Consider the following 55,616-nt stretch of genomic DNA (forward strand, 5'->3'; position numbering starts at 1 on the left):
TGCCACGCCCAGGACGCTGAGGTAGAAGGGTGCCATGATCAGGAGTTGAACCAGAAGGACTGGAGCAACGTGCTGCGCCGTGCCCACTGCATACAACGAGACAGGAATGCCAATGTTGTTCGCGTTGGCATAACTGCTTGCCATGGCACCTACTGCCGTTTCCGCGACTGGCCGCCGGAAGAACACGAAGCTCAGCAAACAATAGAGAAGGCCTATAACGGCTGCTGACAGGAGCGCAAGAGGGGCGTCGACCCCGAGCGCGGCACGGATATCGCTTTTCCCTACCACGGTGAACAGCAGCGCAGGATTGGTGATGTAGAAGGCCGTTCGAGTCAGTGCACTTTGGACATCAGGGGCCAGCACTTTGTAGCGGGCGGCGAAATATCCCACCGCAATGACCGAAGCGACGATGAGGATCCCCGAGACAACGCCGCCCACCGCGCTCCTAAAAATTGTTGAGAAACCGCTTTCTCAGCGTAAGGGACGCCTGCGTGGGTGTCCACTTCAGCGCTACCGTTCCACAACACGCGTTCCACAGCACTTGGCGAGTCAGCGGTGCGCACCCGCTAGATCCGGGGCCGCGAGGCCCACCTTTGGGCCTTCAATGCAGCGTGCAACTCGAGCCGGATCCCACCGCTCAACGGATCAGCTCCGATGAGTTGGCGGATCCGGCCGAGGCGGTTGTAGATGCTGCTCCTGTGGAGGTGGAGTTTCGCTGCGACGTCCTGCACCGAGCTGTCGTTGTCGTAGAGCAGTTCCAGCACGGGCAGGAGTTCGCCGTTCTTGTCCGCGTCTTCCAAGGTGCGGAAATGAACGGAGCCCGTGTCATCCCAGCCGCCCGGCGCTTGAAGACGATCGAAGAGTTGATACACGCCAACCGCCCGGCTCTCCACCAGCTCCCCAAGGGGCGGATCCACGGCCGCGGCCTGTGCTGCTACTTTCGATTGCCTGTAGGCGCCTGCCAACTGCCGAATGACTTGGAACGGCTCGCTAATGCCCAAGATCACACGGTCCACCGCGCGGCCCGCCCGCTTAGCGAGCTCCAATTGATAGTGCACCAGGACCTGGGCGTGGTCCGCCCGGCCTCCGGATTCCCGGAACAGAACGACCGAATGCGTCTCCGTCCCAGCGCTGAATAGCGCGGCATTCACACCAATAGTAGACTGCAACGCTGCTGTCCGGTGGGTTAGCGTTGCGGCAATGGGGTCGACGTCGGTTCCCCCACCATCCGCATCCAGGATAGTCACCAGTTGCCACGGACCGCGGCCCTGGATCTCTTTCCAACCGGCCACCGCTGCCACTGCGTTCGACTCCCCGGCGCAGGCAGCCAGGAACTCCTGCTCCCGCCTCCTTCGGAACTCTGATTCGGCCGTGTTGGAATCGAGCAGCAAACCAGCCAACAAGTCCAGTTCGTCACGCACGCCGGGCAATTCGGCGAGTATCGCCGTCGCGGTTTGCTCCTCAAGGTCCTGCTGCACCCACAAGTAGCCCACCCGAAAACCGCGCACGAGCAGCGGGACGCAGACCCGGCCGAGCATGCCCAGCTCGTCGTTCGCCGGAACAACAACGGGGCGCACCGCCGTCGAGATGCCGTGCGAGAGCTGCCAAGCGCTGACATCGCTCGGAACGCGCTTGCTCAGGAGGAAGTTCACCCGGACGCGGTCGGCGTGGGATTGGTTGGAACTGTAGGCGAGGAGGACGCCGTCGAGGTCCTCCAGGGACAGCCCCCTGCCCAGCTTGAGCGCCACGCGTTCAACGATCTCCTCGACGTCCTGCTGCATCCAGAAAGCGTACCAACATCAGGCGACACCTGACGCTCTAGCACTCGACAAATGTCGAGCTCAATGGAAGAAGATCCTTGAATTTACGGGGTTTTCGCTTCAGCTGGGCTGGAGGATCATGTCGCCTGCCTCACAGCCGGATTTATTCTGGAATCACAGCCCGCAGCAAATATCCGGCCGAAAATGCCGCTAACGATGGAGCCAGCAAATGATCATCGGCGTCCCTAAAGAAATCAAGAACAACGAGTTCCGCGTAGCCATCACGGCCGCCGGTGTCCACGAGTTCCGCACTCACGGACACACCGTTCTGGTTGAGCGGGGCGCGGGCTTGGGCTCTGGCATCACGGACGAGGAGTACTCGATCGCCGGCGCCGAAATCGTTGCCGACGCGGACGACGTCTGGGGCCGGGCCGACATGGTTATGAAGGTCAAGGAACCCATCAAGGCCGAGTACCACCGCTTCCGCAAGGGCCTGATCCTCTTCACGTACCTGCACCTGGCCGCCGAGCCCGAGCTCACCGCCGAGCTCATCAACTCCGGTGTCACGGCCATCGCCTACGAAACGGTCCAGGAAGGACGCACCCTTCCGCTGCTCGCCCCGATGTCAGAGGTTGCAGGGCGCCTGTCCGTGGTTGTCGGCGCTTCCTCGCTGATGGCACCGGCCGGCGGCAAGGGCATCCTCCTTGGCGGCGTACCGGGTGTCCGTCCGGCCAAAGTTGTTGTCCTCGGCGCAGGTGTTGCGGGAACCAACGCCGCCGCCATGGCACTGGGCCTCGGTGCTGATGTCACCATCATGGACATCAACATCAACCGGCTGCGGGAACTCGACGCTCTCTACCAGGGCCGCTTGAAGACCGTGGCATCCAACGCCTACGAGATCGAGAAGTCAGTTGTCGACGCAGATCTCGTGATCGGTTCCGTCCTGATCCCCGGCGCCAAGGCGCCCAAGCTCGTCACCAACGAACTTGTTTCCCGTATGAAGCCGGGCTCTGTCCTGGTGGACATCGCCGTGGACCAGGGCGGTTGCTTCGAGGACACACACCCCACCACCCACCAGGAACCGACGTACAAGGTCCACAACTCGATCTTCTACTGCGTTGCCAACATGCCAGGCGCTGTTCCCAACACCTCCACGTACGCACTGACCAACGTCACCCTGCGCTACGCCGTGGCACTGGCCAACCTGGGCGTCAAGGCCGCATTCGACCGCGACCCCGCCCTGGCCGCAGGCCTCAACATCGCTGCAGGCCACGTGGCACACCACTCGGTTTCGGAGGCGCACAACCTGCCCCTCGTGGCCGACTGGCACAGCGTGGTTACCGCCTAGGCTTTGCCCTGGCGTTGACAAGTCGCTGACCCGCTGTTACGTCGCTGCCCCCCCTGTGCGTCAGGGCCAGCGACGAAACAGCGGGTTTTCCACGTTCTGGGGATTGGTGAGCGTCAACGGGCTCTCTAGCCGTTGCCGGGAGTGACTGGTTCCTCAGGGACAACGTGAGTGGGAACCGGCACGGGGACATCCGACTGCCGCAGGGTTGGCGGGGTTACATTGGGCGCCTCGATGCCGGGAGGCGTGATGGGTGCCGCGGGGGTTGGAATACTGATGTTGCCGGGCTGACCATTTCCGGGGATCTTCGGTGTTTCGGGCATTCCCCCGTTGGGAGCCTTGGGCGAGTTGGGATGTCCTGACGCGCCATTTGTGCCGCCTTGAGGCTCCTGACTCGGGTTCGTAGTTTTCCCAGTGGTGGTGTTGCCCGCAGGGTTGTGACCGGATGGGTAAGGGTACGCCGGAGTGACATCGCGACCACGCTGCTCTTCCGAGGGGGAACCAGGATTCTGCCTTGATCCATTGCCTGATCCGGGCGTCAGCTGCGAAACTACTGTGCCGATTGTGGAGCCCAGGTGTTGGAAAGCTCCCGGGATGCCGCCCTCGGAAGCGGCTGCAGCCGTAGCACCGCCTGCCAATGACACTGCCACAGCGAACCCGGCGATCGCAGCACGGCGCTTACGACGACGGCGGGCCGCGAGTTCGTCAGTAGTCGTTGAGTCTGCAAGGGTTGAGTCAGTGGGCGTTGGGTCAGTGGGCCCTTGGACTGACGTAAGTATCGCCGTCGGTGCACCTGCCACCGCGGAGGTGACGTCCGCCGTCGTGCTTCTGCTGCTGGCAGCCGGGTCACTGATCATCAACGCACGGACGGCCGCGGAGGGCGTCGGAGGGGTGCTGGCGAGGGAGCGCAGTTCAAGAAGTTCGGCACGGATGTCGAGGGCGTCGTCGAGTCCGGAATCGGCCAACAGGCGGTCAACAGCCTGCTCGCCTGTATTACCGTCGGTGCGACCGGTCCGCCGTCCGGCCGGGGTGATGTGTTCACTCATGGTGTGCCATTCCTTCGTAGTGCACTTTTCCTCAGTGCACTCAATGCCCTGCGCTGCAGTTGTTTTATTGCACCTTGGGATTTGCCCATGATGGCCGCCGTTTCTTCCACGGAGAGGTCAGCCACCACCCTCAATGCCAGGACCTCGCGATAATCCGCAGCGAGGTCCTCCAGAAGTTCCGTGACACCCAGGCTGCCGCGGCCAAATGCCTGGTCTTCTGCCGAGGGCGCCCGCCGCGCGTCCAGCTCTGCCTCGTATGGAGCTGAATCCGGGGTCCGTTCACGCTTGCGATAATGGTCCACCATGCGCGCGTGGGCGATCGAGAACAGCAGGGTCCTGGCCCCTTGGAGGCCACCCTGCAGGTCCGGCAGCTTCGGATACAGGGCAAGGAAGACATCCTGCGTGACGGCTTCGGGATCGTCCACACCACGGGCGCGGAGGTAACCGAAAACCGGCCCTGAGAACTGGTTGTAGGCATCGGTGAAGAGCAGAGCGGGATCGTCGTCGTCCGTCTGCACATATTCATCAGCTAGTGGGTTTAGCACCCGTGGATGCCTCCATCCCGCGCAGCGCAGCGGCCTCTTTGGAGCACCGTCCCCGGTTGTTTTCCGGGCTCAGGACATCCATTGCCACTGCGGTCTGTTACGTACTCCGCCGTCCGTAAAGTGGTGGGGCTCCTCGGTCCAAGCCAAGGAGCCCCACCCTTAAACCGTAACCGCTGGGTCTTTAGCGGACCGAATCGAGGCCTGCACCGGGAGCGGCAGGAACATCGGTGGGCACCTGCGTCGGCAGCGCGGGGGCGGCCGGTGCTGCAGGGACGGCCGGTGTTGCGGGGACAGCCGGGGCACCGTCCGTTCCCGGAACGGCCGGGACAGCCGGAACGGCAGGCACCTTGGATGCAACCGAAGCGTCAGCGTTCGCGTTTGCGTTTGCGGAGCCGTCAGCCTTCAGACCGGCAGCCTTGCCGGCGTCGACTACGGCCTGGCAGTGCGATTCAACGTTGGCTTCGCCGCCTGCGGCCACCACGATGGACTGGAAACCCGGCACCTTGGTGTCAGTCTTGAGTCCACCATGGATGAAGGCGGTGCAGAGACCGAATGCTTCAGGGGTTGTAGCGAGGGTGTCTTCAGCCTTGGACTTCGCAGCGTCAACAGCGTCGGTTGCCTTGTCTTCGCCAGCCTTGGCAGCGTCGGTTGCCTTCGCCTGGACGGTCTTGACGGCGTCAGTCGCCTTGGCCTGGCCAGCTTCGGCTGCGTCAGCTGCCTTCGTGGCGAGGGGAGCGGGTGCGCCGACGAGGTCGTGGGCGCTCTGCTGGATTTCGGTGGGAAGCGCGCCATTGAAGGCAGCGACACCGGTTCCGCCGGCAGCTACAGCTCCGGCAGCCAGGACGCCCGCGGCGACTTTGCTGGTGGCAAGGACAGTGAACAAGGACATAAAAGCCTCCGACAAACGATGTGGGGATTGCCCCGGCAGCGTTTGGGTCGCTGCCGGATGATCAGCGTGCGGACGTGGCCCGCACTCCCTCTACATCGTTCCGGGCACGGTTGAGGTTACGCCTTCCCCAAAATATTTTTCCTGGCCGCGGCACGTGCCTGTTCGATCAGCTTCAGCACTTCCACTGAGTCAGCCGGATCCACAGGTGCGGAACGCGCGGAGGCCGCACCGCCGTCGTTGATCTTTTCGGCCAAGAGGCGATAGAACTCAGGATATGCGCCGCGCTCGGTGGTGATGGTTCGGCGCTGGCCAGCCGACTCAAGGGTCCCGTAATTTTCGGTAGGTTCGACGCCGTACTCAGCATCCGTCGGCAGTCCACCGCCCAGAACAAAGGGCTCCTGTGGATCGGTGCCGAACTTTACAAATCCACCGTTGGTGCCCAGCACGCGAAAACGCGGTCCGTGAAGGTGGCTGTTGAGGTTCATGGTCACGTGGCTGACGACGCCGGATTCGTGCTGAAGCGCGATGAAGACGTCGTCGTCGGCCTTCTCCTGCGGACGTCGTGCCATGATCTCGGCATAGGTGACGTGCGCCGGTCCGAAGAACTGGACGGCCAGGTCCAGCACGTGTGCACCGAGGTCGAACAGGACCCCACCGCCGACCTCGGCAGTAGCGCTAGCCTTCCACGCTTTGGCGATCTCGGGTGCCCAGCGCTCCATCCCCGCTTCAAACCTGGTCACGGTGCCCAGCGTCCCGGCGTCGAGCAGTTTCTTCAGGGTGAGCGCGTCTCCGTCCCAGCGGCGGTTTTGGTAGACAGTGAGAACGCGGCCCGCTTCTGCGGCGAGTTGGATCAGCTCCTCACCTTGCTCGCTGTGGACAACAAACGGCTTATCGACGACGACGTCGAGCCTGGCTTCCAGCGCGGCTCTCGCCAGCGGATAGTGAGTCGCAGGCGGTGTGCCAAGAACGACGAGATCCAGTTCGTCGGCTAGTGCCAGGATGTCCTGCGGCGTGTTGACTATCTTTGCCTGCGGGTACCGTTCAGCCGCCTTTGCCTGCCTTTGGGCGTCTGATGTGGCAATGACGGCAAGGTCATACGAAGTGTTGCTTGCAATGAAGGGCGCATGGAACACGCTGCCCGATAACCCAAAACCTGCGATGGCGGTGCGGATCGGCCTGGAAGTCATGCCCCAAGGCTAATTCAGTAAACCTCCCTCCGGCGCGCGCTGCGGAAGATCAGGACGACGAGTTCGTCTTCGTGAATCTCGTAGAGCACCCGGTAGTCGCCTATTCGAATCCGCCAAGCATTTGATGTGCCATTGAGTTTCTTCACCCCGTCGGGTCGAGGGTTGCTTTCCAGATCGGCGATCGCCAGGAGCAATCTTCGCCGAATTGGAAGGTCGAGCTTCCGTAGCTGTTTTGCCGCGCCGCTGCTTAACTCCACACGATACGAACTCAACGATTGATGCCGTTCTCCTTCAGGAGTTCGTCAAGACCTACGCGGGTACCGTCGTCTTCTGCTTTAGCTTCCTTGAGGGCTCTAACGTCCGCTTCGTCTTCGAGACGCTCGAAACGTTCAAGGTCCTCGGCGCTTATCAACACCGCCGCAACCTTGCCCCGACGCGTGATGTTGATCCTCTCGTGCCCGTATGCGGCGCGATTGATCGTATCTGAGAGATGGACTCTCAGGTCAGCAACACTTACGAAGTAGTCGGCAGCACCCATGCGCCTATCCTAGCGCCAGTTGTACCTAATGTACATAAGGGACGAAATGTACAGGCCATGTGGGAGAGGGATCGGGACAAGACCGCAGGACGTGAGAGAACGATCGGGGAAAGGCAGTTGGACGTGAGAGAGGGATGGCAATGGGAAGGCCGGGAGCCCTCCCGAACCGATGAACAGTTCAGGGAAGCTCCCGGCCTTCTTGTGTCTAAGCCCTCCGGTGTTCTTAGGCCTAGAGCCGGGCTTTACTTCTTGGCGCCTTTTTCCCATCCGAGAGTGGTCCAGTCCGGAACGTTGGACAGGCTCTTGAAGAGGGACGGGCCATAGTTGGCCAGGCCCGTGCGAACGAACTGGATCTCCGGGCCGTTGAGGACGGTGCCCATGGAGAAGTACTTCTCCATGTGCTTCTTCTCAACGTTCATGGCAGCCTTGTTGCGCTCAGCGTCATCAGCAATGGTCGCAAGACGCTTGATTTCAGCGTCGAGCTCAGCATCGCCCAGACCGTTTTCGTTGGTCGACGAATCGTAGAACTGCTTCACGGCGTCGGTGGCATCCGCGCCCACGGTGTAACCGGAGATGGTCACGTCGAACTCGCGGCCACCGATGACCTTCCCGAAGTCGGCGTCACCGCGTTGGTCGATGGTGACATCCATGCCGGCAGCCTTGAGTTGATTCTGCAGGGTCTGCGAGGTTGCGGCCGTGGTGGGGTCGTCGCCGAAGTTGGTGATCTTGAAGGCCACGGGGACGCCATCCTTCGCCATGATGCCCTTGTCATTCGGGGCATAGCCAGCATCCGTGAGGACCTTCTTGGCCTGCTCAGCTCCGGTGTCCTTCACGGGGTAGTTGTCCTGGTAGTACTCCGAGAACGGCATGAGCATCATGGAGCCCGAGCTTTCCTCGGACCAGTTCAGGCCGTTGAAGCGGACATCGCGGATGGCCTTGCGGTCCACTGCGGTGAAGATCGCCTTGCGCACGGCAACGTCAGTAAGGGCCGGGCGCTTGGCGTTCAGGTTAAGGCCACCTGCGAACAGGCGCTGGCCACGACGAACGTCAGCGTCTTTGGTACCTTCGAGCTGCTTGTAGCGGCCGAGCGTACGGCCATTGGCGGCGTCGATTTCACCGTTCTTGAAGGCGGCAATCGTAGCGCTGGGTTCCATTTGGCGCCAGACGACCTTGTCGAGGACGGGCTTCTGTCCCCACCACTTGTCATTGGGAACCATGGTGACCGTTTTTGCTGTGGTGTCGTAGTTTTCAACCTTGAACGGGCCGGCCATCCACTCGGGGTGCATGTTGCCGGCGAAGCCCGTGTTGAAGATTTCCGCTGTGTTGATCGCGGGGTGGATCAGTCCGAAGAAGAGACCCTCCAGCGGGAAGACCGGCTGGGTGGTGGTAACAATGACTTCTTTGTCGTTGGCGCCGGCCTTGACCGAGTCAACGAACGCGTAGGCGCCGGCGGAAACGATGTCGATTGACTTGTCTTCGCCCTTCAGCATCTTCCACGTGTTCTCGAAGGTCTTGACGTCAATCGGCGTTCCATCGTTCCAGGTCGCCTTGTCGTTGACCTTGATGGTGATGGTCTGCTTGCCGTCCTTGACTTCGCTCTTGACGTCTTCGCAGAAGTCCTTGTTGGGCTCTGCTTTGCCGTCGAAGTCCAACTTCCAGCAGCCGCCAATGCCGCCGCTGTTGATGGAAGCCGTATTTACCGGGGTCATCAGCGCCGAGTTGTCTGCGCTGTTGCCCACATTGGAGAAGCCGTTAAAGTCCGGGCCAATGCTGCCTACAGCAAGGGTGACAGTGCCGCCCTGCTGGAGGTCTTTGGCTTCCTTGGCGTTAACGCTAATGAGCTTGCTGATGTCGCCGCCAGCTTCTTCGGCCTTCTGGGAGGCCGGACCCGACGGCGTTCCCCCGCCGCAAGCGGTCAGCAATAGTGCTGCTGCAACTGCTACGCCGCCGATCGTCGTGTACTTCTTCATGGTTTGCCCTTCATGTTTACGACTGGAAATCTTTACGAATTGAATACAGGGTTCAATCAATGAGTCATTTGTCGTCAGGCATGCACCACCAGCATGTCGGCATCTATTTCCCCGTCCGGGAAGAAGCATGCAAACTCCTGTTGACCTTCTGAAGCAAGTGGCGGCTCCAGAGTAAGGCACTTCTCCTGCTTGGCGGCAGGTAGTGCGGCGAATACGGGGCAACGCGTTGCGAAATTGCAACCCTTTGGCGCATCAAGCGGGCTGGGCAGATCGCCCTGCAGGATGATGCGTTCACGTGTGCGTTCCAGATTGGGATCCGGTACTGGGATGGCAGAGAGCAGGGCCCTGGTGTAGGGGTGCCGCGGATTGTCGAAAACTTCATCCACATCGCCGGTTTCCACGATCTTGCCCAGGTACATCACGGCCACGCGATCCGAGATGTGGCGGACCACGGAGAGATCGTGGGCAACCATCAGGTAGCTCAGGCCCAGTTCGGCGCGAAGCTGGTCCAGCAGGTTGATAACGCCGGCTTGGACGGAGACGTCCAATGCGGAAACGGGTTCATCCAGCACCACGAGTTTTGGATTCACCGCGAGCGCCCGGGCGATGCCGATGCGCTGGCGCTGGCCTCCTGAGAATTGGTTGGGGAAGCGGTTGACGTGGTCCGCCTGCAGGCCCACGAGCCGCATGAGTTCCATGATCCGCTTCCGTACGGCGGCCTTGGGCATGCCCAGGTTTTCCAGCGGTTCGGCCAGGACTTCGTACACCGTGAAGCGCGGATCCAGTGCACCCGTGGGGTCCTGGAACACCATCTGCATTTCCTTGCGCATGGCCATCTTGGTCTTGGAGTCGGTGGCTACCTTGTTGCTCACGCCGCCGATGACCACTTCACCCACTTGGTCCGGGTGGAACTCCATGATCTCCAGCAACGTGGTGGTCTTGCCGCAACCGGACTCGCCGACGATTGAGAGGCACTCGCCTTCCCGGATGTCGAAACTCAGGCCATCAACGGCCTTGACCGTGCCAATCCGGCGCTTGATCAACGCGCCCTTGAGCAGAGGGAAGTGCTTCTTCACGTCCTTGAGCTCAAGGACCTTGTCGCGATCAAGGCGGGCGACGCCGTCGAACTTTGACACGGGCTTGGGCGGCGCCTGGAAAATCTGGTGCGCGTCCGCGTCGCCGGACAGCTCGTCAGTTTTGATACAGGCGGCCCGGTGGCCTAGGGAACCCGGCACCGAAAAGAGCTCGGGCTCACCGTGCAGGCAGGCATCGCTGGCGAGCGGGCAGCGCGGCGCGAACGAGCAGCCGGTTACGGGCAGGGCCAGGTTGGGCGGCGTGCCTTCGATCGGAACCAGCGACTGCTTGTTGGCAGTGTCAACGCGCGGAACGGCGCCTAGGAGACCCATAGTGTAGGGCATGCGCGGGTTGTAATAGATGTCCTCCACAGTCCCGGTTTCCACCGGCTTGCCCGCGTACATGACCATGATGTCGTCGGCCATTCCCGCTACGACGCCGAGGTCGTGGGTGATCATGACCACCGCGGCGCCGGTCTCCTCTTGTGCTGTGTGCAGGACTTCCAGCACCTGCGCCTGGATGGTGACGTCCAACGCCGTCGTGGGTTCATCCGCGATGAGTACCCGCGGATCGTTGGCGATCGCAATGGCGATCATCACGCGCTGCCGCATGCCGCCGGAGAACTCGTGCGGGAATGCCTTCAGCCGGTCCTTGGGGCTCGGGATGCCCACCATCCGCAAAAGCTCGACGGCGCGGGCTTCTTTAGCCTGCTTGCTCATGGTGGGATTGTGGACGGTCAAGGCCTCGATGATCTGGTTCCCCACGGTGTAAACGGGGGTCAGCGACGAGAGCGGGTCCTGGAACACCATGGCGATATCGCTGCCACGGTGCTTGCACATCGCTTTGTCGCTCAGGCCGAGGAGTTCCTTGCCCTTGTAGCGCACCGAACCGGAGATGTCAGCGGTCTCGGGGAGGAGTCCCATGATGGCCATGGACGTGACGGACTTTCCTGAGCCCGATTCACCCACTATGCCCAGGGTTTTGCCCGGCATAAGGTCGAAATCGACGCCGCGCACGGCGTGGACAACGCCGTTCTCGGAATTGAAGCGGACGTTGAGGTCGCGGACGCTAAGGACGGCGTCGCCGGGTGCGTAGAGCCCGGCGTCGCGAAGTCGCTCTGCAGGCGTGTGGGAGATGTTGGTGCTCATTTGGCAGCCTTTGCGGTCTTGGTCTTGGCCCGACCGATGGAACTGGAGCTGGGGTCGAAGGCGTCTCGGAGGCCGTCGTTCATCATGGCCAGCGAACCGGTTAGGAGGAACATGACGGTCAGCGGTACCCAGAACATCCACGGGAACGAGGACACTTGTCCGGTGGCCTGGCCGATGAGGACTCCCAGGCTGACATCGGGGAGTTTGATGCCGATGCCGATGAAGGAGAACGCCACTTCGGCCAGGACGGCCCCGGTAATACCGCGGGTGAAATCGAGGACCAACAGTGAGCCGATGTTGGGGACGAGGTGACGCCACACGATCTTGCGGGAGGGAACACCCATATACTTGGCGGCTTTGACGTAGTCCCGCTGCATGAGGGACATCGACAAGGAGCGCACCAGGCGGGCGGTGCCCATCCAGCTGAAGAACAGCAGCACGATGATCAGCAGGAGCCAGCTGGGAAGGTCCTTGAGTCCGCCACCTCCGCTGGTGGCCACTGCCACCACCAGGATGGCCGGCATCATGATGAGGGCTTCAAGGATGAACAACATGACGGCGTCCACTTTGCCCCCGAAGAACGCCATGGTGCAGCCGTAGACGGCGGAGATCAGGACAGATACGCCGCCCACGATCAGGCCGATAAAGATGGAGATCCGTGTGCCTTCAACGATGAGCGCCATAAGGTCAATGCCGGCCTGCGACGTACCCAGGAAGTGATCCGGTGATGGTGCCATGCCGATGTTGAGGGGATCGATCGTGTCCTTGTCCCAGGGCGTCAGGAATCCGCCGAACAAGGAGAAGAGGAACAGCGCCAGGAAGATGAACAAACCGGCGACGGCGGTACGGTTCCGCATGAAACGACGGAAGATAATGCGGGACTTCCCAATCACGACGTCCTGGTCGGCAACCCTTGACTCGTCGATTTCCGCAATCGGATCAATGATGTTCGTCATTACTGGACCCTCACTCGTGGATCGACCAGCGTCGTCGCGAAGTCGGCAAGGATGGCGCCGATTGCGAAGATCACCGAGCCGTAGGCCAACGTTGCCGTGGCGACGTTGACGTCCTGAAGACCGATTGACTGGATACTCCACAGTCCGATGCCGGGCCAGGCGAAGATCGCCTCGGCAAAGAAGCCGCCGGTAAAGATCGCGGGGATGGTGAAGGCAATGCTCTGCGCGACGGGAATGAAGGACACCCGCAGGGCGTGCCTGCGGATGGCTTGGTTGCGGGTAAGTCCCTTTGCCCTGGCGGTGCGGACGAAGTCAGCATTCACGTTGTCCAGGAGATACTGCCGCTGTGCGATCTGGTAACCGGCCCAACCGAAGATGGTCATCGCGAAGGTGGGCACGGCGTAGTGGGCCACAAGGTCAACGAAAGCCGGCCACCCCGGCTCGATCCCCGGCGTCGAGATGCCGGTGACGAAAAAGATGCGCTGGCCTACGGTTTCGTTGACGCTGATTGCGCCCAACTGGACCAGGAAGTAGGCGATAGGTGCCGGAAGGATGTGCACCAGGTAGCTGTAGGACGTGATGACGCGGTCCTGGTACTTGTATTGCCGGGCTGCTGAATAGACGCCGAGAGCGACGCCGATGATCAGCGTCAGGATGATCGAGGCGATAAACAGCCGCGTGGAAACGAGTACCCGGTCAGCGAATTCCGCGTTGACGAATGCCCCGTTTGGGCTGCGCCCCCAGTCCCAGCGGGTGATGATGCCGCCGAGCCAGCCGATGTAGCGTTCCCATGGGTTGGCGTCGGGGTCCAGGCCCAGTCCACGGAAGGAGGCGGCTACTTGTTCCGGGGTTGGCCGCGGGATCTTCTCCTGTTCCAGGACCGCGGGTTTGAGCGTTGATACTGCCAGGAAATAGCCCGCGCTCGTCGTCAGGAAGATCATGATCAGGTAGATGCCCGACCGCTTCGTCAGATATTTCAGCATGTCGGGCGGCTGCCCTGGATCGTGGCAAAGATCAATGCTCGTCCTTCCGCGGTTCCCGGCTGTGGCCGGCGTCAGCTACGAATTGGCATGAGGGGTGATGGCCCCCCAGACCCCTCCACGTGAACACCGCCCTTGTATGGCATGGGTCACATTCAAGAGGAAACTACCACAATAACTGCTTCACGTTTCGCTCAATGAGGGCCGGTTTCACGCCTGCAGCCAGATTGTTATCTGTTTTCGCGTCACGATTTCGACGGCGGAGGCTCTGACTGCCGCCATCGCTTCACGTAGGCCTGCGCGGACGCGGTTCGCTCCCGTCAGTCCGTGATCGACGAAGATCTGCTTCTGTTCAACACCAAGGGCCAGAAGAGCGTTTCATTGGGCGGTCAGGTCCTGGTGGTTTGTCGAGCCCCGGGCATAGCCGATTCTCATTCCAGCCATAGCAAACAAGGTTGCAGTAATCCCCCCATCATCGTGCATTTCATCGTGCGGGTCTTACGTACATGGTCTGGGCCAGCAACTACTACGGGACGTGGCGGCGCGCTTCTTGGGCACGGTGATCGACCGGCTTACGGGCGCGTGATGAGGCGGCATCTGCCGTGACTGTTATGGTCGGAGCATGAAACGGGCGTTCGCGACAGGTGGGCTGCTTCTGTTGCTGACCCCACTGCTAGCTGGCTGTGTGGGCGACTACTTCGCGTCCGACGACTGCGACGGTCTTGCGAACGAGCTCTCTCCGGTCATCGAGAAGTCCATCGGGTCCGCGCCATCCATAAACAGCACTTGGGGCGACGGCGGGATGATGCCATGGTGCCGAATCGAATTCTCGACGAACAAAGAGTATGCGCCCGACGATGAGCGCCTCAGCGCGCTGAAATCCGAAGTCGAGGCAGGAATGGCGGACTGGTCAAGTGGCGTCGTCGTGATAATACATAGGGGTAACGACCGCAGTATTGAAGTTCTTTCGCCTGACGATAAGCGCTGAAACAACGCGTCACGCGATGCAGTTAGAGCCCCCGGGAGCTCTAGCCCTATTGTTTCCCGGCCAGGTGCATAGCTTCGTTCCTGCTCGAGGCATAAGAGCCGCACCTCATCGTCTATACCCATCCCCACTTTGAAGGGAGCGTCGGGTCCACATCACTCTCCAGGAGGACTGTGGTCACGGCGAGGCCGTCTTCGCTGAGAAATGGGTCGTCTGGAAGGTAGCCAGTGTCAATTCCATAGAGGCGATGAGCCGCAGCCAGCATGTCATGGCTCCGAATGACACCCCGGCGGATCATGCTCAGAACATCCTCGGTCTCGCTGATTTCTTTGATGTGGTACTTGCGCCACACGCCGTACTGCTCATTGAGCGCAGAGTGCTCCTCGTCAAGAAGCATGCGGCCAGCTTCGCTACTGGTCCACATTTTTAGAAGGGATTCGCTTGGCACGTCATGTGGAACTTTGGTTGCGACTGACAGCTTGTGCCTCCTTCCCCGGTAGAGTCCGATCTGAACGAAACTCCCGTCGAAAATTGCCTGTTGGTGAAGGGTTATGTTTCGAGCCCGGGCGAGAGCCTTCAGCCAGGGGTCGTCCTTGAACGGCTCTCGCACTTGGTTCCATCGTTGAATGTCTCCTCGTTGCTCAATCTCCTTCTGGAGAATCTCGCGAATAGAGCTCACTGAGGCGAGGAACGCGTTGAGATTGAATCGAAAAGAACGGGGATCGTGATACTCGTTTTCCAGCCGATGGTTGGCATTAAACGTCTCAATCAAGCGGTCCTCCGAGTGAGGCACTGGGCACTCGGTGTTGTTGTCTTGAACAAGCTGGCAAATGACCATGCCGAATACTAACCCCGTGGGGTCCGAACGAGTGCGCCTTCAGTCACTCTTCCATCTTGCGTTCGCGGAATGGGCAGCGGGCGCCCGTTAGTCGGTCCTCTTCCGGAAAATACTCAACCTATGTAGAGTTAGACCTATGAAGGTTACGCACTCGCTCGCGCTGGTCGCACTCACGATCCTGCAGATGACTCACGAAAATGATGGATACATCTGGGGATATCAGCTCTCCAAACGTTCCGGCGTTCGCTCCGGAGTTCTATATCCCCAGCTTGACCGCATGCTAGATGAAGGTTGGCTGGAGGACCATTGGGAGGAAAGGCCGGAAGGTCAGAAGAGGCCACCCCGGCGCTACTACACCCTGACCGATACCGGTCGAATTGAGCTCGGTGCTGTAGTTCATCGAGTCCAGACCGAGCAGCGATTTTCCACCCTCCGAGGAGCGTTCGCATGATCGCCGACCTCATTTCTGCTCCAGGGGCCCTTGGCGTGTTCGGCTTGGCGGTGTTGCTGTTCGGCTTCGCGCCAGGACTGGTCCTCGCCGCAATCGTACGGCTCATACCTGATATAGATCGGCGGCGAGAATTGCAGGCAGAACTCTACGAAGTGCCGCGATGGGAGCGCCCGTTCTGGGTGGCGCAACAATTTGAAGTCGCACTGCGCCTCGGTTTGTCGCCGCGCATTTCGTGGGCGTGGGGTCGTTACGTATGGCATCGTTCCACGATCGAATCAGGCCTGCAGCGCCACCTGGAGTCGCCGGAGACATTCGAAATTCCGGACGTTGAACTCAAAGAACTGATCGGACCCGGTGACTTGGTGAAGCTTGCGTGGGCGGTAGCGCGATTCCCAGGGGAACGCATGTGGGTGAGGGTGACGCACCGCGATGGAGATCGGCTTAAAGGAAATCTGGAGAACTGGCCACTGTACGTTCACCTGCATCCGGGCGAACGGGTGACCTTCCTCATCGACGACATTATCGATTGCCATCTCATCGAAGTCACCTCAGGAGAGGTGCTGACGAATCAGGCAGCCTGATCGAAAAAAATGGCCGATAAAAGCATGCGGGTGCCCGTAAGCCTATTCACCACCGGACGTGCCTGCGCCCGATAGCGGATAGGCTTACGGATGGCGGATCAGGTCCTGAGGAAGTCCCACTCGCTATACCCACCGCAGCGCGCTCATCTTCCCGCTTCTGAATCCTGGTTGCATGAGGGAGCTTCCACCCAGTGCGTAGGTAACTGACTCCGGCGCCCTTCCGGTGCCTCCGGCGGCCATATTGACGAGCAGAGGTCGTTGTAATGGGGAGACAGAGCAGAGCCAAACGTGAGCGACAGGAGGCAGGGCTTCCTCACCCCTCTGTGGAGAAGAGGAGGATGGCCGAAGGTTGGCTCGCGCAGGATCGTGGGATGACGCTTGGGCCCACGATTATGGACTTTCTTGCGGCGACAGAAGTCGACGGGCACCTGTGGATTCGACAACGACTTATCGCGAACCACAACGTTCGTATGGTGGCAACTGCACGTTTCCCAGCCCAGTACCTTGTGGAATGCTGGACGCCCCTGAGACACCTGAGTCTGCTCTACATTGGACTCTGCCAATCTGGCTACGATCGTGACCAACACCCATCTAGTCACTCCGGTGAATGGGCGGATCAACTCCAGTGGGGACTCGACAGTATTCAGCAATCCGTGCGACTTCTCCTCTCCGGTCAGTTGGTCGGAGCCGCCGTTATCGCGAGAAGCCAACTCGAGCGCTGGACCCTAAACCGAGCCTTCCAAACCGACCTACATCAACACCCAAAGGAGTCAATGGCAGATTTCGTGGGCAGGGTCTGGAAAAAACGACCGTTCGATCGATACCGCTTTGGCCAGACCGACCTGCTCGTCGACGGACGGGAAATACTCCCTGAGGAGGTCATGCAGGGTCTGCACGATATCATCCACGCTAGGGCGCACATAGACGTCTTGGACTGGGCCAACGGTGGGTTTATCGATACGAAAGTTGACGCACGTCCTGCGCTGAGAGTGGTTTCAGACGCCTTGGTGCTCGCAACTCAGCAACTTACACTCTGCGTCGCTACCCTGTTGCAGGAAAACGGGAAACCGAGCATTGCTCGGGCTCTAGTAGAAAACATCCCTTCCATCGAGCGAATTGGTGTTTCGCCTAGGCCGGGTACTTGGTGGCCAGTCAATCTCCTGTTGATTCAGGGTTCCGCCGCAGTCCAGATTCACCGGGCCGCTGCCAACTTTGACGCAGTCTGCCGCGGGGAAAGACCCGCCGGCCGGGCCTACAACAACGGAGAATTGATGGAACTTTGCTTCACTAACTACCGGTCCAGATCCATTAGGACCGCTGAGGCAGCCTTCCACAGAGAATTCGAGAAGGTGGGTCGTCCCCTCACGCAGGACAACCTAGATGGAAGCGAAACTCCGCCGCTTGTGACTAGTGAAATGGCAGCAGTTTTGGCGTCCTGGCTTCCTTTGGGGAGTCCGATCCATGCAGCAGCAGCAGCGGTGTCGGACGCGCTCCGGGGGTCCTATTGGCTCTGGCTCGAGGACGACATGCGCGCTATGGCGACGCTACGCGTCGTTCTCGAACAAACCGCCAGAATGAGGGTTTGGAGACTGAAACCCCAGCAGGCTGTCGGCCTTGAAGAGAATTCGACTCCCACCCGGTGGTTGGAACGCGCTGGGTGGCGGCGCCTAGCCTCGCTGAATCGGGTGTTGGGGGAGATGTCCCACCTCCGCATAGGCGTGGGATGGGGGGAAGCGTTCAATCTGCTAGTGCTGTTGAACCCCGATGCGTCTCCCGAAGAAGCGCCATATACAGCCCGCCGACATGCGCTTGAGGCAGTAACGCGATTGGTCATGAAGGAACTTCGTGAACAGGTGCGTGATCTAGGCTCAGGCGTGGGATCGGCATTCGACGCGATAGCGGAAGAAATCTTTGCGGGTGGTCCTGCTGTTGACAAACAACTCGACGATTACCTGAATCATGTCCAAACGTTTCGTTCATACACTTTCCCGATGGGAAGCTGAGGCTCGGGAGAATTATCTCAAGCTTAGAGGCCAGAGGACACCGCAGGGTGATGCCACCTTTGCTCGTAGAAAGTCACCGGCGTCACTGAAAGGACGCACCCGGTCTAAAGGAGGCCGATTGCCTCATAACTTCCTTCTGCCGGTTGGATGTTCAGGGGCCCTTTCTGAGAGCTTCTTCGTAAAAGGCGAGTCGCGTAGCGGCTCGCGCCATGTCACGTTGTTCCTTGATGTAGGAGTACGCGATCCAGCAGCCGGCGACGAGAATGTGGCTGTTATGGTCGGAGCATGAAACGCGCGTTCGCGACAGGTGGGCTGCTTCTGGTGCTGACCCCACTCCTGGCTGGCTGTATGGGCGACTACTTTGCGTCCGACGACTGCGACGGTCTTGCGAACGAGCTCTCTCTGGTCATCGGGGAGTCCATCGAGTCCTCGCCATCCATAAACAGCACTTGGGGCGACGGCGGGATAATGCCGTGGTGCCGGATCGACTACTCAACGACCAAAGACCATGCGCCGGACGATGAGCGCCTCAGCGCGATGAAATCAGAAGTCGAGGCCGGAATGGCGGACTGGTCAAGTGGCGTCGTCGTGACAATACATTTGGGCACCGACCGCAGCATTGAAGTTCTTTCGCCTGACGATAAGCGCTGAAACAACGCGTCTCGCGATGCAGCTAGAGCCCCCGAGAGCTCTAGCCCGAATTGTTTCCCACAATAAAAAGGGCTTCACATCGTCTTCGCCGAGATTCTAAGGCGCAAGCGGAGGCCCGCTCGGCACCCGAAAGTCCAGACGGAGGCATTAAGTGACCGGTGAAGGATCGGCTTAGGGGCTTTTGAAGTGTCCGAGGGGCAGTCCTTGGTGCGCCCCCGTTGCTAGGCTGCAACAGCCACTCCCCCTACAGAAGGACACTCATGTCGCGCGCGGTCACCCTCATACGTTCCAACGCACTTTCAGATACAGCTCAGTACGCCTATGCGGCAACCGCTCCCAGCAACGCACGGCTTATCTTCTTGGCCGGCGCGTGTCCTTTGAATGAGGACGGGTCGACGGCGGGTGTCGGGGACTACGCGGCGCAGGCTGAGAAGGCGGTCCACAACCTGTGCCTCGCCTTGGAAGCCGCCGGCGCGAGCCTTGAGGACGTGGTCTCCACCCGCGTTCTTGTCGCATCAACTCACCAGGACGATTTGGTTACCGCATGGGACGTAGTCCGGGCGGCTTTTGGCACCCACGACGCTCCGAGCACTTTGATGGGCGTAAGGGTTCTTGGTTACATCAGCTAGCTTGTTGAAATTGAAGCGATCGCCGCAGTCCTCGACTGAACGGTCATTTGACCGCTCAGGGATCCTTCAGCGGGCACGCAATCCAGCAGACCTTTTGCTTCCGTCCGTATGTCCTTGGCTCCCCGTGAAGAAGCGTTCCAGACTGCGCCTGATCAAACCCGAGCCTGGTCCAAGGCACCCATCAGCCTCGTCACCCACAACCTCCTTCGCGCCCGCCGCTTCGCTCGTGTTGGTGGCAGGCCGGCTCGTTATGTTGATCCTGCCCAACTTCCCGCGCTCAATAGATTCATGGACGGTATAAGGATTTTGCCGTGAGACCTGAATACAGGGATCAAGCATCCGGACTAATCCGCTGGTACTCCCCCGGCGAAGGAGGTCGGCCGAACGGGCCGCCTTCGGGTCCAAGTTATGCTTCGACGGCCGTTTTCGCAGACGCATCCATGGATAGGGAGGTTCAACAGATCGTCAATGTTGAGCCATACAGTGTGGTGGTTACATTCGGGAAATCGGATGGAAAGGGTCGTACTGAGGCAAAGTTCAGGTTTCTCGCTTTGGACGTAATGGGCTCCCGGTTGCAACCAGGCGCGACCTTCTATCTGATGGAAGGATCGCATGTCGTGGGCGAGGCGCTAGTAATTGAGCTTCTCAAACTGTAGATCTCAAAGCTGGGAGCAAATCAGGGTAGGGTGGCCCACCGTGCGTTACAGCGCGCGATTGGGGATCCCTAACCGGACGTTGCCCATCTGGTCTAAGGACGCTCGATTGAGGCCGCGACATGGCGCGCAGTTTTTCAGCGGCGGGCCGGGATCTCCGCTCAGGACTAGTATTCGGTCATGTCAGACAAACCAGGTCGTCGCGTTATCCGCCTATTCCCTGATTACGGGCATCTATGGCCACTTTGGGAGAACAGCACGGCCGAGCATCCGACTAAATACACCATGGAGCCGGCGGATTTCGGACTCTCTCAGGAGCTCACCAGCCGGCTTCGAGCTTGGTATGACGCCTGGGAAGCAGAGAAATTGCATGTGAGCGGTTGGAGTTCGCGGGACGCGGAGAACGCGTGGAGAGCTGAGGGAGCCAGGATTGCGGAGCAGCTTCGCGACGAGATCAAGGCCTTCGCTGATGTGGAATACGACGAGTAACAGCCCCGGTGACTAAGACGGCACTATAGAAGTGTCCTTGGGATCCTTCAACGGGCACGGTTGTTCCTTGTCCGCTGTGCTCCCTTGCTGCGGCTATGCTCGTGCCGTGAGCATCGTTGGAGGCACTGCGCAGGACCACTTTCGTTCGATGGTGCGCACGGAATTGGCGCCGGAGCTGCGTCGCCTTGGTTTCCGCGGAAGCGGTGCACAGTTCGAACTTCCATCCGCCAGTCATTGGTTATTACTGGGCATTCAGAGATCAACGTCCAGTACCGCGGATGAGGTGCGCTTCACGGTGAACCTTTCTGCAGTCGACCGCCAGGCGTGGATCACCAAGCGTGAGACGGAGAAGTGGATGGGTGTGCGGCCTAGCGCAAACGTCTTGGGTCCTGTCACGACATCAATGCGTTTGGGAGTACTCATATGGGGAACTGACACCTGGTTTGCTATCCAGCCGAACCGATCCACTAAGGACGTCGCCTTTGAGGTCTTGGACGCCATTAGCGACAAAGGCATCTCCTGGTTACGCTCCCAGGAGTCTTCCAATGAGTCCCGCCCGTAAGGCGATCCACTATGCCTCACGCTTCGGTGTGCTCCTCCAACCGTCCTCGAAAGATGCGGCCAAAGCGCCTCTATTAACCCTGAACAAAACGGCGTTCCCAACTAACCGTCACGGAATCCCTCAGGACTTCACCGGCCCGTGACTAGGAAAAGAACTGCCATGAGCGCGTAGACGCCCCCAAGGATAAGGCCAAGGATCGCAAATATTCGATACTTCTTTGGCGTTCCATACGCTTGGGGCAGGCCCATAGCTGACAGCACAATGGCCGCCAGCGAGAGAATCAGCCCAAATATAGGGATTGAAAATAGAAAACAGGACGCAACTCCCAGTGCGAACCCAGTCGCTGCGACCGGATTCGCTGGTGGATTGACGGCGGCCTGCGCGTGCGTGTGCCGGGTCCAGGCTCCACCGTCCCACCATCGCTGTTGGGAGGAGCTGTTGGGGTCGGCGTACCAACCTGCCGCCGGCTTATTCATCTGAAGTCGGCCTTTTGCTTCGGATTGGGGATCAATGTTTGCGGATGTCGCTGGTTGGAAATTTCGTGAGAGTTCCGGCTTAGCAGACTTCGAAGCACGGAGCTTCACTCCAGCAACCCAGAAGAGGACGAGCCCTGCGACATCGAACGGGATCCAGAACTCCCGCGTGGCATACACCGGAACAAGCGGGTTGAACAGAACGGCTATAGCCACAAAGACACCAGCCCAAAGTGTTCTTTTCTGGGTGCCAGCAATGACGGCCACCCAGATTGCCGCCGCAGTCACAGCCCACCGCATGATGATGTACAACTCGTACTGGCCGCCCAAGTATGCCAGTAGCAGGAAGAACGCCCCGATGATGGCCGGCACCGTGGCCGGATGAGCCATGACCAGTGGCACGCCGTGTAACTGCTCCTCGGATCGCGGAGCAGTTGCGTGTCGTTGACCCCGGGACGGGTATGGGTCGAACGCAACCGGTGTTGTCGAACGGTGTACTACGTGCGAAGTCCATGCCTGCCCATCCCACCATCTCTGCTGTGATGGTTCGCTGGGATCGCTGTACCAGCCTGCAGCCGGACTACTCATGGAAACCGCCCTTTCACGTTCAACCTGAGGTCACTGTAGGCCACGGAAGGGCTGCTTTGGCTAACGCTTCGATGGCCGCCTTCGCCTCTTCTCGTAGTGAAGCCGCCCAAGGCCAACGGTCTGTCGTGCCTGTCAAAGTGCCCATTGGCCGATCCCTTCCGGACGCTTGAAGCGTCGGTAAGACCACCGGCTTATGGGCACATAATTTGATAAACGGGCCCCATGGCTGGCCCACCAAGTCGTGCAAAGGAACCACTACTAGTCCGAGAGGTCCTCTCCTTCGGCTTCATATTGGTGCGCGAGGGTCTCTCCTCGCCGCGTTAGCCTCAGCCAAAAGCCTTCACCCATCGGTCGCCACTCTAGAGCATCGAGTGCCATCTCTGACCAAATAACCCATGTTTCTGACGGAGGCGTCCAATCCTCAAAGCCCGTCTCCCCGAGCTCTCCAGGCACCAGGAGCCCCTCCGAATAAACGGAGTGAAGGACGTCCAGGACTACCTGCTTCGTATCCGGACTAATTGTGCCTCTAGTGCCCCACCACACGACGTTATGCAATGAAACCCAGTCGGCTAGGCCCGATACGACTAACTTACGGATGACTTCGTCTTTGCTTACCACGGCACGCCTTCCGCCAGATGTACGTCCGGCCTGATCCCGTTGCAGGGAAGATGTCGGTCGATAGTCCACTGGTCCCGGCATTAGGACTTTCACAAGAGCCTTGCGCCATCGAGCAAAGGACAATCGCTTAGAGTTCTGCCGCGTATCCCGTCGTCTCAGAGATGGTCCAAGCTCATACTAGTCAGGGCTGATTGGCTGCTGCTATGTCCGTAGAAGCGTGTCGTGCACCGTCACGTGCTCGCCGACCTGAACGGTCAATAGACCGTCCAGTCCCTCACAGCGGGACCACACTCGGAACTCTATGCGTCCATGCTCGTCACGCACGGAGATCTTCGATGCTGTCTCCCGCTCAAGAGAAAGCCGCACGTCGTCACCGTCACGCCAACGGACGCTTGCTGACCCAGCGATCTCATCCCAGGTCAGCTTGACGGTGCACCCATCGTTCGCCCACGCGATCACTGATACCACCCACGGCTGGCTGGACGGCTCGATCACAATTCCGAGATCATCCAGGTCTTCTAGCCGCGGAACCTCAAGTTGCGCGCTCATAACCACATGCTGTCACACTCGGCATGCGCAATGACCTGGGCTAGCTGCACGCTTAGGGATCCGTTACCGTGCGCCGCTGCTTCTGCGAACGACTCCGCAACGGCGGTCGCCAGGTCAATTCATCTCAGTCATCTGAAGCGACAATGACGTGGAGCGTGCCGAGAATCCGATCAATCACAATGTACTCGTGGAAACCCAAGCTGCCGGTGACGAAGCCGTAGTCATGTTCAGCTTCACGCGGGGGATTGTGCAGCTTCAGGACAGGACCTGAGTCCAAGAGTGAATAGATGGTTCCCAACCGTTGAATGGCATCGGCGGGTTGGGAGAATTCCGGGTCCGTCCAATCTTGGTCATTTGCCCAGACATCGATCTCGGCTCTCGCGGCCTCGGCCGTCGATGCCTCGAACAGACCCGGATGGATGGCATCAATCCTCCACCGCCCGTGGATGCCCCATGCGCGGACTTCCGTCGCCGGAGGAAAGGGGGATGCATAGTCGTGCTGATACCCGGGGCTCTGTATCAGGCTCTCGAGAATGGACTGGCTGTCCTGGCCTGGGTCGATGAGGAAATGCGTCAGGGCGACCCACATAAAAGTACCGGGCCCTAGATGGACGGTGTCTTCTCCAACAAGGGGCAATGTCATTGCTCAAATGTATTTCAAGGTTCGGTGGCTGGGCCGTTGGCGGCGCGTGCACCAAGTAGATCGCCACTCGGCAATGTCTTGCCATAAGGCGATCCTCAAGGGGACGCTGGGCGTCCGGTGGGCACCGTTCAAGTTTGACGCGCACTCAGAGGTGCGGAGCACCTCCTTTCTTGTCTAGAAACGGATGCCCGGTGAAGGATCCCTTACCGAACGCCCGAATCCATGGCATCGGATCTGGAAACGGGCACCACTGATCTCACAGCTCTGGGCGATTTGAAGATACAAGGAATGGGTTAGTCAGAGCCCTAAGACTGTTGAGTGCTGCAATCTGTGGGTACTGATCCCTGTGGAATCGCCATCGATCATAGGCATTCCAGTAGCTCAGCGCCCTTTGAACTGTCAGGCTTATGAATGCCGGATTGTCCTTGGTGAATTGGACATAGGCCTGTTGGAGTTCGGGTCGCTCAGCTAGCGTCGTCCCAAAGAACTGCTTTAGATCGTTGCCGATTTCGATGACGTATTCACCGCAGAGCTGGACCACGAACGGAATCGTCCACGAGGCATTCGCTTCGAGGAGATCCCGGAGAGCCGCTTGGCGGATTCGTCCGTCACCGTGTCTGGACATCCAAGCTGCGAGGATGAGTAATTGCTCTGGTCCCAGATTTTGAGTGCGACTAACCTCCGGCCACTGGTAGTAGGTCCTGTACGGGATTTGAACCAACTCACCCGAGATGTGAATTTTGATGGGGGACGGAGACCGGCCGTTTGTGTCTTGGATGAGTAGCGACATAGTTGGATGGTTTGGACACGCCAGAGCACGGAGTGCGGCGTTGGCATCCGCGCGAAACTCCAAGGGCACGGCGCCGAGGAGAAGAGGATCCATTATGGACGACTCGTTCATTGGCTCATTAAAGCAGCGCCAAAACCCTCATCACCGAAAGGGATGCCTTCGCCGTCACTGGTATCCCATTTCCTTGGAATTGGAACAGGGAGGGGACGCGGGCCGGAACATTCAGCCATTCGTGTCTTCGGAGATGGCTTCCAGGGCAAGGAGCATCGCGTGGGCTTCCTCAACCGAGAAGCGGGTGACAAGAGGCCACTCCCACCCGGCGCCGTAGTAATCATCGGTCACAGCAATACGAGCGATACGGATTGCTACTGGCAAGTCACTGATGTCCAAACCTTCCCCGCTGTCCAGTGCATCGATAAGGCTGTGGCGCTTCGAGTGGAAGGCCGTGTTATCCGCAAAGTCCAGCTTTCGAGCGAAGTGGTCCGACGACGACGCTGGGCCCCTCCAAACACGGAGCGCCGTCAGCAGGAAATCGCATAGGTCATCAGTAGGGTTTGTCAGCACTCTGGTCACCCATGAAGCTAACCATGCTCCGTTGAGGGATGTTCCACTTCCTTGTGAGTGGGACGGTGGCAGTTTCGGTATCTCCCATGCTGCCCGGGGCTCCGCGTAGAGTCTGAGAATGAATCCTCTGGTGCAGCCTGTACTCGTTGCGTCCCCTTACAGGCTCCGCCCGTTTACGGCAGCCGATGTTCCAGTGGTCCAGGAAGCCTCGAGCGATCCACTAATTCCTGCCATCACGACGGTTCCCGCCAGCGGTTCACGCCAGGCAGCTCTGGCCTTCATCGAAAGACAGCACCGGCGCTTAGTTGATGGCACCGGGTACTCCTTCGCGATTGCTGATTCCTCCTCTGATCAGGCGGTTGGCCAAATCGGACTGTGGCTGAAGAACCTCAGCCAAGGCCGGGCGAGCATTGGCTACTGGGTGGCACCAGCCCATCGAGGGAAGGGAGCTGCTTCTTCTGCTTTAGGTGCCCTCGCCGCCTGGGGTCTTGCGCACCCCGGGATTCATCGACTGGAACTCTACGTCGAGCCTTGGAATGAGGGCTCCTGGCGCGCAGCCGAGCGCAGCGGGTTCGTACGTGAAGGGACGATGAGGAGCTGGCTAGAGATTGGCGGCAAGCGCAAGGACATGTACATGTACTCGCGCCTTCCTGCTCGCTAGGAATCACGCTTCGCGGACCTCCCTGCTCTGCCGCGGTTTCGGTGTTCCACTTCCTTGGAAGTGGGACATCATTGACAGGCACACTCCTCAATCGCGCATCTGATTGTCAGCCAAGGTTCCTCTGGTACCGTTCGATGCCGCGCGGGTGCCCGTAGGGGGATCCCTTACCGGGCATCAGATCAAGAAGGTCTACCCCGCCGTCTGGCAGGAGTTGGGCGGAGTCCCCGATCGCTCCCGTAGAGTGGTGGTCCTCCCGGACCTGGCCTGGCTCGAACAGGCGACCACCCTCACCAAACTACGGGCAGGACACGCACTTACCGGGTATACGCATCTTGGGCAGGTTCGTACTGAGCATATGTTGCCTAATTGAAGAATTGAATTGGGCACCAATTGAGCCGTATGGGTTACACCTAGGCGAAGATTCTTCATATGCACGATTCGATCCTTCCCGCGCAGATCCAGCTGACCACCAGGTTCGGGGCTGTTCCAGCACCGCCCTCGCAAGGAGTGAACGTAGGAGTTTCCGAAAACCTGCGGTCACCGCATCTTCTACCCCTCAACGGTCTAAGGCATCCCGCCGCAACCGGGGCCAGTGGCTGGTTCATTTGGCGCGGCGAAGAGCTCGGAACCGCGCACGACTTCTTCGTTCCCTTGCACGTCGAGCATCTGACGACCTGGTGTCCGGAAGTCCTTCCCTATCTCGCGTTGCCTCCGGGGTGGCGATTCCTCTTAGCACCCGGCTACGAAGATGTCTGGTTCGACGAGTCGTTGTTGAATGCCTAAGGGAAGCTGATGATCCGGCTCAAGCTCCCTTCCAGTTCGCCGTCCGGTGAAGGATCCTTCACCGGGCACGGTTGCCCGTTGGTGGGCGGGAATCTGCAACAGGGTGACCATGGCCTGGAGGCACGTAATGGGCCGCCGGTTCTCTGGGGGCACGGAGCCGAGTAAGTGAGACTGGGCTCCGGATTTCTGGTCCTGGCTGGCCCGTCTTGCTGGTCCTGGCTCCCCCGTCTTAAGAGAACGTGCATTCCGTTTGACATCGACGAAACTAGAGGAAGACTATGGGCAAACAAAATCGTCGTCTTCTATGGAGTTCTCATGGCGGGAATCATGCTGGTCAAGCAGCGCGTCGCCGACGTCGCCCAATGGGATGCGGTGTTTCACGACCCGGAGTTGGACGCGGTGCGTCGCCGCCACGGGCTGGTGGTCACCGGAACCTACCTCGACGCGGAGACTCCGAACACCGTCATTGTTGCGATGGACATGGCCGATCTCGACCTGGCCCGGCAGTTCGCTTCCTCCGCCACGTTGGCCGACGCCCGCGAGAGGGCCGGAGCGATCGGCCCACCGGAGGGCGTCTGGTATGGCCCGAGAGAGGTTCGTTGACCGTGCACGGCGAGGCCGACCGGGCGCTGCCACGCTCATGGATCGGCGCAACCCCGCTCGGGATGGCGCGGCTTCGGGCCAAAAGATCGAAGTCGATTTCACATACGCCCGTTGAGGGATCCTCTACCGGGCACTGAAGTGCCCCTTGATTCCGGCCTACTTGGCAGTGCCCCTCCAGGACCATATCCGCGTAGCATGACGGCATGCCTGACCGGGACGAGACCGAAGCCGCTTCAATTACTCCCTCCTGGCACGGCCCGGAGTTATGCGGAGTACAAGCCTGCCACTGATAAACCCTCTCCTGCGCCAATCAACGTTGGCGGTTACGACGAGCTCCTCACCTGCTGCCAAGGGAAACGAGTGGTCCTTCCCCGCTCACGCGAGGGCCTTGTTGTAATTGATGCGCTGACTGTGGACCCGGAGGCGATGAAAGATCTAACCTGACTCGCTGCGGCCGTTGGCATGTTCTACGGAGACGTTCTCACTCACGCCATCCCGGGAGCTCATTGGGAAGTTATCGAAGTGGGCTTCCCAATGGTCCGGATAAGCAGAAACACAAGCATTTCGGTTATTCATGTGGCTCAACGATGGCTTGATGTAGGCTTCCCGACCCTGGTGATGAACTTCGACCACGCAACCGACCTCATTGACGAAGAGAGACTCCGAGGCAACTAGGCACTGCTGATGTGCGGGAATGAGTGTCCAGTGAAGGATCCTCAAACGGCGCTTGTCGTGCGCTGTTCAGCCGCGCAGCGAAAGGTGGCGCGCTTAGGAAGACCATTTGCGGAAGCCCGTCACTTATCCCTGTGAATCTCGGTTTCGTCGGTTGCTCCGGAAGGGAAGGGCGTTTAGCGCAGCATTGCGTATCGTGATGCCCGACCGGGTCTTGGGTACAAGGAGGCGGGATGCGATGCCGGCGCCTCGTTGTTGCTGTCGAACGTGTTTGTGGTGTTTGTGTTCATAGTCGGCGAAAGCGGCGGTGTGGTCATCAGGGTGCGCGGCAATGGAGTCGGCGAGGGTCTTGGCTCCAACGATCGCGTTGCTGGATCCTTCACCGAACAGCGAGATACAACTTGCCGCGTCACCGAGCAGCACGACTCGGCCGGCAGCCCACTGCGGTACGTCCACGTGTGTGACGGCGTCGAAGTACCTATCGTCGGACGCGCCCCATTCCTTAAGGGCGAGCGTTGTGAGCCATCCGCCGCCGGCGTAGGCGGACTCGACGATGCGTCTGCCGTGTTCGGCGTCCCGGTAGTCGAAATCGTGCTGTCCCCGGAAGATGAATGCGAACCCGGGCTTCCCACCTGCCGGATGGATGGTCAGGGAGGTTCCTGGTTCGTTGTACAACAGCACAGTGCGCGGATCTTCGATCGGCGCAGGCGCGCGCACCGTACCGACGAACATGCCGAAGGGGCGGGAAAAACGTTCTTCGGGGCCGAATGCCAAGCGGCGAACGGTGGAGTGGAGTCCGTCCGACCCGATGATCAAGTCATAGCGACGGGAAGGGGTCCGCTGAAACTGGACGTCGATACCCCTGTCGTCCTGGTGCAAAGCGGTGATCGAGTCGTCCCGGATGATGAGGCTTGTCTCGTGTGCCTTCTCAAGCAACACGTCGACGAGTTCATTTCGTGCGACCTCGACCTCCTGTGGGCTGCCACCGCGTAGCCGCGTGGGGATCTTTGCCTGTGCACGCCCGTCGGCGTCGACGAAGACCAAGCGTTCGACTCCGGTCGCGACCTCTTCCAGGTGGGACCAGATGCCCATTTGCCGTGCAATAGCGACGGCTCCTCCACGTACGTCAATAGGGTTGCCACTAGATCGGATGTCGGCCGCTCGTTCCACAACCGTGACCGACCAACCTGCCTTCGCCAGCCAATACGCGGCCGTGGAACCGGCAATGCCAGCGCCGGAGATCAGTATGTTGCGGTCCACCATGCATTTCATTCAAGCACTCAGCCCTGGCGTATCCCGCGTATTGACCCCAATTTGCTCGGGCAAGTCAGCGGCAATCATGCGGGCAAGGATCAAAGTGGTCCCAGTTCCACGAGACACAGATGAGTACGAGCCGATGCTGTTGGCTGCTCCCTGGCACCACATGCAGAGGAGGACCCTGGGCAGCCGACAGGGGCCGCATTCACACGGGCCCTGCTGTTGTAAACATCCTCCTGCCTACAACTTTGAGCTTCCCACGCCGATGCCAAACTACAGAGTGCTATCCCAGTCCCCTCACTTTTCCGCCATTTGGAGCTCAATTTGGAGAGCCGCTGGGCATTAGGCGTCTCAGTACACCCGTCTGCTGGAGTAGGGAGAAACGGTCCGGAACGCCCCAATGCTCGGAGATACGTCCGTCGACGACGACGGCAATGTCGATGACCGTCACCTCGACCGGCTTCCCGCTGGGTGGTCCGAAGAACGGTCCCGTGTTTGTTCCTCGTCCGTGGAAACGCACCCAGGCCGTAGTGCCTCGGGTGGCCCAGTCCTTGCTACCGACGAGAGCCCCCAGACGCGGGAGCTGCTGCGCGCCAAACTCGCAGGCCGGGACCAGATCATGGACGCGATGATCGCCGCGCTCGGGGGCGAACTCACCGTACCCCTGGACGAGGCACAGGCAATATTCCGCGGCCTGGCCGCCCCCGGCCTCTACCGGGAACTCGTAGAGCAACTCGGCTGGACCCCGCATCGCCTCGCCGATTGGATGAGTGAGACGCTCCAGCACCACCTGCTTCGAGCAAAAGACTGATGTAAGGACGTTGTCCAGGAGTCAGGTCCGCCCCGGTCAATCATCGTCTGCACTACCGAGCGCGTGGGTGCCTGGACCTGCCGCAGCCACTCCGATGAATGGCTGCGCGGACCCAGAAACGCAGCCAGGTCGATGCTGTCAGGCCCGACCCGTACTGGTGCAGCTACCGCCTGCTCGCGGGGGATCGGGATGCCGTTGCGGTACGTCTGGCGCCGCGGGCTTGTCCTAGGGCAGGATCGTTGCCATGACACAGATGCTCCCCGCCCCGCGTCTGCTTGCGGACGGCTTCGCGATGATTGAGTCCGGACGTTGGCACGAAGGCCGCCTGTGGTTCGCTCACTGGGGTGCCGGTGAGGTGTTGGCCGTCGACCTCCTGGGCCAAACTGAAGTCATGGCATCCGGACCGACGAGGATGGGCTGGGCCATCGACTGGTTGCCCGACGGCGATTTGCTGGTCTCCGGCGAGGATCTGACCCTGGTGCGGCCAGACGGCTCCACGGACAGGTACAGCGAGCAGGGAGGCAACGAGGTCATCGTCGGCCCGGCCGGCCACGTCTACGTAAACGGGGCCGACTTCGACTTCGCCGGGGGCGCGGAACCCACACCGGGGTGGATCCGCTTGGTCGCTCCAGACGGCACCACTCGCGAGGTAGCCGGCGACATCGAGTTCCCCAACGGCATGGTCGTGACTCCTGACGGATCGACGCTCGTGGTCGCCGAGTCCTTCGCCGGTCGACTATCGGCCTTCGACATCGGGCGCGACGGCTCCCTGTCCGGGCGCCGCAATTGGGCAGAGGGTCTTGGACCCGACGGCATCTGCATTGACGCCGCCGGCGGTATCTGGTCCCAGACGGCTGACACTTTCGCGCACACACGCGTCGAGGGCGCGCCCGCTGGAGCAGTCGTCCGGGTGCTCGACGGCGGCGAGATCACCCATCGGATCGAGACTGACGTACCGTGCTTCTCATGCGCGCTCGGCGGGCCGCAGGGTCGGCACTTGTTCCTGCTCTGCAACGAGTTCGAGGGAGTCGACCAGCTCAGGGCGGTGCAGGAGCGGCGCAGCGCCCGGATCTACGTGACCGAGCTGCCAAGCTGACCGGCGCCTGAATCACTGCGAGGATGCTAAGGATACGGATGGTTACTTCATCAACCGGGGCGAACCAGTGCCCGACGTACCTTCCTGGACGCTTTTCGCCCAGATGCTGCTCGCTGCCAGAGTGTATGCATAAATAACTGCAATTTCGGCGCGGCCCATCTCACCTTCAAATAGCGCTGTAAAAACACCGCCACTTGTCGCCGAAAGTCACAGTCGCAGGCACTGTGGTGCTTACGGCCGGCTCCCCTTGTGAGACTCACCCTCGTTCAACTTAGGCGGGGACTACGAAAGCGCCAACGAGGTGGACTTGAGCTAGGAAGATCGCATGAGGCGCGAGACGAGCTCGCGCCAGGAGTCAGTGAGCCGCTTCGGCGAGATGCCGTGGACGCGCACGTCGTTGACGATTCGTTCCGGGTCCAGCGCGGAAAGCAGAGACATCGCCATGACCCACGGATCGGCGATACCAGCCTCACGAAGCAGGACCTCGATATGTCGGTGCGCAAGGACAGTGGCCGGCACGTCAAAGCGATTGCGGGCATTGGTTGCGGCCGCTTTCAGGAGCTCGCCATTTTCCAGGACGAAGTAGATGCGGCCCTCACCGTAGGCCATGAGGCGTTCGCTGGGTGCGGCGCCCGGGCCCAAGGGCGGCGGACCAAACATGAAGCCGCGCTGGAATTCAGATTCAGAGTCACTGAGAAGGGTCATCATCAGGCCGGCCCTGCTACCGAAGCGACGGAACACGGTCCCCTTGCCAACGTTGGCCTTGCAGGCGAGCGCGTCCATGGTGAGTGCTTCCACCCCGAACTCGTCAACCAGCTCGCGGGCAGCGCAAAGGAGCCGTTCGCGATTCCGGGCGGCGTCACTGCGCTCATGAGGCGGACCAAAAGGCACGTCCGGCTGGATTGGGATCGAGCTCACAAAAAACATTCTAGACCCGGGAATAGAAACCGGACCGCGGTCCGTTTAGTATCAGTGAAGGTCCAAACACTTACAAAGGAGACACCATGTCAAAGAGCACCGTTCTTACCCTCGTCGGCAGCCTCCGCGCTGATTCCCACAACAAGAAGCTCGCCGAAGCCATCCAGCTGAACGCGCCCGAGAACGTAGACGTCCAGATCCACGATTCCCTGGGCAGCATCCCGTTCTACAACGAGGACATCGACGTCGAAGGCCAGGTTCCCGCTGAAGCTGCGGCCCTGCGTGCTGCCGCAGCCAACGCCGACACCCTTCTCCTCGTCACCCCCGAGCACAACGGCACCATGCCCGCATCACTGAAGAACGCCATCGACTGGCTGTCCCGCCCGTACGGCGCTGGCGCCCTCACCGGCAAGCCGACCGCCGTCGTCGGAACCGCTTTCGGCCAGTTCGGTGGAGTCTGGGCACAGGACGAGGCCCGCAAGGCTGTTGGCATCGCCGGCGCCAAGGTCCTTGACGACGTCAAGCTGGCCGTCCCGGGTTCCATGATCCGCTTCGCTGAGCTGCACCCGAAGGACGACGCTGAGGTTGTTGAGCAGATCAAGGCCATCTTCGAGCCCCTGACTGCCGTTCAGGAAGAAGAAGCAGCAGCCTAGTCTTTTCGCTTTCAATGCCCCCGCTCCATGCCTGCGAATCGCAGTGCTGAGTGGGGGCATTTGCGTTGGCGGTGTCCACGTTTCGGCGGCTGGTGCAGGCAGCGTGATCAACTCTTGTCCGAACCGTCACCGTAGCGGCATTTTGCTGCATGTCACACGGGCCTAACGTTGAACTACAGGTGGACGGACAGGAGCGTGGGGCTGTCATGCGTGCCGGGCGGAGACCAACAAGTACGACGGCGATCCCGGCTGCCTGCCTCGTGCTGGGTCTGCTGCTGGCTGGCTGTACTTCGGCCCCAGGGACCCTGCCCTCCGCCGGGGATACGTCATCTGCTCCAGTGGTGGGCCCATCCGGTTCGGTGCGTGATCCTGCGGCGGATGGGGCTTCGGACACTCCGTCTTCGACATCCACGGCAACGGGAAGCGGCGCTGCGACTCGTCCGGATGCACTCGCCACTCCCTCAAGCATTTCCGGCTCCGATGGTGCTGGCTCTGGCGACGGTGACGGTGGCACGGCATTGGCCGCAACGCCTGGGCCGAGTGCCGGCGTCGAGCTTTTACCCGTCGATACGCCAAGCCCTTCATCGACGGCTGTTGTTCCCGTTGCCCGGGGTGCGACCGTACCCCAAGACCTGAACTTGGGGCCGGCCGTCTACTACGTTGCCGTTGACGACGGGGGCGCCAGAGGTGTTCGCTTCGGATGCAACGACAGCCTGGTGCCTGTCCGCGGCGCACTGGCACCCGGTGACCCTTTGACGGTGGCGCTCAGCCGATTGCTGGAAGCTGGCATGCCCTTGGACACCGGCGCGGGCCTCTACGATTCACTGGCTAATTCCTCGTTGCACTTCCAGTCCGGATACGTCAGCGGAGCAACAGTGGTGGTGAACCTGGGGGGCACGCTGCAGCCCGGTGGAGTGTGTGACATCCCGCGCATCGAGGCACAGTTAACGCACACCATCGTCTCCGCCAGCGGGGCATCCCGGGCCGAAATTTACGTCAATGGCAAGACTTTGGCTGAGGCGCTGAGCCTGCGATAGCGCGTCGGACCCTCCGCGGGAGACATACATTGTCAACCCGCTTAGTCGTTGCAGGGGGCCAGCAAAGATTTAGCGGTGCAGGAACTTAGTTGAGGTTGCTGAGGTTTCAGTGCCGTGGCTTCAGGCCGTTGCGATGGCGAGTACCCGCCGCAGCGCCCACGCCACACGGAGCAGTGCCAAGACGGACGCGAAGGTGAGAACGAAGACAACCGCCTCCGGAATCCAGAGGCCCCTGGGACCATCGCCCTCCAACACCACTGTGACGAGGGCAGCAACCACCAGCAGGCCTAGGCCCGGGATGGCGAAAAGGAACACTTCTCCGATTTGGCGACGATGAAAGGCGGTGAGCTTCTCCAAAGGAAGCTCGCGCTGCCCAGGCGCCGCCTTTTTGCCGAGCACGTTGATGAGCATGGAGACGCTGGTGAGCGTGAGGCCAGCGGTAGCCCCAGCCAAAGTAGCAAGGGTCTGGAACAGGGTTCGACGGGCACCCGGATCGACGCCCTCCAGCATCAACGGCTGCTTCAAGAGCCACCCCAAGCCAAGCCACATCAGCACAGCCAAAATCGCCCACGCATAGTCTGCCGGCGGATGGAGCAGAAACCACCTCCAGACCGTCCGGCGGCGGCCGGTGCGCTCGACGTCAACCTCGTACAAGCTCATGATCCGCGCTGCCTTCTGAGCCCTGGGCTGACTTCCCATCCGCAGGTTTCACGCTGGCCGGTTCCGCCTTTGTGGGTTCTTCCTTTGAAGCGGCCGCCGCCAGCGCCTCACGCACTGCTGCCATTCCGCCTGCGACGATGTCCGGCACAGAGACCGAATCTGCGGAGCCTCTGATGTCCGGCAGTGTGAGGGCGAAGAAGGCCTCGTTATCCCTGGCCTGTTTACTGAGGATGGCAATGGCCTCGGCAGTGGACTTTCGGGGATCGTTGAAGACATCCGGGTCCACTTCGATGTGGGAGACGAAACGCTCCTTGAGCAGATCAATCACTTCGCGGTCGCCGGTCAGGGAGTCCTTGCCCTCGGCCACGACGTAGTCGAAGTGCTCAACTGATCCCGCCCTACGGAAGAGATCAATGAGCTGCTGGATGCGCTCCCGGATCCGCTGCTTGTCCTCGGCCCTTCCTGAACGGCCCACACTGAGGGAAATCCGGAAGGTTCCCTGGTTCATCAAGCGTGAGGCACTGTCCAGAACGTCAGCCCATTCACCCTCCATCAATTTTTCGGAGAGGCGTTCAGCGGGAAGCGCGAACTCGAAGCGACTCACCTCAAGCCTGCTGAGGATCTCCTCGATGTCCTCACGGACCACCGGGACCAATCCGAGCTCAAGCCCCAACATGCCTTCGAGGTACTCTCCCATCCTCGACGCCCGAGGACCATTGCCGCTGGTCAACACGGCGATGACGTTCCGCTTCAGGAAGGCAAAGTAGGTGGTTTCCAGGAGGTGGTCGCCCGGCGCCAACGGGAGGGGTTTGCGGCGCCCAAGTGCGTCCCCCACGCTGGGCAGGTTGGTGTCGCGCACCCGGTCCAAGAGGATCACCGGATGCGGTGAGAATGATGCCGTTTGCGCCAGCAACACCGTGCCGTCCGCCCCGATGAAATGCCGCTCGGTCCCAGCCTCTTGGGCCCTCTGGAGTGCCTCGGCCACCCGGCGCGCCGGAAACGGAGAGCGCAGATCATCGCCATTCAGTTGCTCAATGCGCCAGAACTGCACACTGCGTCTCGCCATCCGCCCTCCCCTGCCTACCGGTCTTTGCTGCTGATTCCAAGCTAACGGTGGGGTCAGACATTAAAGCCAGGTTCCGCCGTCGTGCGCTTTCATCTGCCGCAAACCGCGCGACTTACGGCCGGTACTTGGGTCCCTGGGCGAAGAGCGCATCCATTTCGTCGTGGCTGCGGGTGCCTGCCAATCCCGCCCAGTTTCCGTCCCCCAGGATCTCCTTCGCCACCCGCGCAACTTTTGCGTAGGCAGCTTTCGCCGTATTTCCGCCGATGCTGACCCGCCGTATGCCGGCGTCGTGAAGTTCCAGGGGCGATGGCGCACCTACTCCCGCAAGGGCATTCAAGGGTGCGGGGATCTTGCTGGAGAGTTCATGCAGGACGTGAAGGTCCACGACGCCGGGAACGAAGATGCCGTCCGCACCCGCCGTAAGGTAGGACTCAGCACGGTGCAGGGTCTCTTCGTAAGCGCTGTCCGGATACTGTCCCGAGAGGTAGGTGTCCGTTCGGGCATTGATGAACAACGGGATTCCGCGCTCGTCCGCCACGGCACGGATCAAAGCGATTCGCCGCGATTGTTCGTTGATTTCCGTGAGTGGCTCTGCAGCGGAGTCCTCAATGTTGATGCCAACCGCGCCTGCATCCAGCACTCCGTGCACGGTGGCCCGCAGTTCATCGTCTGTACGCCCGTATCCAGTTTCGATGTCTGCAGTTACCGGCAGTTTGGTTGCCCCTACCACCCGCCCCAGCGCCGCCATCGCCAACCCCCACGGCACGTGGTCACCGTCCCGGAAGCCCAAACTCCAGGAAACCGCCGAACTCGAAGTGGCTATCGCCGTCGCACCAGCCTCCTGCACCACTCGGGCGGAGGCGGCATCCCAGACATTCACCAGGACCAGCGGCGTGGGCCCGGCATCGTGAAGCTTGTGGAAGAGTTCGGCCTTGGTCACGGATCCCCGGTGCAGTGTCATAGCTACATTCCAGCCCCTGGCGTTCCCGGCGTAAAGGAAACACCGCAAACCGGCGCGTTCTTGAAAACATATGTTGCCTAATTAGCAACCTTCGGGGGTATCCTGTCACTGTGACCCACGAAACATTGGATGCCGGCACCAAGCTGCCCGCTGAAGCCATCGACGCCATTGAGCGGGCCGCTACGGCTGCCGCCCACCCACACGAGGAGCTGTTCTCCGCGCGGGCCGCCAACATCAAGCAATCCGCTGTCCGCGACGTCTTCGATATCTCCATGCGGCCCGGCCTTGTCTCGCTCGCAGGCGGCAACCCATATCTGCAATCGCTGCCGCTGGAGAAGCTTGGCCAGACCGCCGCCAGGATCATCGCCGAAGACGGGATGACCGCCCTGCAATACGGCGGTGGCCAAGGGACCGCGGAACTGCGCCAACAAATCTGCGAGATCATGGCAGCAGAGGGCATCATGGACGCCCAGCCTGAGAACATCGTGATTACTGCAGGTTCCCAGTCAGCGCAGGATGTGGCAACCAAGGTCTTCTGCAATCCCGGCGACGTTGTCCTCGTCGAAAACCCCACCTACGTTGGGGCCCTGAATACCTTCGAGGCTTACCAAGTGCAGGTAGAGCCGGTCGAAATGGACGACGACGGGTTGGTACCTGAACTCCTCGAGGCCAGGATCGCAGCGCTTCAGGCAGAGGGCAAAAACATCAAGTTCCTCTATACGATTCCCAACTTCAACAATCCCTCGGGCATTACCCTGGCTGAAGCACGCAGGCAGCGGATCGTAGATATATGCCGCAAGGCGAATATCATCGTTTTGGAGGACAATCCCTACGGCCTGCTGCGGTTTGACGGTCACCCAATCACCCCGATGCGGGCTGCAAATCCAGATGACGTCATCTACTTGGGATCCTTCTCCAAAATCTTCGCGCCGGGTCTTCGCATTGGTTGGGCCTTGGTGCCTGCCCACCTGCAGCGTCGTTTCTACCTGGCCTCCGAAGCAGTCACGCTTTGCCCGCCGCCTCTGAACCAAATGCTCGTATCGGCATATTTGCGCGAGTACGACTGGCGGGGACAGATTGAAACCTATCGCGGCCTCTATGCAGAACGGTGCAAAGCCCTGCTCACGGCCTTGGACGAATACATGCCGGCCGGACTCTCGTGGACACGCCCCGACGGCGGATTCTTCGTCTGGGTAACGCTGCCCCAAGGCGTGGACACCTACCCCTTGTTGAAGAAGGCCATCGACGCGGGGGTTGTCTTCATTCCCGGCGCAGCTTTCTCGCCGGCAGACGGACCCTCCAACAAGCTGCGCCTGGCCTTCAGTGCTGTACCGCCGGATACGATTGCCGAAGGCGTACGTCGTCTGGCCCCTGTTCTCGCAGAGGCCATCAAAGCCACCACTGAAGGAGCAGCACTATGACCGGGGTTGTCATTGTAGGAGTAGACGGTAGCGAGACGGCGATGAGGGCGGCCAAGGCTGCCCAGCAACTGGCCATCGGGATTGGAGCCAGTCTTCGCGTGGTGAGCGCTTTCGACAGCAACAAGACCGAGGTGGTTGAGATCGGGACGGACAAGTGGATCGTGTCAGACGCCGCCGAGGCCGAAGCCGTCGCCCGCACCGTCGCGGAGCGCCTGTCTGATGACCGCCTTGAGGTCACGTACTCGGCGGCCCGCGGCAAGCCCGGTGAAGCCTTGGTCAAGGAAGCAGAAATGCTCGAAGCACGGTTGATCGTGGTGGGCAACCGGCGCATGCAAGGCCTGGGTCGTGTCCTTGGCAGCGTAGCCAACACTGTGGCCCACAACGCTCCTTGCGATGTCTATATCGCCAAGACCGACCAACCATAAGCGACCTGAATCACGCCGCCGGGTGGGGAGGCTCACCCGGCTTTTGGCGTGATTTAGGCCTGGCACCAGAAGTCATCGTTATAAAATTGAGATGCCCCCAATGGCGTGAGCCATCCTCCATCAACTGACTTCAGGGGACTTCACTTGCTTACTTTGCAGCCGCGCCAGCGCGTTGGACACGACATCCTGCTTGCCCGCCACGGCAACAGCATCAGCACGATGCGTTTTGACCGCGCGAATGACCGCATCATCGCGATGCTCGACGACGGTTCCTGGGACAGCGCGCCAAACATGATTTCCCCTAGCTTGACCATGCCGGAAACTTTCGGCAGCATCATGCGCAAGGACTGGCGGTTCCTCTCCCTTGCGTGCGTCGCAATGATCACCTTCGCGGCCATGGCTATGGGCATCAGCGCGGAGATGGCAAACCACATGTCCACCACGGAACTTCAGGCGTTGCTGGTTAATTACCCCGCGTTCTAAGCGGGGCCGCCGCCCTTGCAGCAGGCCTCGGAGGCCTGCCCCGCCGCGAGCGGCCTGCCTCAGAGCATCCATTCCTGCAGCAGCCACCAGGACCCTCCGATGACGATGCCGCCGAACAAAGAACCGGCGACGACTTGCCCGAGCGTATGGGCCCGCAGAACCACGCGCGACCATCCAACGGCCGGCACTATGCCCAACACGGGCAGCCAGCCGGGCCCGAACATCATCACCACAATGACGGCAGCGGCGGCGATTGCCGAAGCGTGTCCACTCATCTTCCAAAAAGCGCTCACCACGGCCAGAACGGCAATGCCTCCGATCAGGGCGATGATCATGAGTGAAACGCTCACCGGCCCCTTGATCAGCTGCAGCACCATCAGGCCCACAAGCACGGAAATCAAGGCAAGCAGCAGCAACGCGGGCCGCTGACGACGGTCGCTGACATGATGATCGGTGATTCTGCCCAGACGGATCATCACCAGCACGTATGCCAACGGCAGGACGCAAACGAAGAGGGCTCCCAGCAGCCCGAAACCCATCGTCCCGGGAAACCCCGGTTCGATAGCCGAACTGATCAACAGTAAGGCCGTCACTACGATCGGCGGCTGAAAGGCTTCCGTTAGAACCTGGGCGACGATGCGCCAGGGTCCTGATAGCAACTGGTGTCCTGACCGCAACTGGGCAGGCACGTGACCAGCCTCGTCAGCGGCCAAAGCGGTGTTCGGCCCTTCGCTCGCATTGGTGGCGGCCAGGCGATCAGTCAAGCAACAATGCCGGTTCTTCAAGAATGGCAGCTACATCAGCCATAAAGCGGGCCGAGAGGTCGCCGTCAACCACCCGGTGGTCAAAGGACCCACCCAGCGTGGTGATCCACCGCGGAATCACTTCCCCGTCCAGGACCCATGGCTTCTGCTTGATGGTTCCAAACGCAATGATGGCAACCTCGCCCGGGTTGATGATGGGCGTTCCCGTATCGATGCCAAGCGCACCGATGTTGGTGATGGTCAGGCTGCCGCCCTGCATCTCGGCAGGCTGCGTCTTGCCCGCCCGGGCCTTCGTGGCGAGATCGTTGAGGGCGAGGGCCAACTCCTTCAAGGAGAGATCCTGGGCGTCCTTGATATTGGGCACCATCAAGCCACGCGGTGTTGCAGCTGCAATACCCAGGTTCATGAAGTGCTTGACCTGGATCTCCGCACCGCCGTTGCCATCAGCGTTAGCTACCCACGTGGCGTTGACACTGGGGTTCCGCGCGGCGGCCCAAATGACTGCTTTGGCCAAAATAAGAAGCGGGGATACTTTGATGCCTTCGAAGTCCCGCGAAACCTTGAGCCGTTTGACGAACTCCATGGTCCGGCTCGCGTCGACGTCAACAAAGATGCTGACGTGCGGTGCCGTGAACGCGGACTCCACCATGGCCTTGGCGGTTGCCTTACGCACGCCTTTAACAGGTACACGCTCGATCCTCTGGTCCTGCGGCTTCTTGGAAGCGCCCCAGAACGACTCCGCCTGATCAAGCTCAGCGTCACGCTGCGCCTGATAGCTGACCAGGTCCTCGCGGGTCACCTCGCCGCGCTGTCCTGTGGCTACGACGTCTGCAAGGTCAATGCCAAGATCGCGGGCGAACTTGCGCACCGGCGGCTTCGCAAGGACCTTGTTGACGAGCCCGCTGATGGTACCGCTGATGGCGGCACCGCGTGATGCGGCGGTCTGGGGCGCTGAAACTCCCGGCGCTGTGACATCCCGCGCTGTGACGTCGGGCGCTTGAGTGCTGGCCGCTGGCGTGACCGGCGATTGCATGACCGGCGCGACGGCGGCGCGTGCCGACGTCGGGCGTTGAGGCATTGGCACCTGGGCTGCTTGGGCAGCCAAAACCGCTTGGTGGTCCTGGACTGTACCTTCGGCGTTTTCCGCAACTGTAGTTGGCTCGCCAGTACCGGCTGGACGCTTGCGCGCACGGCGCTTCACGGCGTCGGCCTTGGGGCCGGAACCCACAAGCGGTCCGCCTGCCGGCCCGTTCTCGCCACTGTCGATATCAACAGGAAGCTTTCCGTAGAGAGGGGCATCGACGGCGGGAGTCGCCGCCGGAGCCTGCGTCACCGGCGCTGCATCCCCGGGCTGGTTGTCCGAAACCGCGATGATTGCGGTGCCAACCTCCACCGTGATGCCTTCTTCGACCAACAACTCGGTGACCGTGCCGGCGAAGGGCGAGGGGAGCTCAACGAGCGACTTCGCCGTCTCGATCTCACACAGTACGTCGTTGATGGCAACGGTGTCGCCGGGCTTGACCTTCCAAGCCACTACCTCGGCCTCGGTCAGGCCTTCGCCGACGTCCGGCAGGTTGAATTTCTTTACAGTCACAGTGGTCCTCGATTTCCGTCTGCCCGGCTGTGAAGCCGGACTGGATCAGGGCGGTTTAGTAAGCCAGGGAGCGGTCGAGCGCTTCGAGGATCTTGTCGATGTCCGGCAAGTAATCCTCTTCAACCTTGGCCACGGGATACGGCATGTGGAAACCGCCAACACGGATCACAGGGGCTTCAAGGTGCAGGAACGCCCGTTCGCTGATGCGGGCTGCAATCTCTCCGCCGATACCACCGAATGTGGGGGCTTCGTGGGCGACGATCAGCCGGCCGGTCTTCTTGACCGACGCCTCAATGGTGTCGAAGTCCACGGGCGAGATGGAGCGGAGGTCGATGACCTCAATGCTGCGTCCATCCTCAATTGCAGCATTTGCTGCAGCGAGGGCAACCGGAACCAACGGCCCGTAAGCCACAATCGTGGCGTCCGTACCTTCACGGACCACATGTGCCTTGAACGGGTCTTCTGACAGACCAGCATTCTCAACATCCACCTCGCCCTTGAGCCAGTAGCGGCGCTTGGGTTCGAAGAAGATCACAGGGTCCTGGCACTCAATGGCTTTCTGGATCATCCAGTAAGCGTCATGGGCGTTGGACGGCGAAATGATACGGAGGCCAGCGGTGTGGGCGAACAACGCTTCCGGGGATTCGGAGTGGTGCTCAATGGAACCAATTCCGCCGCCGTAGGGGATCCGAATAACCACAGGAACAGTCAGGCGGCCATGGCTGCGGGCGTGGATCTTGGCCAGCTGCGTGGTGATCTGGTTGAAGGCCGGATAGACAAAGCCATCGAATTGGATTTCGCACACCGGCGAGTAGCCACGCAATGCGAGCCCAATAGCAGTTCCCACAATGCCGGACTCTGCCAGAGGGCTGTCGACGACGCGGTCGGCCCCGAATTCCTTGATCAGGCCATCCGTCACCCGGTAGACGCCACCGAGATGCCCGATGTCCTCGCCCATCAAGAGGGACTTGGGGTTGCTCTTCAGCGATACGCGGAGACCCTCGTTGATGGCCTTGGCAATGGTCATGGTCGCCATCAGTTAGCTGCCTCCTGGTCGGTTTCGAAGCCTGCCGAGTATTCCTCGAACCACGCCTGTTCCTCTGCAATCAGCGGGTGTGCTTCGGCATAGACGTTGGCGAAGGAATCGCGGATGTTCGGCACCTCCAGGCCGTGCGTGGTGCTGCGGACATACTTGGCCAGCTCATCCCCGTCGGCTTGAACCTGTTCGAAGAAGGCTTCATCGGCGAGCCCTTCAGTCCGCAGGTATTTCTCCAAACGCTCCAGCGGATCCTTCGCACGCCACGCGGTCTCTTCGGCCAATTCGCGGTACTTGGTGGGGTCGTCAGCTGTGGTGTGCGCACCGACACGGTAGGTGTACGCCTCGATAAGTACAGGGCCGCGGCCCTCACGGGCATGCTCCAAGGCCCATTCAGTGACGGCATGCACGGCAATGACGTCGTTGCCATCCACACGGATTCCCGGGAATCCATAACCCTTGGCGCGGTTGGCCAACGGGACCTTGGTCTGGACTTCGGTAGGCACAGAGATGGCCCAGTGGTTGTTCTGGCAGAAGAAGACAACCGGGGCGTCGTACGAGGCAGCGAAAACCATTGATTCGTGGACGTCCCCTTCGGAGCTGGCGCCGTCACCGAAGTAGGCAACCACTGCAGCCTTGGGATCATTGGAACCATCGGCAACCGCGAGCTTCTGGTCACGCTGGATGCCCATGGCGTAGCCCACTGCGTGAAGCGTTTGGGCGGCCAGCACCAGTGTGTAGAGGTGGAAGTTGTTCCCCCGCGGGTCCCAGCCTCCGTTGGAGACTCCGCGGAACTGCTTCAACAATTCAGCAAGGTCCACGTTGCGCACAAGCGCGACACCGTGTTCACGGTAAGTGGGGAAAATGTAGTCCTGGGGCTGGCTGGCGTGGGCCGAGCCGATCTGGGCGGCCTCTTGACCGGTCAGCGGCACCCACAAAGCGAGTTCGCCTTGGCGCTGCAGCGCGGTGGCCTCCTGGTCAAAACGGCGAATCCTGGCCATGTCGGCGTAAAAGACGCGGAGCTTTTCGGGGTCTATCCGCTTGGCATAGTCAGAGAAGACGGGATCGGTGCCTAGCTTTCCGTCAGGGCCGAGCAACTGGACCATCTCTACGGGTTCACCCGAGGCAGCTACAGCCGCTGAGGTTGCCGCCAGAGTTTCATCGGTCCCGGGGGGCAGTTGTGTCGAGCCCATTCCGTCTCCTTGCTTGCCGCAGCTAGTGCCGGGCAATGTCTGTCGCTGGGATATATGCCCATTCCGGAATGCATTCCGGAACGGGCATATATTTTGGCTTTCGTCCTTACTTTATCGGCAGTAAGTAGCGTAGGCGCATTTGTTAACCGCTAGGAACTGTGCGGAGCCTTTGTATAACCTGCACAGAGTTTCAGGAACCTTGTATTGGCTTCCACTTCGCCAATGCTGACCCGGACTCCCTCATTACCGAAGGCCCGGACAGATAGGGCCTGCTCGGCTGCCAACGCCGCAAACTCGCCGCTGTTCTCCCCCAAGTTCAACCAAACGAAGTTCCCCTGGGCCTCCGGCACGAACCATCCGAGAGCGCGGAGACCCGAAGTGACGCGGTCCCTCTCCTCCACCAGGCTTTGTACCCTTTCGACAACCTGGTCGAAATTTTCGAGGGATGTAATCGCTGCGCGTTCTGCAATTTGCGATACGGCGAAGGGGGTAGCCGTAACGCGAAGGTGCTGGGTGAGCTGCGGGCCGGAAACACTGTATCCAACCCGCAGTCCTGCCAACCCGTGGGCTTTGGAGAAAGTCCTCAGCACCACAACATTGGGGTATTTCCGGTAAAGCTTGATCCCGTCTACGGCGGCTTGGTCCCGGACGAATTCCTGGTAAGCCTCATCAATGACCACCACCACGTTGGGCGGCACCGACTGGATGAAGCGCTCCGTTTCCTCAGCCGTGAGGATGGGCCCGGTGGGGTTGTTCGGGGTGCAGAGCAAGATCACCTTGGTGCGCACCGTGACCGCAGCGGCCATGGTTTCGAGATCGTGACGGCCGTCCGGAAGCAACGGGATCTGCACGCTGGCCGCCCCCGCAAGGCCCACACAAATGGGGTAAGCCTCGAAGGAGCGCCAGGCGTAGATCACCTCGTCCGACTTGCCGTCATCATTCTGGCCCGCGAAGGTGGCAAGAATCTGGTTGAGCGCGCCGAGGCTTCCTGCACCGGTGACGACGTCGTCAGCAGGAACATCCAGGAAGTCAGCCAAAGCATTGCGCAGTTTGGTTGCCAAGGGGTCTGGGTAGCGGTTGATGTCAGTCTGATCCGCGATGGCCTGCAACACTGCAGGGATCGGAGGCAGCGGGTTTTCATTGGACGACAATTTGTAGCTGGTGAGGCCCTCGATCGCAGCGGGGGGTTTACCAGCCGCGTACTTGGGGAGCCTGTCCACGACCGGTCGAGGGAGTACGCCCTCCGGTGCGTTGTCAGTAGTAGTCATGGATTCAAGCCTACTTGCACCCTTGTGGCGTTTGGCATGTTCGGCAGCCAACGTTCATCCTCATCCAGTTGCCTTTCCATAGTGATGTCCCAGCCGAGCCACAGACGAGTATGAAAGCATGGGTGCATGGGTTCATTCATCGTTCGCGTCCTGATCAACGGCCTGGCTCTGTGGATCGCCAGCTGGCTCTTGGATGGACTGGAGATCTCTTCCTCTGCCACTGAAAAGGCGGCAGCCAACGCCGGGATCACTGAAGGCGCGGATGCAGCGGGGATCGTCTTGGCGTACCTCTTCATCGGCCTGATTTTTGGAGTCGTCAACGCGTTCGTCCGCCCGCTGGTCAAGATTCTGTCCCTCCCCGTGACGATCCTGACCCTGGGGCTGTTTACGATCATCATCAATGCGGCAATGCTGTACCTGACAGCGTGGCTGAGCAGCTTCACGCCTGTGCACCTCACTATTGACTCGTTCTTCTGGACAGCCATCCTCGCCTCGATCATCATCAGCATCATCAGCGTGGTTGCCGGCCTGATCCCCGGGGCCCGCAAACGCTAGATGCAGTTCCCGCCGCTGGGCCTGTTCTCACTGTTGGCGCCGCACTAACCATTGGCACTGCAGTCACCATTGCGCTGTACTTACCGCGCTCCGGCCCCGGAACGTGTCTCGGGAAGATTGGGGTTCCGCAGGCTCGGCCTCTTGTCCGGCAAGGGTGACCGTTCCAGCTTGAAGTGCGTCACCTTTGCCGCGCCTCCCACACCAACAACACCCGCGAACACTGCCGTAGAAGCTGCAAGGGAGGCATCCTTACTCGCCGTGACCAATTCCGCGCCTTCGGCGTAGTTGTCGAGTCGGTGACCGGGACCCAGGCCCGGGTCTTCTCCCTCTGGAGTTTTGACTTCATTGTTCAGCGTTACCGTCACCCTGTCCTTGGTATCAGGGTTCACCCTGCCGTCCGAACCAGGGACCCAGTCCTGGACGTGCTCCAGGTGCAATGAAGCAATGCCGGGTTCCGCGCTAAGACCGCCAGCAGGGGCTCCAGCCGTCAGTACATATTTGAGGTCGAATTCGCTCAGGAATGCCTTGTTCTGGCCGAGGTTCATGGCGTGTGCGCCTCCTTGACTGTGCCCGACTGCTACCACCTGGTCTCCGGCTTCAGCGCCGGCTTCTCTCAATGCCTGACCAATGGCCGGAACCACTTCTTCAGAGTCGTACCCGAGTGCTTCACCTACACCCGCTTTGTCGAAGGGATTGGTATCTGGTGCTTCGGATTGCGTTCCCGGAATCAACACCATCCAGGAGGACGAGCCATCGTTGCCCAGCTGGATGATCTCAATTTCTCCATCGCCCCGGGCATGGAGTTTCTCGAGTCGCCGGATGCTCTGTGCCATGGATGGATCGAGTTGCTCGACCGACTCGTCCATCTTCTCGATGCTCACCGGGCGCGGCCTCAGTCCGGGAACGAGGGGGGACTGCAGCAGTCCATGCATGATGTCCCGCGCCGCCATCCCCGGTGGAATGATGGTTGTGACCACGTTGTGCGCGATGTCCCGGCCAGGCATCCAGGGTGCACCTGACATCTTCATCTCATCAAGCCTCAACATCCGCGGGAACAGGTTCTTGACCTCGGTTTGGACGTAATCGTGATGACTGGAACGCACACTGGCGCTGACACCAACCAATTCCTGACGCACCCTGCCTACGTCTTGACCGCTTTCAGCCACCGCATCGATTGCCGCACACCCCGAGGCGTACGAGTCGAAGAGGTAAGGCCCCAAATCAGCCTGCACCCTGCGGGTTTCTTCTTCCACACCAATCAACTGCTGAACCAAGTCATCAAGGAGTGCGGCTCCACGCAGGAGCTCTTCCAACTGGCAGGACATTCCGCCCACTCCCCCACGGATGCTGAGGATCCCATCCGGGGCCGGGGCCATAGGTTGAGGGGCTGAACCCCCACCAACAGGAGCAACATCAGCCATCAGTGCCCCCTCCCGTCGGAGACGGCGACGTTCTGTGAATGACGGAGAACCGAGGCGGCTGCATCTTCCAGTGATTCCCGTGCCCGCATCAGTGCTGAGGCGTGAAGAGCAATAGTTGTCCTGTAAGCACTTCCGGCCGGCGACTGCCACTCTTCCAACTGGGTCCGCCGCAAGGATGCCAGCACAGCATCCGTCTGATCCACGGAGGCCTTAATTCGCCAAGCGAGCCTCTGGACTTCGTGGCTGCGCGAGGCGCACTCCAGGGGATCGAAGGTGGGTGGGTTGGCTGCAGGCATCAAGCCGACGCTCATGTCCGTGTACTCCATTGATTGTTCTGCTGATCGGTAGGTACGACGCTACGGAGCCGGGGAACCGGGCGGAAGCGCCGCCGTCGGCTATGTGGATAACGCGGGCGGCTGTCCACATAGCCAAGTCACCAACTCGGGCGCCTCCACGGAACATGAAAGAATAGGCCCCATGGCTGAATCCCCTCGCGTGTCCCTCGCTTCCGAACCCCTCGCCCTTGGCGCCCTCGATGGCCGCTACCGTGCCACCGTCGCGCCCCTCGTTGACTACTTGTCCGAGGCCGCATTGAACCGCGATCGCGTTCACGTTGAGGTTGAGTGGCTTATCCACCTGACCAGCCAGTCGGTGCTGCCCGGAGCAGGTCCCCTGACGGACGAGCAGGTTTCGCAGCTCCGTGCCATCGTCACCGAATTCAACGCCGCATCGGTCAACGAACTCGCCGAGATCGAGGCCGTCACGGTCCACGACGTCAAGGCAGTGGAGTACTACATCGGCCGCCGCCTCCCCGCGATTGGCATCGAAAACCTCACAGCCATGGTTCACTTCGGCTGCACGTCAGAGGACATCAACAACCTCTCTTACGCCGTTGGTATCAAGGGCGCCGTAGAGGATGTGTGGCTCCCCAACGCCACCGCACTGGTCCAGCAGATCGAGGCCATGGCAGAAGCCAACCGTTCTGTGCCCATGCTGTCCCGTACCCACGGCCAGCCCGCCACGCCCACCACACTCGGCAAGGAACTCGCGGTCATCGCGCATCGCTTGAACCGCCAGCTGGCACGGATCGCCAAGACTGAATACCTCGGCAAGATCAACGGCGCCACGGGCACCTACGCAGCACACGTTGCTTCCGTCCCGAGTGCCGACTGGGAAGCCATTGCCAAGACCTTCGTCGAAGGGCTGGGCCTCACCTGGAACCCGCTCACCACGCAGATCGAAAGCCACGATTGGCAGGCAGAGCTCTACGCCGATATTGCCCGCTTCAACCGCATCCTGCACAACGTCTGCACGGACATCTGGAGCTACATCTCCATCGGATACTTCCGCCAGATTCCCGTTGCTGGTGCCACCGGATCCTCCACCATGCCGCATAAGGTCAATCCGATCCGCTTCGAAAACGCCGAGGCCAACCTGGAAATCTCCAACGGCCTGCTGGACACCCTGGGCGCAACGCTGGTTACTTCCCGCTGGCAGCGCGACCTCACGGACTCCTCCTCACAGCGCAATATCGGTGTTGCCTTCGGTCACTCCCTGCTGGCAATCTCCAACGTCGCCAAGGGCCTTAAGGCCCTCGACGTCGCCGAGGAAGTCCTTGCTGGCGACCTCGACACCAACTGGGAAGTCCTGGGCGAAGCCATCCAGATGGTCATGCGAGCTGAAGCCATCGCCGGCGTGGAAGGCATGGAGAACCCCTACGAGCGCCTGAAGGACCTCACCCGGGGCCAGCGCGTAGATGGTGCCCGGATGCAGGAGTTCGTGCAGGGGCTCGGCCTCTCCGCCGACGCCGAAGCCCGCCTGCTCGCCCTCACCCCCGGCAAGTACACCGGCATCGCCGAGAAATTGGTGGACCACCTGAAGTAGCAGTCAACGCTCGACGACGGCGGGCCGGGGCTTGGTGCCTCGGCCCGCCGTCGGCGTTTAATTAGTGGGTCCCGGCTCTTTCCTGCCCACTTCGTCACCGAGCCACACTCTTCCAGGTGCGGAGAAACGGCGTGTCGGGGCGTTCGCTCGCGTTCACCGCTGATTGGCTGGAACCAACTGGGCGGGAACGCACGGCCAGGACAGATAAGGCAACAACGTAAGGAGCGGAGCACCCATGAAGCTCCTACTGATCAGGCACGGACAGACCCCCGGCAACGTTGCTGGCCAATTGGATACTGCCTTTCCTGGCCCGGGGTTGACGGAACTCGGCGAACGGCAAGCGGCCGCGCTCCCGGAGGCTCTTGCAGACGAGTCCATTCAGGCCCTCTACACCTCCACGCTGCTCCGAACCCAGCGGACGGTGATACCGCTCGCCAAGGCCACGGGACTGGAACCGGAAATCCTGAACGGCGTCCATGAGATTGAAGCTGGTTCGTTGGAGAAGAAGACGGATCATGAATCGCATTTGCGGTACATGAGCACGGTGTTCGCCTGGTCCGACGGCGACCTCGACGTTCGCATGCCGGGCGCCTTCAACGGCCACGACTTCTTTGCCCGCTTCGATGCCTCCGTGGAAAAGGTCGCGGCCGCGGGCCATTCGACGGCGGCCATCGTCAGCCATGGAGCCGCAATCCGCTGCTGGGCAGGCCGCAGGGCAGAGGATATCGACACTCTCTTCGCTGAGACCCATCAATTGCCCAATACCGGAATCGTGGCGCTGGAAGGCGATCTGGAATCAGGCTGGCGCGTGCTGCACTGGGACCAGATTCCCGTGGGTGGGCTCGCCTTGGCAGATCAGACGGCCGAGGACCCAACGGGCGAGGCATTGTGAGGCCCGCTCTTGCGCGCCAAATCCACCCGAAAGTGCGCAGAGGGGCCCCGCAATGCAGGAAATTCAGCAATTCTCCCGAAGCTTACGCGCAGGAAACACGGCGGTAACCACAGCTTCCTAGGCTTAAGACGCATAAACACCTCAGCGAAACCAAGCGAAATGAGGCATTGATGCAGACCAACCCCCGGCTCAACATCCGGCAGGTCACCTGGGCGAATCCGGTAGGCGCTGACCTCCGCGCCGCGCAACAGGCTGAACTGGATGCCCGGTTCGGAACAACGGATCACGAGCCCGGTCCCCCGCCCACCGAAGCTGACACTGCGGTTTTCGTTGTGGCTTACGAGAAATCCTCCGGACAACCGCTCGGATGCGGCGGCCTGAGGATGTTGGACGAGAACACAGCTGAGATCAAGCGTCTGTACGTGGTTCCCTATGCGCGGGGTTCAGGAGTCGCGAGCTCCATCCTGGCCGCGCTCGAAGCACAGGCCCACTCACACGGTTTCAGCGTGATAGCAGCTGAGGCAGGATCAGCCCAGTCTGATGGACGGAGCTTCTACGTGAGTGCTGGATTCGCCGAAGTTCCCAATTTTGGCCCTTACGTCGGCGTAAACGGGTCTTACTGCTACTCCAAGCGGATCAACTCCCACAGCGCCTCCCGCACGGCGATGGCCTAGCCAACCGACAAGAAGCGTTGACAGAAGCAACCAAGCGTCGCGCAACATCAAGCACACCCTGCGGTAGTCAGATAATCTCGGAAAATGGAAAAAGCAGACATCACCTTCCGCACCCGCAAATGGGTGCGGCCCGAGGACCTTAATGCCAACGGCACACTCTTCGGTGGAAGCCTGCTGAAGTGGATCGACGAAGAGGCAGCGATCTACGCCATCCTCCAGTTGGGCAATGGCCGCGCGGTCACCAAGTACATCTCCGAAATCAACTTCGTGAGCTCAGCGGTTCAGGGCGACCTCATAGAGATGGGGCTGACGGCCAAACGCTTCGGCCGCACCTCCTTGACCATGCGCGCGGAGGTCCGGAACATGATCACCCGGCAGAGCATCCTGACCATTGAGGAAATCGTGTTCGTGAACATGGGCGCCGATGGCCGCCCGCAGCCCCACGGCTACACGGAAATCACGTATGACCGGGACCGCATCCCCACCCATCACCTGACGGAAACGCTGCACGAGGACTGAACCACGCGCCGTCGGGCGTTACTGGTTAAACGGTTGTTGGAGAACGCCAGGAAAACGGGTGCTGGCGGCCGCGAAAACGCGGCCGCCAGCTTGTATTTCCGGTGAGGGAGTGAACCACCGGAATCTGAGGGGCGCTTTAGCGCCGGTCGAACGTCAGGCCGCCGGGTACCTGGAACGTCGGCATGAGCTCAAGCATGCCCACGTTGACGTGGCGGGGCGTTTCGATAGCGTAGTCCAGGGCATTCACGATGTCGTCCGTGGTCAATGACTCGTAGCCCTCGTAGTACGTCTTCCAGGCTTCTTCCATGGCCTCGGGTGTGCCGCCCATATTCCGGCCGAAAATTTCTGTCTCCACGCGTCCCGGGCAAATCTCGGTGACGCGGATCCGCTTGCCGACGGTGTCGTTGCGAAGCTGGCGGGAGATCTGGTGCACGGCAGCCTTGGTGGCGTGATACACGGTGTGTCCATAGAAGTTGTAGGTGCCGGCGATCGAACTGATGTTGATGACGTGGCCAAGGTCCCGCTCCACCATGCCCGGCAGCACCAGGCGGGTGAGCTGAAGCAGGCCGCGGAGATTGACGTCCACGAGTTCGTCGATGTCCTCTTCGGACGAGTCCAGAATGTTCCCCGGCCGGGAAACCCCGGCGCAGTTCACCAGGACGTCCACGCTGAGGTCATTCACGACGGCGGCCAGCGCGGCTGTGTTGGTCAGGTCCACTACGTGCGGGATCGCCCCGGTGCGGTCGGCCAATTCGGCAAGGCGTTCCTCGTTGCGGGCCACGGCGTGAACCGTCAGGCCGCGCTTGGCGAGTCGTTCGGAAATGGCTGCACCCATTCCGGTTGACGCTCCGGTGACGAGAGCCGTGGTGTAGTCGGAAAAAGTCATTGGGTTCTCCAAACGTGGGGAATCGGTGGTGCTTCTGCGTCCGGCTGGGCCGGACGCAGAAGCCCAAAGGTCGGTAGTTGCTAAGCGTCGCGCAGCGGCTCGTGGGCCCGGTCCTTGACCGTGCTGACGGCGATGAGCGTCCCGAGTGCCGTGATTACTGCGTAGAAGGCTGGCATGTAGATGTTGCCCGTGCTGCTGATAAGCCAGGTCATGAGAAGCGGAGCCGTGCCGCCGAAGAGTGCCGACGAGATGTTGTAACCCAGCCCGTATGCCGAGTACCGGACCCGTGTGGGGAACAGCTCGACGATCAGAATGTGGATGACTGCGGTATGTCCAGCGAAGACGACTGCCATGATGCAGGCACCGAGGATTGCCAGGCCCATTTGGCCGGTTGCAATGAGGGCGTACGAGGGGATGCCGAGGGCTGCCATGGCGATGGCGGAGCCGGCGATAACCTTCTTGCGCCCCACGCGATCCGACAGCGCACCCATGAACGGGATCGCGATGCAGATGACAACCAGGCTGCAGGCAGTCACCAGGAGCGCCTCGCCGATGGTGAAATTCAGCTGCTTGCCCTTGAGGAACGTGGGCATGTAGGAGAACAGGACGTAGTAGCCGGAGCCATTCATGAGCGGGATGAAGAGGGCCAGGAGCATGGCACGGCGGTGCTCGGCGGATTTGAAGGCTTCCTTCAGCGGGTTCTTTGAGAGTCCGCCCTCTTCCTTGAGCTTTACGAAGTTGGGGGTATCGGCGATGGCCTTGCGAATGTACCAACCAATGATGCCCATGGGGATGGCGACCAGGAACGGGATGCGCCAGGCGAAGGAACCGAAGCCGCCTGCGTCAATGGCCGCCTGCGTGAGCCAGGGGGACATGGAGAACGCCACAAGCGTACCGGTGAGCAGTGCTGCGAAGGAGGCAATCTGCGCATAGGAGGTGATGATGCCGCGCTTACCCTCAGGGGCGTGCTCAGCGAGGAAGGTCATGGCACCGGCAGCCTCGCCGCCCACCGAGAAGCCCTGAAGCAGACGCAGGAGAACCAGCAGAATTGGAGCCGCAACACCAATGGCCGCGAATGGCGGCAAGAGGCCGATGCCAGCGGTGGCAACACTGATCAGGAGAATGACGAAGACCAGTAGCTTTTGCCTCCCGATCCGGTCTCCGAGGTAACCACAAACAACAGCGCCGAGGGGTCGCACGAAGAACGAAACGGCGTATCCAGCGAACACGAAGAGCAGGGCGTTGTCCGGGTTACCCGGTGCCAGGAAGACGAGCGCCAGCGTGCCCGCCATGAAGGCGAAAATGCCGTTGTCGTACAGTTCCACGAAGATGCCGACGCAACCTGCGGTGACAACTTTGCGGGTTTGGCGGCCCGTGAGCCGCTCATGCTGCGTGGGCGCAGCGTTGGTGCTTGCGGTCATGACTTTTCCTTACTAGATGAGCGTAGCAACGCCTACTGGTATGACGACAGGGTCTTTAGCTGCATGCCGCAACTGGTAGGTCCTGCCACTGGGGACGGCATCCGATGCCGAGGAGTCCGAAGACGGTGTTGACGGATTCGCGGAGGGTTTCAAGCTGCGCCCGCGAGCGCCGATGGGCGGCAGTTGCTTCTGCCACTGTGGTTTTCCGAAAACGGACTTTGTCCCCTGGCCGTGCTTGGGCCAGGACGTCCAGTCCGGCGCTGGTTACTACTGCGAGTACCGGATACCCGGCGGTGACGCCGCGTCCCCGGTGCAGTACCAGCAACTCTTCCCTTGAAGGAACCTCGACGGCGCCCACTGGCACGCCGCGGGAAAGCACCTCGCCGCTGGAGGTTCTTTCCGGAAGGTCTCCGCCAAGCCGCAGGCCGATGTGGTTGCTGCGGCCGCTGACGGTGTACTCCGAAGTGAAGAGCAGGCCACCGGATTCGCCAAACTCGGCGATGTCCGGTCCGTCGGTCACATCGACCGACAGGTCTGATCCCATGGTTGGCCGTTCAAGGCCCAACCGGAAAAGGGGGAGGTCGAAGTAAGGCTGGCGTACCGGCCCCACGCTCCGACGGATGGGAAGGCTGGTACCTTCCTTGAGCTGGAGTCCAAAGCCCACCACGGTGTCCGGGGCTACACTGCCAAGCAGCGTGTCTGCCTCGATGGAACCATGGATAGCGAGGTAGGCGCGCAGTCCGCTATGAAGTCGACGAATGGACACTGATTCTCCCGCCCTCACTGACACCGGTTCCCATTGGCTCGATGGGCGACCGGCGACGGTGAGCGTGAGAGGGGTTCCGGTGACTGCGATCAGGATGTCAGTGGTGGCTTTCATCCGAAAGTCGAGGGCCGTGATCTCCACCAACGGATCGTTGTCCAAATTGCCCACCAAAATGTTTGCCGCTCGGGCTGAGTACTGGTCCAAAGCTCCGTTGACCGGCAACCCGAAACGGGGGCCGCGTGTACGTCCGAGGTCCGTGACGACCGAGTTGCCGGGCTGCTGGATCAGGATTCCGCCGTTCATGGCCGCACTCCGGATGCCGACGGAGCCAGCTCCAGCGGAGCCAGTTCCAGGCCTGCGTAATTGTTGAAGTCCTCGGCATGGATCTCCCGGAAACGCAGGATGTCGCCCGGCTTGTACGGGACCAACGGTTCCCGGCGGATGTTCAGGACTGACAAGGGGGTTTGGCCAATGACGCACCAGCCACCGGGGGCCACAGCCGGAGCGATGACCGCTTGGCGGCCGGCGACTGCAACAGCACCTGCCGGAACACTCAGCCTGGGATCTTTGAGGCGGGGTACGGGCTTGGGGAACGCAGGCCCGTCCATCATGGGCGAACCTGCAGGCGCACCCAGGCAACGAACCGTGTACGTTTTTTCGGTGTGGAGCCGGATGACTTCCTCGGTATCAATCCCCTGATACAGCGCAACGCGCTCCAGGTCCGGCCCGTAATGGCCGCCATAGACCACGGGAACATCGAACTCGCGGGGGGCCGTTGCCGGTTCTCCCGTACGTCCAATTTCAAGCAGTCCGAGTTTCACGAATGCCCGTACCTGCCGGGCGGAAACCAGAATGGGATCGAATTCAACGAGTACCGAATCGTATGTGGGAACCGCGCCGTGAAGGCCCTCGGCGCCGCAGTTTTCCAGCCACTGGGCCAGTCCATGCACTGTAAGCCAGTTCTCTTCGCTTGCCTCCGAGATCGCGACTACACGCAGTGCGGAGTCTCCGGATTCGTAGACTTCGGTGGGGACCGTTGTAAGCACGGACATGTCAGGCCGCCTTCCTCTTGGCATGCATGACCTCGGCGAGCGGGGCGAGGCGGACACCCGCTGAGACGAGCTCCGAGCGGATCAAGCGGGCGAGTTTTACGGCACCGGGGTTGTCCCCGTGCAGGAGGACGGTGTCGACGTCGATATCCATGTCCACGCCGTTGGCGCAGCGGATCTTTCCGTCGACCACCATGCGCAGGGTCCGCTCCAGGATCTCTGCGGGATCATGCAATACGGCACCGGGCTGGCTGCGGGGAACCAACGTGCCGTTCTCCTGGTAGGCGCGATCCACGATACCTACGATTGCAACACCGAGTCCGGCGGCACGGGCGGCGGTGGCCAGCTCGCCTTCCTGCGCCACGACGATGAGTTCGCTATCCACCCGCACTGCCGCCTCCGCAACAGCCTGGGCGTAGTCGGCCCGCACTGCCACCAGGTTGCCGAGCCGGCCGTGCGGCGCGAGATGGGTGACCTTCGTGCCGTGGAACGCGGCGAAACCGTTGAGCGCACCCAACTGGTAAAGCAGATCGTTCTGAACCTCGCTGGCGGAAAGGGCCATATCGCGCCGGCCGAAACCTCGCAGGTCCGGGAAGCTCGGATGCGCACCGATGCCAACCCCACGGCGAACACATTCAGCAACAGTGGTTGCCATAATGTCCGGATCACCGGCGTGGAACCC

General features: G+C 60.8%; 59 protein-coding genes and 1 pseudogene (2 of these 60 running past the window's edge). 23 read left to right on the forward strand and 37 right to left on the reverse strand.

What is annotated here, in order from left to right; translation table 11 throughout:
• Positions 1-438: the 5' end (the start) of an AEC family transporter gene (locus VUN82_23395; protein ID XAS71981.1), read on the reverse strand. 483 nt of this gene lie to the left of the window's left edge; only the first 438 of its 921 coding nucleotides appear in the window; the start codon lies at positions 436-438; the stop codon falls past the left edge of the window.
• Between the two features lie 128 nt (positions 439-566).
• The gene (locus VUN82_23400) at positions 567-1,781 is read right to left on the reverse strand and encodes a helix-turn-helix domain-containing protein (protein XAS71982.1); all 1,215 of its coding nucleotides are present in this window, start codon (positions 1,779-1,781) and stop codon (positions 567-569) included.
• 208 nt (positions 1,782-1,989) lie between these two features.
• Between VUN82_23400 and ald the strand changes: the two genes are divergently transcribed.
• Positions 1,990-3,108 (forward strand): alanine dehydrogenase, encoded by a 1,119-nt coding sequence (ald, locus tag VUN82_23405; protein XAS71983.1) that lies wholly within the window; start codon positions 1,990-1,992, stop codon positions 3,106-3,108.
• 125 nt (positions 3,109-3,233) lie between these two features.
• Here the strand turns inward: ald and VUN82_23410 are convergent, their stop codons facing one another.
• From VUN82_23410 to VUN82_23460, 11 genes and pseudogenes are all read right to left on the reverse strand, one after another.
• The gene (locus VUN82_23410) at positions 3,234-4,151 is read right to left on the reverse strand and encodes a hypothetical protein (protein ID XAS71984.1); all 918 of its coding nucleotides are present in this window, start codon (positions 4,149-4,151) and stop codon (positions 3,234-3,236) included.
• Positions 4,148-4,696 (reverse strand): sigma-70 family RNA polymerase sigma factor, encoded by a 549-nt coding sequence (locus VUN82_23415; GenBank protein ID XAS71985.1) that lies wholly within the window; start codon positions 4,694-4,696, stop codon positions 4,148-4,150. Before VUN82_23415 ends, VUN82_23410 begins: the two co-directional genes overlap by 4 nt.
• 181 nt (positions 4,697-4,877) lie before the next feature.
• Positions 4,878-5,585, reverse strand: coding sequence for a hypothetical protein (locus VUN82_23420; protein XAS71986.1), 708 nt, complete (start codon positions 5,583-5,585; stop codon positions 4,878-4,880).
• A 116-nt stretch (positions 5,586-5,701) separates the two neighbouring features.
• A complete protein-coding gene (locus VUN82_23425; protein XAS71987.1) occupies positions 5,702-6,772 on the reverse strand; it encodes a Gfo/Idh/MocA family oxidoreductase in 1,071 nt (356 codons plus the stop codon).
• A gap of 14 nt (positions 6,773-6,786) precedes the next feature.
• Positions 6,787-7,044, reverse strand: a complete 258-nt coding sequence (locus VUN82_23430) for a type II toxin-antitoxin system RelE/ParE family toxin (GenBank protein XAS71988.1) — start codon at positions 7,042-7,044, stop codon at positions 6,787-6,789.
• Positions 7,041-7,310, reverse strand: coding sequence for a type II toxin-antitoxin system Phd/YefM family antitoxin (locus VUN82_23435; protein XAS71989.1), 270 nt, complete (start codon positions 7,308-7,310; stop codon positions 7,041-7,043). The genes VUN82_23430 and VUN82_23435 overlap by 4 nt, the downstream gene beginning before the upstream one ends.
• 242 nt (positions 7,311-7,552) lie before the next feature.
• A complete protein-coding gene (locus tag VUN82_23440) occupies positions 7,553-9,280 on the reverse strand; it encodes an ABC transporter family substrate-binding protein (GenBank protein ID XAS71990.1) in 1,728 nt (575 codons plus the stop codon).
• Positions 9,281-9,354: 74 nt separating this feature from the next.
• Positions 9,355-11,502, reverse strand: a complete 2,148-nt coding sequence (locus VUN82_23445) for an ABC transporter ATP-binding protein (GenBank protein ID XAS71991.1) — start codon at positions 11,500-11,502, stop codon at positions 9,355-9,357.
• On the reverse strand, positions 11,499-12,458 hold the full coding sequence (locus tag VUN82_23450) for an ABC transporter permease (protein ID XAS71992.1): 960 nt from the start codon (positions 12,456-12,458) through the stop codon (positions 11,499-11,501). The genes VUN82_23445 and VUN82_23450 overlap by 4 nt, the downstream gene beginning before the upstream one ends.
• The gene (locus VUN82_23455; protein ID XAS71993.1) at positions 12,458-13,441 is read right to left on the reverse strand and encodes an ABC transporter permease; all 984 of its coding nucleotides are present in this window, start codon (positions 13,439-13,441) and stop codon (positions 12,458-12,460) included. Before VUN82_23455 ends, VUN82_23450 begins: the two co-directional genes overlap by 1 nt.
• 264 nt (positions 13,442-13,705) lie before the next feature.
• Positions 13,706-13,882, reverse strand: a pseudogene (locus VUN82_23460) (recombinase family protein).
• Positions 13,883-14,060: 178 nt separating this feature from the next.
• Between VUN82_23460 and VUN82_23465 the strand changes: the two are divergent.
• A complete protein-coding gene (locus VUN82_23465; protein XAS71994.1) occupies positions 14,061-14,426 on the forward strand; it encodes a hypothetical protein in 366 nt (121 codons plus the stop codon).
• Positions 14,427-14,538: 112 nt separating this feature from the next.
• Here the strand turns inward: VUN82_23465 and VUN82_23470 are convergent, their stop codons facing one another.
• Positions 14,539-15,195: a hypothetical protein gene (locus VUN82_23470; GenBank protein ID XAS71995.1), complete on the reverse strand. Its 657-nt coding sequence runs from the start codon at positions 15,193-15,195 to the stop codon at positions 14,539-14,541.
• A 202-nt stretch (positions 15,196-15,397) separates the two neighbouring features.
• On the opposite strand from VUN82_23470, the gene VUN82_23475 reads away from it, so the two are divergent.
• The 7 genes from VUN82_23475 to VUN82_23505 all read left to right on the forward strand — a co-directional run bounded on the left by VUN82_23475 (position 15,398) and on the right by VUN82_23505 (position 21,280).
• The gene (locus VUN82_23475; protein XAS71996.1) at positions 15,398-15,712 is read left to right on the forward strand and encodes a helix-turn-helix transcriptional regulator; all 315 of its coding nucleotides are present in this window, start codon (positions 15,398-15,400) and stop codon (positions 15,710-15,712) included.
• Complete coding sequence (locus VUN82_23480; GenBank protein ID XAS71997.1) at positions 15,709-16,293, forward strand: hypothetical protein; 585 nt, start codon at positions 15,709-15,711, stop codon at positions 16,291-16,293. Before VUN82_23475 ends, VUN82_23480 begins: the two co-directional genes overlap by 4 nt.
• 773 nt (positions 16,294-17,066) lie before the next feature.
• Positions 17,067-18,296, forward strand: coding sequence for a hypothetical protein (locus VUN82_23485; GenBank protein ID XAS71998.1), 1,230 nt, complete (start codon positions 17,067-17,069; stop codon positions 18,294-18,296).
• A 285-nt stretch (positions 18,297-18,581) separates the two neighbouring features.
• On the forward strand, positions 18,582-18,947 hold the full coding sequence (locus tag VUN82_23490) for a hypothetical protein (GenBank protein ID XAS71999.1): 366 nt from the start codon (positions 18,582-18,584) through the stop codon (positions 18,945-18,947).
• Positions 18,948-19,207: 260 nt separating this feature from the next.
• Complete coding sequence (locus tag VUN82_23495) at positions 19,208-19,576, forward strand: Rid family hydrolase (GenBank protein ID XAS72000.1); 369 nt, start codon at positions 19,208-19,210, stop codon at positions 19,574-19,576.
• 833 nt (positions 19,577-20,409) lie between these two features.
• Positions 20,410-20,718, forward strand: coding sequence for a hypothetical protein (locus VUN82_23500; GenBank protein XAS72001.1), 309 nt, complete (start codon positions 20,410-20,412; stop codon positions 20,716-20,718).
• Positions 20,719-20,824: 106 nt separating this feature from the next.
• Positions 20,825-21,280, forward strand: a complete 456-nt coding sequence (locus VUN82_23505) for a DUF4304 domain-containing protein (GenBank protein XAS72002.1) — start codon at positions 20,825-20,827, stop codon at positions 21,278-21,280.
• Between the two features lie 128 nt (positions 21,281-21,408).
• Here VUN82_23505 and VUN82_23510 read toward each other — a convergent pair whose 3' ends face one another.
• The 5 genes from VUN82_23510 to VUN82_23530 form a co-directional block, all read right to left on the reverse strand.
• Positions 21,409-22,155, reverse strand: a complete 747-nt coding sequence (locus tag VUN82_23510) for a DUF2510 domain-containing protein (GenBank protein XAS72003.1) — start codon at positions 22,153-22,155, stop codon at positions 21,409-21,411.
• Between the two features lie 1,005 nt (positions 22,156-23,160).
• On the reverse strand, positions 23,161-23,508 hold the full coding sequence (locus tag VUN82_23515; GenBank protein XAS72004.1) for a hypothetical protein: 348 nt from the start codon (positions 23,506-23,508) through the stop codon (positions 23,161-23,163).
• Positions 23,509-23,632: 124 nt separating this feature from the next.
• On the reverse strand, positions 23,633-24,151 hold the full coding sequence (locus VUN82_23520) for a hypothetical protein (GenBank protein ID XAS72005.1): 519 nt from the start codon (positions 24,149-24,151) through the stop codon (positions 23,633-23,635).
• Between the two features lie 256 nt (positions 24,152-24,407).
• A complete protein-coding gene (locus VUN82_23525; protein ID XAS72006.1) occupies positions 24,408-25,052 on the reverse strand; it encodes a hypothetical protein in 645 nt (214 codons plus the stop codon).
• 111 nt (positions 25,053-25,163) lie between these two features.
• The gene (locus VUN82_23530) at positions 25,164-25,505 is read right to left on the reverse strand and encodes a hypothetical protein (protein XAS72007.1); all 342 of its coding nucleotides are present in this window, start codon (positions 25,503-25,505) and stop codon (positions 25,164-25,166) included.
• A gap of 118 nt (positions 25,506-25,623) precedes the next feature.
• Here VUN82_23530 and VUN82_23535 point away from each other — a divergent pair, with 118 nt between their 5' ends.
• The 3 genes from VUN82_23535 (at position 25,624) to VUN82_23545 (ending at position 27,552) form a co-directional block, all read left to right on the forward strand.
• Positions 25,624-26,166: a GNAT family protein gene (locus VUN82_23535; GenBank protein XAS72008.1), complete on the forward strand. Its 543-nt coding sequence runs from the start codon at positions 25,624-25,626 to the stop codon at positions 26,164-26,166.
• A gap of 429 nt (positions 26,167-26,595) precedes the next feature.
• Positions 26,596-26,949, forward strand: coding sequence for a hypothetical protein (locus tag VUN82_23540; protein ID XAS72009.1), 354 nt, complete (start codon positions 26,596-26,598; stop codon positions 26,947-26,949).
• Positions 26,950-27,264: 315 nt separating this feature from the next.
• On the forward strand, positions 27,265-27,552 hold the full coding sequence (locus tag VUN82_23545; GenBank protein XAS72010.1) for a hypothetical protein: 288 nt from the start codon (positions 27,265-27,267) through the stop codon (positions 27,550-27,552).
• 798 nt (positions 27,553-28,350) lie between these two features.
• Here the strand turns inward: VUN82_23545 and VUN82_23550 are convergent.
• Both VUN82_23550 and VUN82_23555 read right to left on the reverse strand, forming a co-directional pair.
• Positions 28,351-29,487: an FAD-dependent oxidoreductase gene (locus VUN82_23550; GenBank protein ID XAS72011.1), complete on the reverse strand. Its 1,137-nt coding sequence runs from the start codon at positions 29,485-29,487 to the stop codon at positions 28,351-28,353.
• A gap of 313 nt (positions 29,488-29,800) precedes the next feature.
• Positions 29,801-30,232: an ester cyclase gene (locus tag VUN82_23555; GenBank protein XAS74779.1), complete on the reverse strand. Its 432-nt coding sequence runs from the start codon at positions 30,230-30,232 to the stop codon at positions 29,801-29,803.
• 304 nt (positions 30,233-30,536) lie between these two features.
• Here VUN82_23555 and VUN82_23560 point away from each other — a divergent pair, with 304 nt between their 5' ends.
• Positions 30,537-31,388 (forward strand): SMP-30/gluconolactonase/LRE family protein, encoded by an 852-nt coding sequence (locus tag VUN82_23560; protein ID XAS72012.1) that lies wholly within the window; start codon positions 30,537-30,539, stop codon positions 31,386-31,388.
• Positions 31,389-31,700: 312 nt separating this feature from the next.
• Here the strand turns inward: VUN82_23560 and VUN82_23565 are convergent, their stop codons facing one another.
• Entirely contained in the window at positions 31,701-32,306 is a 606-nt protein-coding gene (locus VUN82_23565) for a TetR/AcrR family transcriptional regulator (protein XAS72013.1), read from the reverse strand.
• A gap of 86 nt (positions 32,307-32,392) precedes the next feature.
• On the opposite strand from VUN82_23565, the gene VUN82_23570 reads away from it, so the two are divergent.
• Both VUN82_23570 and VUN82_23575 read left to right on the forward strand, forming a co-directional pair.
• Positions 32,393-32,959 carry an NADPH-dependent FMN reductase gene (locus VUN82_23570; protein XAS72014.1) on the forward strand — a complete coding sequence of 189 codons (567 nt, stop codon included), beginning with the start codon at positions 32,393-32,395 and terminating at the stop codon, positions 32,957-32,959.
• Between the two features lie 149 nt (positions 32,960-33,108).
• On the forward strand, positions 33,109-33,996 hold the full coding sequence (locus tag VUN82_23575; GenBank protein XAS72015.1) for a hypothetical protein: 888 nt from the start codon (positions 33,109-33,111) through the stop codon (positions 33,994-33,996).
• 120 nt (positions 33,997-34,116) lie between these two features.
• Here VUN82_23575 and VUN82_23580 read toward each other — a convergent pair whose 3' ends face one another.
• From VUN82_23580 to VUN82_23590, 3 genes are all read right to left on the reverse strand, one after another.
• Positions 34,117-34,656: a hypothetical protein gene (locus VUN82_23580; protein XAS72016.1), complete on the reverse strand. Its 540-nt coding sequence runs from the start codon at positions 34,654-34,656 to the stop codon at positions 34,117-34,119.
• Positions 34,637-35,722: a hypothetical protein gene (locus VUN82_23585; protein XAS72017.1), complete on the reverse strand. Its 1,086-nt coding sequence runs from the start codon at positions 35,720-35,722 to the stop codon at positions 34,637-34,639. The genes VUN82_23580 and VUN82_23585 overlap by 20 nt, the downstream gene beginning before the upstream one ends.
• 112 nt (positions 35,723-35,834) lie before the next feature.
• Positions 35,835-36,683, reverse strand: coding sequence for an isocitrate lyase/phosphoenolpyruvate mutase family protein (locus VUN82_23590; protein ID XAS72018.1), 849 nt, complete (start codon positions 36,681-36,683; stop codon positions 35,835-35,837).
• Positions 36,684-36,793: 110 nt separating this feature from the next.
• Between VUN82_23590 and VUN82_23595 the strand changes: the two genes are divergently transcribed.
• From VUN82_23595 to VUN82_23605, 3 genes are all read left to right on the forward strand, one after another.
• Positions 36,794-38,104 carry a PLP-dependent aminotransferase family protein gene (locus VUN82_23595; protein XAS72019.1) on the forward strand — a complete coding sequence of 437 codons (1,311 nt, stop codon included), beginning with the start codon at positions 36,794-36,796 and terminating at the stop codon, positions 38,102-38,104.
• A complete protein-coding gene (locus VUN82_23600; protein XAS72020.1) occupies positions 38,101-38,529 on the forward strand; it encodes a universal stress protein in 429 nt (142 codons plus the stop codon). The genes VUN82_23595 and VUN82_23600 overlap by 4 nt, the downstream gene beginning before the upstream one ends.
• 144 nt (positions 38,530-38,673) lie before the next feature.
• Positions 38,674-39,012 carry a hypothetical protein gene (locus VUN82_23605; protein ID XAS72021.1) on the forward strand — a complete coding sequence of 113 codons (339 nt, stop codon included), beginning with the start codon at positions 38,674-38,676 and terminating at the stop codon, positions 39,010-39,012.
• A 59-nt stretch (positions 39,013-39,071) separates the two neighbouring features.
• Here VUN82_23605 and VUN82_23610 read toward each other — a convergent pair whose 3' ends face one another.
• From VUN82_23610 to VUN82_23630, 5 genes are all read right to left on the reverse strand, one after another.
• Positions 39,072-39,689, reverse strand: a complete 618-nt coding sequence (locus VUN82_23610) for a phosphatidic acid phosphatase (GenBank protein XAS74780.1) — start codon at positions 39,687-39,689, stop codon at positions 39,072-39,074.
• A gap of 79 nt (positions 39,690-39,768) precedes the next feature.
• Complete coding sequence (locus VUN82_23615) at positions 39,769-41,370, reverse strand: 2-oxo acid dehydrogenase subunit E2 (protein XAS72022.1); 1,602 nt, start codon at positions 41,368-41,370, stop codon at positions 39,769-39,771.
• A gap of 55 nt (positions 41,371-41,425) precedes the next feature.
• A complete protein-coding gene (locus VUN82_23620; GenBank protein XAS72023.1) occupies positions 41,426-42,406 on the reverse strand; it encodes an alpha-ketoacid dehydrogenase subunit beta in 981 nt (326 codons plus the stop codon).
• Complete coding sequence (pdhA, locus tag VUN82_23625; protein ID XAS72024.1) at positions 42,406-43,599, reverse strand: pyruvate dehydrogenase (acetyl-transferring) E1 component subunit alpha; 1,194 nt, start codon at positions 43,597-43,599, stop codon at positions 42,406-42,408. The genes VUN82_23620 and pdhA overlap by 1 nt, the downstream gene beginning before the upstream one ends.
• Positions 43,600-43,748: 149 nt before the next feature.
• Entirely contained in the window at positions 43,749-44,867 is a 1,119-nt protein-coding gene (locus VUN82_23630; GenBank protein XAS72025.1) for a histidinol-phosphate transaminase, read from the reverse strand.
• Between the two features lie 126 nt (positions 44,868-44,993).
• Here VUN82_23630 and VUN82_23635 point away from each other — a divergent pair, with 126 nt between their 5' ends.
• On the forward strand, positions 44,994-45,422 hold the full coding sequence (locus VUN82_23635; protein ID XAS72026.1) for a phage holin family protein: 429 nt from the start codon (positions 44,994-44,996) through the stop codon (positions 45,420-45,422).
• An 80-nt stretch (positions 45,423-45,502) separates the two neighbouring features.
• Here the strand turns inward: VUN82_23635 and VUN82_23640 are convergent, their stop codons facing one another.
• Together VUN82_23640 and VUN82_23645 are read right to left on the reverse strand one after the other, a co-directional pair.
• Positions 45,503-46,843, reverse strand: a complete 1,341-nt coding sequence (locus VUN82_23640) for a hypothetical protein (GenBank protein XAS72027.1) — start codon at positions 46,841-46,843, stop codon at positions 45,503-45,505.
• Positions 46,843-47,154, reverse strand: a complete 312-nt coding sequence (locus VUN82_23645; protein XAS72028.1) for a hypothetical protein — start codon at positions 47,152-47,154, stop codon at positions 46,843-46,845. Before VUN82_23645 ends, VUN82_23640 begins: the two co-directional genes overlap by 1 nt.
• Positions 47,155-47,320: 166 nt before the next feature.
• On the opposite strand from VUN82_23645, the gene purB reads away from it, so the two are divergent.
• The 4 genes from purB (at position 47,321) to VUN82_23665 (ending at position 50,812) form a co-directional block, all read left to right on the forward strand.
• Positions 47,321-48,727, forward strand: a complete 1,407-nt coding sequence (purB, locus tag VUN82_23650) for an adenylosuccinate lyase (GenBank protein XAS72029.1) — start codon at positions 47,321-47,323, stop codon at positions 48,725-48,727.
• Between the two features lie 235 nt (positions 48,728-48,962).
• A complete protein-coding gene (locus tag VUN82_23655) occupies positions 48,963-49,619 on the forward strand; it encodes a histidine phosphatase family protein (GenBank protein ID XAS72030.1) in 657 nt (218 codons plus the stop codon).
• A gap of 170 nt (positions 49,620-49,789) precedes the next feature.
• The gene (locus tag VUN82_23660) at positions 49,790-50,293 is read left to right on the forward strand and encodes a GNAT family N-acetyltransferase (GenBank protein XAS72031.1); all 504 of its coding nucleotides are present in this window, start codon (positions 49,790-49,792) and stop codon (positions 50,291-50,293) included.
• An 84-nt stretch (positions 50,294-50,377) separates the two neighbouring features.
• On the forward strand, positions 50,378-50,812 hold the full coding sequence (locus VUN82_23665; protein XAS72032.1) for a hotdog domain-containing protein: 435 nt from the start codon (positions 50,378-50,380) through the stop codon (positions 50,810-50,812).
• Positions 50,813-50,948: 136 nt separating this feature from the next.
• On the opposite strand, the gene VUN82_23670 is transcribed toward VUN82_23665, so the two are convergent.
• The 5 genes from VUN82_23670 to VUN82_23690 form a co-directional block, all read right to left on the reverse strand.
• Positions 50,949-51,698, reverse strand: a complete 750-nt coding sequence (locus VUN82_23670; GenBank protein XAS72033.1) for an SDR family oxidoreductase — start codon at positions 51,696-51,698, stop codon at positions 50,949-50,951.
• Between the two features lie 80 nt (positions 51,699-51,778).
• Positions 51,779-53,119 (reverse strand): MFS transporter, encoded by a 1,341-nt coding sequence (locus VUN82_23675; protein XAS72034.1) that lies wholly within the window; start codon positions 53,117-53,119, stop codon positions 51,779-51,781.
• A gap of 55 nt (positions 53,120-53,174) precedes the next feature.
• Complete coding sequence (locus VUN82_23680; protein ID XAS72035.1) at positions 53,175-54,188, reverse strand: allophanate hydrolase; 1,014 nt, start codon at positions 54,186-54,188, stop codon at positions 53,175-53,177.
• A complete protein-coding gene (locus tag VUN82_23685; protein ID XAS72036.1) occupies positions 54,185-54,937 on the reverse strand; it encodes a carboxyltransferase domain-containing protein in 753 nt (250 codons plus the stop codon). The genes VUN82_23680 and VUN82_23685 overlap by 4 nt, the downstream gene beginning before the upstream one ends.
• 1 nt (position 54,938) lies before the next feature.
• Positions 54,939-55,616, reverse strand: the 3' portion of a protein-coding gene (locus VUN82_23690) for a 5-oxoprolinase subunit PxpA (GenBank protein ID XAS72037.1). It continues 111 nt past the right edge of the window; only the last 678 of its 789 coding nucleotides appear in the window; the start codon falls outside the window, past its right edge — the gene reads right to left on this strand; its stop codon occupies positions 54,939-54,941.

The organism is Micrococcaceae bacterium Sec5.1 (genome assembly GCA_039636795.1).
Lineage (GTDB): Bacteria > Actinomycetota > Actinomycetes > Actinomycetales > Micrococcaceae > Arthrobacter.

Excerpts from the sequence above, each read along its gene's own strand:
- VUN82_23400 (XAS71982.1), bottom strand. The coding sequence starts at position 1,781 with ATGCAGCAGGACGTCGAGGAGATCGTTGAACGCGTGGCGCTCAAGCTG.
- ald (XAS71983.1), top strand. The coding sequence starts at position 1,990 with ATGATCATCGGCGTCCCTAAAGAAATCAAGAACAACGAGTTCCGCGTA.
- VUN82_23410 (XAS71984.1), bottom strand. The coding sequence starts at position 4,151 with ATGAGTGAACACATCACCCCGGCCGGACGGCGGACCGGTCGCACCGAC.
- VUN82_23420 (XAS71986.1), bottom strand. The coding sequence starts at position 5,585 with ATGTCCTTGTTCACTGTCCTTGCCACCAGCAAAGTCGCCGCGGGCGTC.
- VUN82_23425 (XAS71987.1), bottom strand. The coding sequence starts at position 6,772 with ATGACTTCCAGGCCGATCCGCACCGCCATCGCAGGTTTTGGGTTATCG.
- VUN82_23435 (XAS71989.1), bottom strand. The coding sequence starts at position 7,310 with ATGGGTGCTGCCGACTACTTCGTAAGTGTTGCTGACCTGAGAGTCCAT.
- VUN82_23440 (XAS71990.1), bottom strand. The coding sequence starts at position 9,280 with ATGAAGAAGTACACGACGATCGGCGGCGTAGCAGTTGCAGCAGCACTA.
- VUN82_23445 (XAS71991.1), bottom strand. The coding sequence starts at position 11,502 with ATGAGCACCAACATCTCCCACACGCCTGCAGAGCGACTTCGCGACGCC.
- VUN82_23450 (XAS71992.1), bottom strand. The coding sequence starts at position 12,458 with ATGACGAACATCATTGATCCGATTGCGGAAATCGACGAGTCAAGGGTT.
- VUN82_23455 (XAS71993.1), bottom strand. The coding sequence starts at position 13,441 with ATGCTGAAATATCTGACGAAGCGGTCGGGCATCTACCTGATCATGATC.
- VUN82_23465 (XAS71994.1), top strand. The coding sequence starts at position 14,061 with ATGAAACGGGCGTTCGCGACAGGTGGGCTGCTTCTGTTGCTGACCCCA.
- VUN82_23475 (XAS71996.1), top strand. The coding sequence starts at position 15,398 with ATGAAGGTTACGCACTCGCTCGCGCTGGTCGCACTCACGATCCTGCAG.
- VUN82_23480 (XAS71997.1), top strand. The coding sequence starts at position 15,709 with ATGATCGCCGACCTCATTTCTGCTCCAGGGGCCCTTGGCGTGTTCGGC.
- VUN82_23485 (XAS71998.1), top strand. The coding sequence starts at position 17,067 with ATGGCAGATTTCGTGGGCAGGGTCTGGAAAAAACGACCGTTCGATCGA.
- VUN82_23490 (XAS71999.1), top strand. The coding sequence starts at position 18,582 with ATGAAACGCGCGTTCGCGACAGGTGGGCTGCTTCTGGTGCTGACCCCA.
- VUN82_23495 (XAS72000.1), top strand. The coding sequence starts at position 19,208 with ATGTCGCGCGCGGTCACCCTCATACGTTCCAACGCACTTTCAGATACA.
- VUN82_23500 (XAS72001.1), top strand. The coding sequence starts at position 20,410 with ATGTCAGACAAACCAGGTCGTCGCGTTATCCGCCTATTCCCTGATTAC.
- VUN82_23515 (XAS72004.1), bottom strand. The coding sequence starts at position 23,508 with ATGAGCGCGCAACTTGAGGTTCCGCGGCTAGAAGACCTGGATGATCTC.
- VUN82_23520 (XAS72005.1), bottom strand. The coding sequence starts at position 24,151 with ATGACATTGCCCCTTGTTGGAGAAGACACCGTCCATCTAGGGCCCGGT.
- VUN82_23525 (XAS72006.1), bottom strand. The coding sequence starts at position 25,052 with ATGAACGAGTCGTCCATAATGGATCCTCTTCTCCTCGGCGCCGTGCCC.
- VUN82_23535 (XAS72008.1), top strand. The coding sequence starts at position 25,624 with ATGAATCCTCTGGTGCAGCCTGTACTCGTTGCGTCCCCTTACAGGCTC.
- VUN82_23540 (XAS72009.1), top strand. The coding sequence starts at position 26,596 with ATGCACGATTCGATCCTTCCCGCGCAGATCCAGCTGACCACCAGGTTC.
- VUN82_23545 (XAS72010.1), top strand. The coding sequence starts at position 27,265 with ATGGCGGGAATCATGCTGGTCAAGCAGCGCGTCGCCGACGTCGCCCAA.
- VUN82_23550 (XAS72011.1), bottom strand. The coding sequence starts at position 29,487 with ATGGTGGACCGCAACATACTGATCTCCGGCGCTGGCATTGCCGGTTCC.
- VUN82_23555 (XAS74779.1), bottom strand. The coding sequence starts at position 30,232 with ATGCGGGGTCCAGCCGAGTTGCTCTACGAGTTCCCGGTAGAGGCCGGG.
- VUN82_23560 (XAS72012.1), top strand. The coding sequence starts at position 30,537 with ATGACACAGATGCTCCCCGCCCCGCGTCTGCTTGCGGACGGCTTCGCG.
- VUN82_23570 (XAS72014.1), top strand. The coding sequence starts at position 32,393 with ATGTCAAAGAGCACCGTTCTTACCCTCGTCGGCAGCCTCCGCGCTGAT.
- VUN82_23575 (XAS72015.1), top strand. The coding sequence starts at position 33,109 with ATGTCACACGGGCCTAACGTTGAACTACAGGTGGACGGACAGGAGCGT.
- VUN82_23580 (XAS72016.1), bottom strand. The coding sequence starts at position 34,656 with ATGAGCTTGTACGAGGTTGACGTCGAGCGCACCGGCCGCCGCCGGACG.
- VUN82_23585 (XAS72017.1), bottom strand. The coding sequence starts at position 35,722 with ATGGCGAGACGCAGTGTGCAGTTCTGGCGCATTGAGCAACTGAATGGC.
- VUN82_23590 (XAS72018.1), bottom strand. The coding sequence starts at position 36,683 with ATGACACTGCACCGGGGATCCGTGACCAAGGCCGAACTCTTCCACAAG.
- VUN82_23600 (XAS72020.1), top strand. The coding sequence starts at position 38,101 with ATGACCGGGGTTGTCATTGTAGGAGTAGACGGTAGCGAGACGGCGATG.
- VUN82_23620 (XAS72023.1), bottom strand. The coding sequence starts at position 42,406 with ATGGCGACCATGACCATTGCCAAGGCCATCAACGAGGGTCTCCGCGTA.
- pdhA (XAS72024.1), bottom strand. The coding sequence starts at position 43,599 with ATGGGCTCGACACAACTGCCCCCCGGGACCGATGAAACTCTGGCGGCA.
- VUN82_23630 (XAS72025.1), bottom strand. The coding sequence starts at position 44,867 with ATGACTACTACTGACAACGCACCGGAGGGCGTACTCCCTCGACCGGTC.
- VUN82_23635 (XAS72026.1), top strand. The coding sequence starts at position 44,994 with ATGGGTTCATTCATCGTTCGCGTCCTGATCAACGGCCTGGCTCTGTGG.
- VUN82_23640 (XAS72027.1), bottom strand. The coding sequence starts at position 46,843 with ATGGCTGATGTTGCTCCTGTTGGTGGGGGTTCAGCCCCTCAACCTATG.
- VUN82_23645 (XAS72028.1), bottom strand. The coding sequence starts at position 47,154 with ATGAGCGTCGGCTTGATGCCTGCAGCCAACCCACCCACCTTCGATCCC.
- purB (XAS72029.1), top strand. The coding sequence starts at position 47,321 with ATGGCTGAATCCCCTCGCGTGTCCCTCGCTTCCGAACCCCTCGCCCTT.
- VUN82_23655 (XAS72030.1), top strand. The coding sequence starts at position 48,963 with ATGAAGCTCCTACTGATCAGGCACGGACAGACCCCCGGCAACGTTGCT.
- VUN82_23660 (XAS72031.1), top strand. The coding sequence starts at position 49,790 with ATGCAGACCAACCCCCGGCTCAACATCCGGCAGGTCACCTGGGCGAAT.
- VUN82_23665 (XAS72032.1), top strand. The coding sequence starts at position 50,378 with ATGGAAAAAGCAGACATCACCTTCCGCACCCGCAAATGGGTGCGGCCC.
- VUN82_23670 (XAS72033.1), bottom strand. The coding sequence starts at position 51,698 with ATGACTTTTTCCGACTACACCACGGCTCTCGTCACCGGAGCGTCAACC.
- VUN82_23675 (XAS72034.1), bottom strand. The coding sequence starts at position 53,119 with ATGACCGCAAGCACCAACGCTGCGCCCACGCAGCATGAGCGGCTCACG.
- VUN82_23680 (XAS72035.1), bottom strand. The coding sequence starts at position 54,188 with ATGAACGGCGGAATCCTGATCCAGCAGCCCGGCAACTCGGTCGTCACG.
- VUN82_23685 (XAS72036.1), bottom strand. The coding sequence starts at position 54,937 with ATGTCCGTGCTTACAACGGTCCCCACCGAAGTCTACGAATCCGGAGAC.